This window comes from Vibrio sp. 10N.261.51.A3 (assembly GCF_041471965.1).
Classification (GTDB): domain Bacteria; phylum Pseudomonadota; class Gammaproteobacteria; order Enterobacterales; family Vibrionaceae; genus Vibrio; species Vibrio crassostreae_C.
The window spans coordinates 1-55,564 of record NZ_JBFRPK010000035.1 but is presented as its reverse complement, the minus strand read 5'-3'; the positions used below and the strand labels follow the sequence as shown (position 1 = coordinate 55,564).

Below are 55,564 nucleotides of genomic sequence, written 5' to 3'. Positions count from 1 at the left end.
TACCTTGAAAAACACCGGTATGGTTGTTTTTATTTCAGCGTATGGTTTCGTAAAATCAACGTATGGTTTTTTTTACATTTTCCGAATAATCGTCAGATTACTCTTTACCGAATACGTTGTTCTCTTGCTCTTGTACACGGATGAAAGTCGTACGCTTAGTTAGCTCTTTAAGCTTTGCTGCACCTACGTATGTACAAGTTGAACGTACACCACCAAGGATGTCAGAAATTGTGTTGTGAACAGAGCCACGGAACGGAAGTAAAACAGTTTTACCTTCAGCAGCACGGTACTTAGCAACACCACCTGAGTGCTTGTCCATAGCCGACTGTGACGACATTCCATAGAACTTAATAAAAACAGGCAATGCCATAACAAAATCAGTAACTTATACAAAAATACATGTATATAAAAACAGTGGTTAGTAGCGATTTATACCCATAAATAACGCTGCTTTACAATGAGTGCCGCCATTTTTGCCGCCACTTTATTTTCGGGAGAGCTCAAAGTTTTTATACAAGTCAGTTTTAAAGTATGAAACCTAACACATTTAGTTTACCCCTTTGTCCTTTCTATCACTCATCATGCTAACATTTTAAAAACTAATGGATGCATATCTATATGCCCAAATAAAATAAGGAAGACAATGTTAGTAGCAATAGAAAAATCATTTGAGGTGCAGAAAGTACAAGACAGTTTTCTAAAGCGAATCAAAGAAGAATTACATCAAACGGGTCATTTTACTATAGGCTACCCTAGTGGCAACCAACAGTTAGATCTGCACTTCAATAATAGTTTATGGTTCGCTCATCGACTTATAGAAGAAAAAGGCAAAATCACACGCCACTGGAACATCTTTGGTCATTCGGCAGACCTATCTCCTAAAAAATCAAACAGCATCATCGCCCAGTTAAACTTCCCGCTTGAGGGAAGAACTAAACAGGTTCAAGGCGTTGTCGCAAAAGATAACAACGGTCAGGTTTTCTTACTTCATCGCGGAAAACCAGGCGGTGGAGGTAGAGGCCTTACAAGAGACGCTTTTCTAGCTTGGACATCACGTGAATTATTAGAAGTAAGATTCGACGACGGTCACATTGATGAAGCCCTGTTAATCTGCAAACTCGATTCACCTTCACTTGCCAATGATCTGCTTAGCTTCATAGACGAGTTCGATTCACTTAAGAGATTCCTCAAAAGTGGACAAGAAGACCCTTCAAATTTCTTAACTCTAGCCCAACTGAGAAAGCGAGCGCGCTCAAAAGCAAAGAACACAAAAACAAATAAAACTACTACACAAACAGTAGAAGTAAGGGACCGATGCGAATTCGTTAAGCAAATAGCATTAGAACATGCTAGCGGAATTTGTCAGCTATGTGATCACCCTGGCCCTTTCAAAAAACCTGATGGGAACCCGTTTTTAGAGGTACACCATATTAAATGGCTATCTAAAAACGGTCCAGATACTGAAGAGAATGTCATTGGACTTTGCCCTAACTGTCATAAGAAAATGCATATCCTTGACGAACACTCAGATGTTGAAAAGTTAGCTAAAATAGCTAAAATTTTTTCAACTAACAGCTAAAATAAACGTCGAGCCTGCGCTCGGCGTTTTTCTTTAATAAGGGCGATGTACTCGGTATAGTATATTCTCTTGTTTTGAGCCCATTACCACTGGTTTTATTCACATCACTTTGTATTCCCCTGCAGAGCTGCCACCTGTCACTTCCACTTTAGCGTTCTGCTTAATCTCATCAACTACAGCATTCGCGATAGCTTCGGCCATCATGCCCGCCATTGCGAATTCGCCATCGAGCACAAAGCCCTGGGCTTTCAGTTCTGTTTCTATCTTTTGCTTTAATGATGCTTTGCTTATTGCCATTGTTACTTACCTACATACACGGTTTTGGAAACGTCCACATGAGGCTTACCCATAAACGGGCAGATGCTCGCGCCAGTGCACACCCCTTTTCCGCCATTGAACTTGATGGTGTCGGCGTCTTCGGTGATGTTTTTAGCTTTGATGGTTCTAGCGCCTTTGACGGTTTCGGTGTGATTACCATCAATTTCAGCGATTCGATTTTCTAGCACTTTGATTTGTTGAGTAAGGCATTCAAGCTTGTCGGCTTGGTCTGTCTTACGTTCGAAGTTGCCTTTCTGGTCGACTAACTGATAAACACCTTTGCGCTGTTGGTATCGGCTTTCCCCTTCTTTAATACCTGGTAACTTGAACCCCAGTGGTAGCACGCAACGAATAAAGGGCTTGTCTGGTTGACCGAACATGAAACCGAGTTCAACAATACTGCCGATAGCCGGTGGCTCTAAACGGCCAGCATGGTCGCCTAGACCAGGAACGGGAAGCGGCACCGCCTGCAGTGGTGATTTATCTTCATACTCCATGCCTTTTTCATCTAGCAGCTGAACATCTACCGCGTAGTGAGGATAGAAGCGATCAGATAAATCCCCCTCTTTAGGTAGCTCTGGGAGCGCTACGACCTTTCCCCAACGGGGTAAGTGCCATCGCCCTGTGAATTCAGGGAACAACCTAAAGATGATGCGCTTGATGGTATTCACATCCATGTTAGCTTTGCCTCCGTTCCTTCGAGCTCTACACCGACTAAGCGAAGTCCATTCACGACAGCACCTGGCTTCAACTTTGGAATAGCCGGTATCTTTACCGACTTGTTGGCCGTGTGGTTCGTCATAAGTGCACTTGGTATGGTTACGGGTTTATCTGCCCAGAATGAATCATTCCAACTGCCTACGTAAATTTGCCCATTCCCTTGTTGCTGCCAGAACAATCCATCAATGCTGAACGCTTGGGCTAATTCGTCTATGACTCGATAGCCGTTGCCATCGCTATAAAAACAAGGAATAGCAGTTTTACTGTAGGCTTTCTCTGGCACCACAAATTGAAGGCCCGTTTTATTGGTCACTTCGCTAAGCAACTGCATCAGTGTTGGGTGACGCATGATGATGTTAAGTGGCTTGTAAAGTATCGCCGCTAATTCGCGGCAGAATACTTTCGACCAACCTTTTTCGGTTGGTTGAACTCGTTCGATGTAACCAAGAAAGACTCGCGTAATATCATCGCCCCAGCCTAAATCCACAGCTATGATAGTATCTGGCTCAGGACTGCCTTCAACGGATAGTTCACAGCGACCTGGTGTGTTTTCACTAAAGACTATGCGATGGCTTTTCACCTTGGCTTTGTCTTTACCAAGGTAAGCGCGGCAAAGAAACTTGTTGTTTGTTGTCATACGTCACCGCCTTTTTACGGTTAGGCCAAAGCATTATCAACCGCTTTGAGCACCTTCATAACACCCGTTAGTTCCACTTCTGTACCTGGCGGCACATTGTCACTTTGTCCGGCTTCTACCGGAGTATTCACACCTTGCACTTTTTGCTGGGCGGCGGGTTTGTCCGGTTGGCGTTGTTCGACTCTCTCTGGTACCGAAAGATGCTCGACCAATTCAAATGAAACGCTCCATTGCCTGTGAGAGTCTTGTTCATCGGCACGGACTGCACCTTGGAATTTCACCTGGCGAATTTTCAAGGCTTCTGCTGTTTTGTTACTAATACGGTAGATATGGCGAGAGCCATTTTCTAACGCTTCGGCCAAGCTAAACAAATTGGTGAGAAGTTGGTCCTTACTGAACGGGATCACACCTTTTATGGTTAGAATTTTCCCCTTAGTACCTGTTTCGGCTTGGTCGGTAGCCGAAGTTTGGCCGGACATATCTTGTCCGGCTAACTGTTGGCGAACGCTTATTCGTAAGTTCTTTAATGGGAGTTGGGAGCCATCGAGTGTTAACATTAGGATTGCCCAACTAGTTCAGGTAGAGGAATTCGCTCTTTTATCTCAGCTACTTTATCTAGCCACTTTTGCTTATATTGTTCTGCGTCTGGGTTGCCCGTCTCTAGCTCATATTGCCATTCTGCTCTTAAAGGGTCTGACTCATTAGAATATACTTTTTGACGTTCTTTAACTGCCTGATTGTATTTGGTTTCATGCAAGCACTTTGTAATAATCGATTCACTTACACCATTTTTTCGCGCTGTCTCTATATCCGAATAACGGCTCTCAACGCCATTTTGATTCATTACTTTTATCATGCGTCAATATCCACGTCAGTTAATACATCGTTATAGCCAGTGCCACCAATATTTAAAAAGTCACGCCACGTTTTACCTGCAGGCCAATGTGTTGTTGCATAACTCTTACAAAACCGGACTGTGCTGTAATATCTGCCCAGCTGCGGCATGATGTTAGCAGGGTCTGTCGATTGAAAAGTTCCACTTAAAGTGAGGGTAAGGTGACCACCGCCAGATGTCAGCTCTCCATCCCACGTATAAGTACCACCAAGAATCAATGTCTGCTCTGAATTGAGTGAGCCTGTATTGTTTTTGAACCCACACAACCTAGCGCCCTCTAAGAGGTTCATATTGACTCGATAAGTCGCGAGAAACAAAATTCCAGCGGAAATCCAAGCACCTGGCGTTGAAAGATTAATCGTTGCACCCTCTGTGCTATGACACGATAGAATCACCCAACGACGATGCACATTAGGCAGGTTTACCGATTCATTGTAAACAGCTTCTGCCGTGAGCCTTACTTCTAAATTGATGCCAGTGCCATGGTACGCGATTGCACGGGTAATAGTTTGAAACGGATTCGCAGCCGTACCATCACCGAGGACATCATCCCCATTTGGATCAGCAAATACCACCTTGAAAGTTTCATTTCTTACGGCGTTAGGTATCGCAGCATTAACATCCGCGATTGCTTGGTCAGTACGTTGCTCAGCCTCAACAACCTTTTGGTCAATATCAGCCATCTTCCCAGAAACTTCTTCAGCCAATTCTCGACTTTCTTGCGTTTGAGCCATCGACTGGTCTATAGCTTCCTGCAATAGCTGCTCAATAGTTTGATTAACCATTTAGTTTCTCCAATGCATTCAATCGTTCAGTGATTTGAATGTTCTTGTGATAAAGCTCGATAATGTGTTTTTGAGAAGCAAAGTGATTTGCTGCTAAAGACACCACTATCGTGTCAAAGTAATTAATTTTGTCCGAATAATTGAATTGCCATGTTTCGGCTGGCACGGTGATATTTGTGATAGCTTGTGCGCCCGAGAACTTGAGCAAGAAGTTACGCGTTAAGTTGTTCCCTTCTTCACCAGTCAATTCGTTATTTTTGCGTTTAGACTGCACCACCATGTGGTTAGCCGACACCAACACACCTTCTTCACTGACCAACCCAAGCCAATTGAAATCAAAGTTTCCCACTGTGTTATCCAAAATGAGTGAGTAAACCACTTCATTCGAATTCACATACGCGCTACGAGTTGGTGCCATTCTCAGTCGAATTTGATTGCTCGGTGGCAACGACTGATTTCTTTCTGGCGGAACTGAAGGATCAACGCCTGGCACGTAAGCCAAAACAAACTCTGCAATTTCTAGTGGCTCTTCCGCTTGTTGCTTTTGTGCAATAAGCTGTTCGCCCGCGATAGTAATGACTGCCATATTCTTATCCTATTGAAGCTGAGTAGGTTTCATGGGTATGACTGAACTCAGCGACCGAAACATGAAAATTAGCGGTAGTGGTCACATCAAAGCTGTATCGTCGGCATGTTCGCCCATATTGCCTTACAATGGCATCCATCAAACCAGGTACATCGTTAATGTCCCCATCATTCACTTTGACGCTCACGATATCCCAAGGGTAATAGTTCAGCCGTTCGTCAATTTTGATATGTGGGTAACCTAGTTTGGCAAACATATCTTCCCAACCCACTTCTGAGCCGCCACCTGCCGCAAAGGGGTAAGCAAAGTTCACCCGTATGCGATAAATTTCTTCTGGCTCCTCAGGTAGTCGCTCGATGTCTCGTTGCCAAGCAATCAAGTCCACAAACTCAATGGGGGCCACCATCGGGTCTAATTGCTGCAGCGGCCACTCCAACACGGCTTTGATTGCATCCCAATATCCAAGAAGGGCGTTAGCTAATTTGAGGATTTCCCCTTTGCCCATCCAGTGCTTTAGCTTAAATTCAGGCAGTTGCAATGGTCACCCCCAAGCTATTAATGCGAGGTACTTCCATACCATTAGCAATATCAGCATTATCGAATTCAATTGACTCAAGTTCAGGGAACTGGCCGTGAAGCTCTTGCGCCAATTTAGAAAAACTAAAGCGCGATGATGGTTTGGTTTTCGTCGCCTTGTAGTCCGTGTTCTGCCTAAATGCTGAGCCAATGAATAGACCGATGTCCGTTTCTAGGTCTTGCCTTTCAGCCCCTGTAAGCACTCGCCCAACCCACGCTTTGCATGTCACATCAATCAGATTACCTGGCATCGCATACACAAGAAGATCATCACCATGACCGTGGTTACCATCGCGATTGATATGATTGTTTAAGTCACTAAGCATTTGAGAAGAAGGTTCACCCGAGTCCAGCAAAATGAATGCATTGGCTGAACCTGCACCGCGTGGCGCGTTATGCTCGAAGTAAACATTTTCACTGTTGATACCCGCTCGTAACATGAGTAATGAACGGTAAGCCGCGTCTATATGCCACTTTGCCACGCCGCTGAACTGATTGCGGATACGAACTCGAAGCTGATCATCACTCTCTTCGTCGGCTCCGGCTTCAATAAGCCAATCAGCTGAGTTCACTACCTGTCCGATACCTGGTACTGCAGTAGCAAAAATGTGGTAGTAACCCTCACCAAGGTTATAGGCCGCGCCTTCATGCTCTGCTTCCACTTCACCAATAACCGACAGCTCATTTTCAGGCAGCGTGGTATCTTCTTTTAACACCACGCGATAAACAGTGCCGTTAATAGGGTCAGTTTGAATAAATGTCCCTTTAGGAACGACAATAGCCGGCCCCTTTGATGCTGCTCGATGGAACACTATTTGCCCTAGTGCTTTCGTTGCAGGTTTGCGCTGTACGTTGAACTGCCAAGCCCATAAGTCGAGCCATTTGCCCACTGCCGTAGCAACAAACATATTTGGTAGAACATACCCAACCAAAAACGTATTGATCAGCCACACTGTTGGGCTGATCACCATGGTTTCAATCAAACGCCAAAACGGTGAGTACTTGGAGTCGTTAGCAATGATGCTACCTTGCTTCTCCGCTTCCTCTTTCAGCACCGCTTTCCATTGGTCTTCATCAAGAGGCAAGCCTGCTTTTTTAGCAAGTTCGGTAAAATCTGGTTTAGGTATATCAGTCAAGGTTCACCTCTGTGCTCACTTCGCCAAACTCAAGGGTTTCAGCAAAAATGTAAATTAAGCCATCATTAACTTCGTCAATACGCACTGTGCCTGGTACCAGCCGCACATCTTCTTCAACCAAGAGTTCTAGTTGTGTCCGAGCATCCGCCTTTTTTGACGGGCTGCGCTCTGCAATCAGATACACTGCTAAGTTACTCTCGATAATGGCGTGTTTAATGTCTTGGGCGATCACTGCTCTGTCTTGAATCAATACAGGGTTACGACCTGCATCAAGCACCACATCACCGTTTTCAATGAGCAAATCTTGGTATTTAAAATCTGCCATTAGCCTGCCGCCATTTCTAATTCACTTGCCATGTCTTGTGGGCTATTCATGTAGGTTGGATAAATTGCCACACCACCGTAATTGGTTGAGCTCGTTTGATAGCTCGCAATGCTCTTGGCCGCGCCACCTGGCTGAATTTGTGCTTGAGGCGTCGCACGTTTTACTGACTCAGATTGAACCGGAGCCGTTTCATCATCACTGCCGAAACCTGGTATCCAGTCAATTAGCCCTTTCATGGTTTCCCAGATGCCTGCCAACTTGTCTGTAAACCAACTAAATACGCTCCCAAAGATGTTTCGCATCGAGTCGGCCATTTGCCCAATAAAGGCAAAGCCACTGGTATCGGTAAAACCACTCATCACCCACTGCCAACCTGCCGATAGGAAGTTGAATAGGGTTTGAAATGGCAATGTCACCAGTTCTACCGCACTAGAAATTGCGGTAAACCACCATGTATCAGCCATTTCCGCTGTAAACATATGCCAACCCAACACTAGGCTCTCAAACCCGCCTTTCAACCACGACACCATTTGCCCAATGAAATCAAAGCCACTGCTATCGGTGAAGCCACTCATCACCCACTGCCAACCAGCTTTAACAAACTCGAACATGGCCTTAAATGGCAGGGTGATTAACGTGATTGCTCCTTCTAGTACCTGGAACCACGTTGTGTCACCAAATGAAGCTTTGAGATCATCCCAGTAGTAAATCAATGCCCCTACTGCTGCGATTGCCGCTACCACTGCACCAACGACCAAAATGATTGGGTTAGCCGCTATCGCAATGTTGGCTGCTAACACGGCCACACGTAGTGCTGCCATGCCCTTGGTTAATAAGAAACTCACTCCCGTGAACATCTTCATGGTGAGCATGTAAGTTGCCATTGCTTGCTTACCCACACCCATCATCAAGGTAAATGCACCGCCTGCTGCCGCAGCACCTAAAATCGCTATTGCTGCAAAGCCAATGTATTTAGTGAGGTTCGGGAACATCTGCGTCCATTGAACAATTGCGGTAGCTCCTTCAGCCATGCCGCCAACAACAGGCAAGATGGCAGGTAGAAGCACAGAACCAAAAGCAGCACTTATGGCAAAAACGCCTTGCTCTAACCGCTCCCATTGGTCGGTCATGGCTCCCGCCATTTGCTCAGCAACATCAAGCCCTTTGACTTTGCCGAGCTCATTTATTGAAGTGGCGAGCCCATCAGTGTTTTGCATCAGAAGTTGGATCATGGCTGTAGCTTCTTGAGTACCAAACGCTTTACTCAGATCTGCCGCTTCCGCTACCGAAATGGTTTCACCATAACGGCCCTTGATTTGATTCAAGATATCGACGATTGGCAGCATTTGACCTTGAGCATTCGTGAACTGCATATTCAAGGCTTCTTGAGCTTTGGCCGTACCCGCTAAGAACGCACGATATTTGGTACCCGCTTCACTACCACTCATGGTGGACTGCAAAGTACCAAGAATCGCCATTTGCTCAGTCATGCCCACACCGACAGAGGTTGCCGCAGCACCGACCGAGGTGAATGCCGATGACATGCCCTCACCAGTGGTCTTAAACATCTGAACCGCTTTCGCAGTTTGACCACCCAACACATTTACCCAATCCGCCTTACCCATTTCGTTGGCTGAATTCTGGAAAATGCCGTACATGGTGCCGACATAGTTGGTAATGGTTGAAGTATCTGCTTTGGTCGCTGCAGCGAGCACCCCAGACGCACGGGTAAACTCAGAAAGCTCATTGCCTCCTAAGCCAGAAATAGCGGATTGAATATCATAAGAAGCCGCCACAAAATCTGCGGCTGACTTGCCATAGTCCACGGCAAATTCAAGTGCCGTGTCACTTAGCTGCTTCAACTGCTCATCAGCAACACCAAGAGATTTAACCTCACCTAATGCCCTATCCATTTCAATGGCTGGCATCAAAGCTTGTTGCAATGCGAAACCAGCACCCACCATGCCTGCCGCACCTGCCATCATGGTATGAGTACCTTGACGATAGGTGTTGGTAACATCGGTCATTTGTCGTTGAATATTGCCCAGAGGTTTTGAAATCTGGTCAATGAGTCCAACTTGAAATCTGAGTGCTTCTGGTAACATCAACAATTCTCTACTTACTTTGCGAACTGAAGCTTAGTGGTTAACCGCCAAAGGCTTTGGCTACACCGCTAGCGGTAACGGCTTGCATGTTTTCCCAATGGTTCTTCTCTAACCAAATCGCGTAAGCAAGGTTCTGATCAGTATCCGGTTCATTAGGTAGCCACTTTCGCCGCCACGCATACATTTTTTGCCTGTCGCTACTATCAATGGCAGCGACAAGCCCATCTATTTTTTTACCGAGATGGAAAGCTTAGGCGCGTACTCTTTAATAACGGCACCGTAAATCTGCGTTGCTGCACCTGGGTTCTGCTTGGTCATTTCACGCAGTGCGTCTTTTGAGCCTTCACTAACGCTACTCATCAAGAAGTTATGTGCTGCACTACTCGCATCACCTTGCAAGATGGTATTTTGTGCTTCGTCGTATTCGGCTGGCGTCGGGTTGAATTCAAGGTCTGTCGTGCCAACGGTTAAAACAATTGCTTTTGTCATGCTACTTCTCGCTCTTTATCTAACTTGTTTTCCAAACGGTCGAACCGTCCATTAATTGAATCTTTCAAATCGTCTACGGCTTCCCGTAGCTCATGCTTGGTGGCGTATTTCTCTGCAACATCCGCACGTTGGTTGGCAATTGCCAGCTCGTTTTTGTGAGTCCGCTGTTCGAGATCTCGGGTTGTTGCTGCGGATTTCTCAGCGCGGGTGTACACAAAACCGATCAGCGTTAACAGGAAGCCTCCCAATCCCAGCAACACGCGCCAATCTTCCATCTAGCCCCCTTGCAAATTCAGTTTTTTACTTTTGTCAGCACTGCCTTTGCTGCTACCCAACCAAAAAGCCACTCCTGTACCAAACGCACCAAGTACGGTACCGGAAATCATGATCAGCACCTGGGCATACTCTTTCGATGGTTCACCGAAGAACAAAGCGGAAAACATTCCAGTGACCATGGCGCAAAGCAACAAGGCTAGAAGGCTTGGCATCCAGTGATCTTTGTGCTGCTCACGAGCATGCTGCGTATCTGCTAGATTGGCTCGTTTGGCTTCCAAAGCTAAGCGACCTTCTTCAATGGAGAGACGTTTAAGCTCTTGCTCGTGCTCTTTCTCCAATTGACGCAGTTTGAATAATGCTTCAGTGTCATTGACCAACGCCTGTTCAATCGCTTCTGGCGTATTTTCAACATCAAGGGCATTAGCTACTAGTCCACCTACCGCGCCCCCTGCTGGACCACCAATTAAGGTGCCAACCAATGGTGCAGCCGAACCAATAAGTGATTTCACTTTTTCCCACATATCAATCAGTCCTTTAGAATTGTTAGGCTTGCTGGCTCTCCGCCAAGCTCTGCCATCAGGTTGTTAAATGCAGCGGTTGAGTTCATCACTGCCCATTCACCACCCACAAAACCAAAATCCACACCAGGAGCCAAACAACCTTGAAGCTGCTTAGGCGAATTCGCTTTGTGAATTAAAATATGAGTTCGTAGGCTTGGCCCTTGCCGAGTCACACCAAGGTCTTTGCTTTCCAATGCATAGCACTCACCAAACTTTGGCGATTTATGAGGAAAAAGCGTGTAGCTACCTTCTGGAATACAGGACTTAGATGGCGCGTTGTTCTGCCAAGGTCGCTCAACAACACAACAAACTTGACTACCATCGGCACGGTGTAACGTTGAATAGGTACCGTGGGGAAAGTAACGGCGCTTTAAAACCAAATGCTTCATCGCTTAAATCTCTCTATGTTGCTTTGGCACTGGGTGCAGTATTGGCACCCTGGTACTTTTTGGCGGCGTTCTTCGGGTATTGGGTCGCCACATTCGCCGCATTCCTGTGCGCTTTCCCGTTTTTCAATTCGCTTAGCCCTTGCCAGTTGGTTGGCAAGCGCCACTTCTGTGAATTGGGTTTCAAGGCCACTGGCATGGTCGATAACATCAGACATCACGCCCCCTTATTACTGCACCAAGTCTTCGGTTTCGTCCGAACGCAGATATGATGTGCCGTTGATCTTCACAAAGTCTGGGCTTGTCACTTCAAACGGCAGTTTGTGAACCAATGCGCTGCCACCGTTAGAATCAACATCGAGCAAGTCAGAGATTTTGATTCGACAGCCAAAGGCTTCTACTTTCAGCTCATCTTTATCAATCTTGCCGAAGAAAAGCGCATCGAAGTCAGGCAATCCACGCCATGAACCCGCTTGGCTTGCAGCTTTACTCAACTGGTTAAACTGTTGAGTAGTGAGCTCCATTTCACCGCTTGCTTCTACGTCGCCATCTACCCAACCATCTGGCACACCAGAGGTTTTATTCACGGCTGAATTGTCGGTAATAGATAGGGTGACTTTTTGCGCTTTTAGCTTGTAGTCGCCCATTGAAAAGTGCATGTTCTTGCCAGAAATACGCATGCTCATTGGTTACGCCTCCGAATCTGCAGGGTTAGAGAGATCAAGCCCAATGTTGACCACAATGTGTTTCGGGCAGTTATGAGGACGAACCATTAAGCCAATGTTTACTTTGGTTTTGCTCATCCACTGAATTGACACATCTTCATCGCGTGGTGGCATGATTTCACCAGGGAACGGAATGCCGCCAATCTCAGTGGTCTTCGACATGTCGCGCATGTCTTTACTGAAGTAAGTGCGGTTGAGCTCGATACTTGGTGGTGTTGAATTAAGAATGCGGTCAGCAATACGACGAATCGCTTTAATTCGAACGCGGCGATTTAGCTTGTGCACAGGGCGAACATATTCAAGGTATTGATAGTCTCCGCCTTTCGCTTCCAGCGTGGTGGCGTCTGTCCAGTAAACACCTTCCATATCTGCGTACCACTGGGGCAGTGAATAACGCGCATCGGCTAGGGCTGAAATAGTGCTCATTTCAAGTGGTTTACCTGCGCTATCCACTGGCATTTCACCAAGACCCAATAGGCTTCCCGTTGCGACTCGCATTGGGCTATCGGCTACAGTGACAGCGCGATCACATAAGCGACCACCAAGCACACCGACATTATTACCGTTAAGCATTGGCACTGGCGTTACCATATTTGCTGCCACATCTTTCACTAGGGCTAGCATGGCGGTTTCATAGTCCGACCACGTTTGGGTATCTGCATCAATACCAGCACACGCAGCAAGGAAGAACACCCAACGACCAAGTTTGCTCGTTAGCTCTGTTGCTTTGTCTTGCATCGTTGTGAACTCGGCTTTGTCGGCCACAACATCAACAATACAAATACCTTCGAAAGAGTCGGTGAGGTTGGCAGTGTCTACAGCGTCTTCCCAAGAGTCACCGTCATCCAATCCGAAAATGGCACCCGTCCAGTTTTGTTTACCATTGAGCTGCGCGGCTTTGACGTTTGCGCCTAGCGCATCATCAGCGACCACTTCATCAAGGTTGGTCATGTTATTCACACGCGTGACTTTGCCTTGCAGTTCAGCTTTATCGGTGCGCCCGATATAAAGCAGGTGGCGTTCAATTTCTGGGATCCCGCCTTGCCCTAAATTGAGGTTGTTTACCTCTACCTTTCCGGTTGCCATTGGTTATTTCCTCGCTTATTTTCGCTTTCTGGCCTGCTCAAAAATGGTGATGAGTTGGCGGGTGACTTCGCGTTCTTTACTGCCTAATATCTGGCGCTCTTTTAAGGGGATATACCAAGCCGACACACTCCGTTGATTGCTCAACTCACGAATGATTTGTCCTGCTTGCCCGTGGGTTACGGTGGCCATCAATAACTTGAGCGTGGGTTTCTTCCTTCCCTTTCCACTCTTACGCGGGACCGTGTAACCCAGTTCCCTCAGTTTTCTCGCTTGCCCTTTAGAGCAAGGCGCTGAATAGTTTGGTTTTCCCCACCGATTTTGCATTTGGCGCTTGGTCATTTTTTGTTTTTGACCAAGGTGATGCCTGGCGGCAATTTTTGCGGTGAGCGGATTGCTCCAAGTTAGGTCGAGCGTATTGGCGTTTCTTACATAAGGGGTCAACCCCTTGGCCATACGTCGCATGACTTTTCCGCGCTTATTACGTTTCTTCGGTGCTAAGGCTTGGCCGTGAATGTCTTTTTGTTGCTGAATGCGCTTGCGAGTCTTAGCTTTTTCCCAGCGCCCTAGGGTTTTCAATATCCAAACACGCTTTCTGGGTGGAAGCGCTAACATGGCAAGCTTTTCTTGCAGGTTGAGCACATCCCTTTGATTGACATTAACTGTCGGTTTCATTCACCAACTCCGCTTCTTCGGCGGTATAAATCTCAACGGCTTGAACTCGGTATCGAGTCCCGCGCCAAGTGATCATTCCTGCTTCATCAGGTACCAGCTCTATCGGCTCCATCAGTTCAAGTTCAATACTCACATCGGCCGCTTCGCTGCTGATCACATCCACCGATAAAGTCGGGTCTTCAAGCTCTTGCTCGTTACGCTCTTCTTCATGGTCACTTAGCCAACAAGCAATCAGCGCCAACAAGCAGCGTGGGTCTAGTAATTGGTGAGGGAATTCCTCAACTGAGATCACCGCGTTGTATTTCCAGAAACAAGCGATATACCCACCGTTCCCACGGTCTTCACCACTTGGCACTATCGAGCCGTTTTCTTGCCACGCATCAATCTTGTTATCGAGCACATTGCTATTGAGGTGACTAACGATGTAATCCGTTAGATGCTCAAGCTTGGTTTTGTTGTAAACCGTGTCGCTCATATCGAATCAATGCCATTGGCACTGCGCCCGAGCAATTGAGAGACATCTTTATTACTTTGAGCTAGGAAACGTGCCGCCTGTTGTGGCTCATCTATCGCCGCGTTGTCTCCTTCTTTACGCCTGTCTTGCGTCGCAAACTCGGGTAACAATTCAGAGTGAGCTCGGCCATACACCGCACGTTTGTACAATGCGGTTTTGGCGATGCTCATTGATGGCGGAATACCATCTACCAACAAGCGTTCTAACTTCTCTTGAATATTCAGCGCGGCAATCGTGATAGCCGCAGCAATAGAGTCGTTATCAAACGTATGCGGAATACGGCGCAATTGGCGAAACTCATCGGTCGATAAGCTTGGCCAACCTTCACCAGGTATGGCTTGGTCACTCGTTTTATCCACTTTCCCGCCAAAGCTCATGATTCAACCTTTTTGCTACTGCAGTTAATTAGGGCGCCTCTAGCCACTGAGTCGACGGAATAAGCAGCGTGATGAATCACTTGCTCTTCCTCGTCAGTCGAGGCGCGGTGGCATAGGAGCTGTTTTAAGCTAGAGGTTGTCGCCACTCTCTAACGCTCGGATACGTTGGTCGATGTTATCGATCATGGTGCTGACACCAATCGCACTGTATTGCTCATGCGCGTTTTGAAGATGAGTTCGCGCTTTCTGTAACGTCACCACATCTCCGACAGAAGCCGCATGAGGCTTACCTTCATCGTTACGAAGTAGATACAAACCTGCGAACTTCAACCATTTCGCCGTGGGCTTTTCGTTGATGCTCCACTCGTTGGTCACTTTCTCAAACACCAAGGAGAAATACGGTTCAATTGATTGGCCTTTACCCGCCATACGCTCTGACCAAGCCAACACTTCATCAGCGCAGAATGTGGCAAAGTCTCGCTTGAATCGCTCAGGAGTATCTAACCCGCGTTCGATAGCAATGTCACACCACTTAATGGCGGTTTCTAGATCTTCGATATCGAAGAGCCAAATTACCATTTGAGTAAATAACGGGTTATCGAACTGCTCGTCACCAGCAAGGTAAGCTTCAATCGCTTCACGGTATTTAGGGACCAAAACTTCACGCTTGTGGTTAACCTTTTCATCCGTTCGATTGAAGGTTTTAAGCACCTTCAAATCACTTTCGAGTTCAGCTAGAAGCAGGTGTAAACTGTTTGGGTTAGCGACAAACTGCTTCTCAGGTGTCGATTTCTTTTGCTGTTTTGCCAATGCTTCTTGGCGTAACTTAGCTAATGGACTTGCCATGATTCACCCTTACGCTGGTACTGGTTCAACAACAGTTACGTCTTCGATAGCTGCAAACTTGTTGTAGTTGCCCACGGCATAACCTTCTTGGCGAAGATATGACGTTTCGAAGCGCTTACGGTCTTCTTCATTGCGAGACTTACGCCACTGCGTACCCTTTTGAGTCAGGATCTGCAGGTTGGTTAAGTTCGTTACCCAAATCATATTTGGTGGGAAAAATGGCGGTGTATACACCGTTTTACCTGCAACGGTCTTCGCTAAGCTTTGAGCTGCTTTATGCTCAGTCGGTACTTCCGCGGATTCCAATAAGCGATGCTGCTCTGCAGCCACTAAGTTGCGGCCAATCAGTACGACTAAGTCAGGGTCACCTTGGTGAACCTCATGAATAGTTGTATTGATTAAATCATTCACTAGCGAATCGAGGTTTTTATACGCCCCAACAGTTACGCCTGTTGAATCAAGCTTGGCAGCAGGAAGGACTTGAGCTGGGGCCTTTTCTTTCGCTAACTGTAACCACCCCTTATTTACGTCTTGCCCCATAGGGTTAGCTTTGGGGTCAGTACTCTCACCAGCAATCGAAGTACCGTGGAAACCAATACGCAGCTTATCTAAGGCAAAATTACGCGTGATGGCGTTATTCATCAGCTTCATCCACTGACCTTTGCCACCCGAGTTCGCCCAGATTGTCATCGTAATCCAGTTGATATGGGCGCCTGAGTCCGTTTCGGTTAGCTCGTAGGTATTGCCGCTTTGGTCAAGAGAGCCCATGAATCGACCGTCTTTAACTCGACCTGTCAGTAAACCACTGTCACCCACATCGATCACTTGACCTTTAATTTGGTCAACCGAGATGTTCGAAATACGGTTTAAGAAAGAGTCAGATTCAACAATGGCTTGGCGAAGCTTCGTTTCCATCACAGGCGTGATGTTGAATTGCTTAGACGCATCTAAAACACCGCCCGCTTTTGCTACGGCTTGGCAATATTCATCTAAAAATTGAGTCGATACTGCATTGAGCATTTACACGACCTCCACAGTTGATTCGCCGCCATTGCCTTCTTCACCTGGCTTTTGACCTGGCTTTTCTTGCTTTAGCTCTGCGAACTGGGTTTCAAGGTTTTGTACTTTCTCGGCTACAGGAGCAAGCTGCTTCTCTAATTCACTAGAGAACTGCTCCAAAGAGAACGTTTGAACTTCACCTTCGGGTTTGGCTTCGGGTTCGTTAGGTGTTTGCGTTTGCAGGTTAAACTCTTGTTTGAGTTCATCCTTTAGCTCACCTTTCATAATGCCGAACTGCTCTTTCATCGCAGCTTTGAATTGTTCTTCGGTCACTTCTTCTTCCTCTGGTTCAGGATCAGGTTGTGGCTCTGGTTGTTCATCACCAGAATTGAAAAAGGCATTACACAAGGCAAAGAATCGGTCTGTTTTTGAGTAACACTCATCAAGGCTGATTTCTTCCAGTTGGCTGCAACTCAGCTCTGTGGTTTGACCTTCTTGTCGCGAAAACTGAAGTAATGAAACACCCGACGACGCAGGGGAATCGGTCACGGCTAATCCCATCAGGTAGCACTTTCCTTGCCCTTTATAGTCTGGGTTTGGTTCTATGGAGGTAAACAGCTTCTGCCCAAGCTTATTGGCTTCAAGTAGATATTGATTGGGTTCAAGTTTGGCAAACAAGCGCATTTTCCCATCCACTTCTTCAGCTTTTACCGCAAGCACTTTGCCCCAGTTACTTCCGTAACCAGCAAAGCGTTTGTGTTCAGGCCAAATCAAAGCGGTGTATTCACTCAAGGCATAATTTTCTGCAATCTGCATGAGCCATTCTCGGGTGATCTTACGACCATCAACCGTCGGCCCTTCTGTTGCTACAATTTTCCAATCACTGGTTTTTGCCATTTGAGTTTTTTACCTAGTATTAATTTGTCAGTTAGGTGCTTCAGGTCTTCACAATACGCCTTTGATTTACCTGTTTCAGCCACTTCAATTCCGACCAATTCGGATACAGGACGTATCCGAACCCATCCGAATTTTGCTATGCAATTTAGGCTGTTACCTCGGCGTATGATTGGTTCATGGCATATTCTCCTGAAACACGACACGCGGCCCGTTCCCTTTATTTAAAGGCTTGGACGCCCAATGAAATCGCTTCCGAACTAGGTTTGAACAGCACCAGAATCATTTATCACTGGGCTGACAAATTTGGATGGCGTGATATGTTGCGCGAGCAAACGATTGATGAATCGATAGCGCGTAGAATTGAAACCCTGCTTGAACTGGAAAACCCAACCAAAGGCCAGCTCGACATGCTTGATAGGCTCATCAAGCACCACGTACAACTTAAAAAATCCCATGCTCAAGCTCAGCCAGTTGGAGATAAACACTCATCTAACGCAACTGAACCTGTGGCTAAAACTAGCGGTAAGAGCTCGCGTTCAAATAAGTCTGACGACAATCAGAAAAAGAAGAGCAAAAAGAAGAACAACATTGTTGAGCTGACCAAAGAGAACTTCGCAACCTGGCATGAATCACTCTTTGAATATCAGCACACGATGCGTAACAACCTGCACCAACGTACGCGTAATATTCTTAAATCTCGTCAGATTGGCGCAACCTATTACTTCAGTGGCGAAGCGTTAGAAGATGCGATTTTGACTGGCGATAACCAGATATTCTTATCCGCTTCTCGCGCCCAGGCCGAAGTATTCAGAAGCTACATTATTGCGATTGGTGAAGAATTTTTAGGTGTTGAATTGACGGGTAACCCGATCATTCTCTCTAACGGGGCTGAGCTCAGATTCTTATCCACCAACTCAAAAACCGCGCAAAGTTATCATGGCCATGTTTATGTGGATGAGTATTTCTGGATCCCGAAATTCGATGAGCTGAACAAACTCGCGTCAGCTATGGCCACTCATAAGAACTGGCGTAAAACCTACTTCTCGACCCCTTCCGCTAAAACACACCAGGCTTACACATTTTGGACCGGTGACCAATGGCGCAGAGGCCGTGATACCCGCACCAATATTGAATTTCCTACCTTTGACGAATACCGAGATGGCGGTCGACTCTGCCCAGATAAGCAATGGCGTTACATAGTCACAATTGAAGATGCGGCTGCAGGCGGCTGTCAGCTTTTTGATATTGATGAACTGCGCGACGAATACAGCAAAGACGATTTTGATAATCTGTTTATGTGTATTTTCGTTGATGGCGCCAGCTCCGTCTTCAAGTTCTCAGCCCTCGAAAAAGCCATGGTGGACATTAGCCGATGGCAAGACTTCAAGCCAAATGACAAAGACCCCTTCGAACGCCGTGAAGTTTGGTTAGGTTACGACCCAAGCCGAACTCGAGACAATGCTTGTTTAGTTGTGGTAGCACCGCCCATTGTTGCCGTTGAAAAATTCAGAGTACTTGAAAAACACTACTGGCGAGGTTTGAACTTTCAGTACCAGGCGCAGCAAGTATCAAAAGTGTTTGAGCGTTATAACGTGAGCTATTTGGGCATTGATACAACAGGCATTGGCGCGGGTGTCTATGACTTGATCAACAAGAAACACCCACGTGAAACCGTGGCTATTCAATACAGCAATGAAAGTAAGAACCGGTTGGTGATGAAGATGATTGATGTGGTCGAAGCCAACCGCATTCAATTTGATGCTGAGCACAAAGATATCGCTATGGCATTCATGGCTATCAAGCGAGCGACCACAAATAGTGGCAACAACATGACCTTCAAAGCAGAGCGCAGCGAGTTAACCGGGCATGCCGATGCCTTTTGGGCGATTTCCCATGCCTGCATTAATGAGCCGCTCGATCACTCTGAAAAACGTAAATCAACATGGCAGATGTAAATCAATGACTGAACAGACAACAGAGATAATCACGAAAGATTCCGCTAATGATGAAAGCTTGATGTTTAGCTTTGGTGAGCCGGAAATCATGGACCGTGATTTCACCAACTACGATTACAACGAGCTTTACTACAACGAAGACGGTGACTACTGGGAACCACCTTTGGATAGAGCTGGGCTAAACAAACTCACTAGAGCCAACGCTTATCACGGTTCTATCTTAATGGCTCGCCGCAATATGATCTCAGGTCGTTACACCCAAGGCGGAATGCAGAAGCAACAAATGCAATCAGCCGTACATGACTTCTTAGAATTTGGTGACACGGGCCTGCTTAAGCTGCGTAATTACTTTGGCAAAGTCATTGGGCTATGGCCTATTCCTACTATGTATTTACGCAAACGTAAGAATGGTAATTTTGCTTTCTTAGAGCGTGGCAACAAACAGAAGAGTTACAAGAAAGAGGACGTCATATTCATCAAACAATATGACCCAGTCCAGCAAGTTTACGGTGGTCCGGATTACCTTGGTTGTGTTCAATCAGCGTTACTTAGTCAAGACTCAACCACGTTCCGCCGCCGCTACTATAAGAACGGTTTGCACATGGGCTTTATCTTCTACGCTACCGACCCGAACTTAAGTAAAGAAGATGAAGACGACCTAAAGCAGAAGATGGCTTCAAGCCGTGGCGTGGGTAACTTCCGTTCTATGTTCATCAATATTCCAAACGGCAATGAGAAAGGGATTCAACTCATACCCGTTGGCGACATTGCGACCAAAGATGAGTACGAGAAAATTAAGAACGTCACCGCACAAGAGGTGATCACCGGCCATCGCTTCCCTGTCGAACTGGCCGCAATCATTCCAAACGGTGGTACGCGTGGTGACCCTATTAAATTTGATTACGTTTACTGCAAAAATGAAGTGATACCCGCTTGTGAAATGTTCATGGATGCCGTGAACAACGACCCAGAAGTACCAGAACACCTGCATTTGACCTTCAATTTGGACAATGTCGCGGCCTAATTGGCGTGATGTTTTTTGCAATTATGTTTTTCACTGTAATTTACGCTCAGCCCTTTCCTCATAAGGGCTGAGAAACAACTCAAATGATCGTCACAAAACACAAACGATCATTAAAAAACTGACCTAAAATACAGAAACACAAACATTTCAAGCACTTAACAAACACCAACAGATCAATACTGATCGTCAGAATTTCAATTCCTTTCAATTTTTTGCACTCTTCGCAATTTTATTAGGCGCTCTATAAGCCGTTCTAAGGACTATTAACTCGCGGCAAGCCCCGTTATTCCTAAAGGGCTAGCGGCTTGTTAGGCTTCCATAGCGGCGGCAGAATTTCACTGAAATAGAATTGCGAAAAAATGAGATCGAAAACGCTTCAGGTGGGGAGGAGGAGTGCGATTTTCGTGGGTTGGTTGTGTTTTAGGTGGGCTGTGTTTTAGGTGGGCTGTGTGACAGACGTAAAAAAGCCACCGTGAGCGGTGGCTATGGGAAATGCTGAAGTTCAAGCTTGATGCTAAGTGGCTAACAACATACCACAAAACGAAATTAAGCCACCGTACACACAGAGCAAACTTTGAAGTAACTTCGTCGAGCGTTGGCAGTCCGTCTTAAGCAATTTGTTGGCTACGCAACGCTTAATCCTTATTTGTTATGTGAACTATTAATGGTGCGGCTTTGCTTGACCAAAACTAATGCCTACCTAGGGCGCAGCTAGTTACAAGATATAATGTAGTCCGTCGACGGTTTTTGCCTATTAAATGTACATGAACTCGCTTCAAGTTTCAGATATTTAGTCTCAGTAATTGAGTACGCCATTTCCCAAGGTGATTTACTGAGAATTAGTATTGGACACTGAACTGTATATGCATTTGTTGAACTGCATTCAGGGATACTAATGGCTGATTCAATAATAACTGAGCGCCTGTAGGTGCCTCCGTCATTTCTAGCTTTGATAGTTCGCTCTCCCAAGCCATACATATTGTATCTCATATCACTATATTGATTATTAATAATTAAGAGCTCACTTGAAAATGTCGCAGTGGAGACAAAAGAAAGAGCTAAAGTTAGTAGTTTTGTCGCAATTCTCATATACGGACTCACATTCAATAAAAACAATCAATGATAATCAACAAGTTGATAACAAACAAGATTAATATAAAAACTTCAGGTCACATAACAGCTTTATTAGACAGAAAAATTCGGCATTTAAATACAGAATTTATCTATCTAGTAATCTTATGCACGAAAGAATACACATTGATATACCACATATTCAATAACTTATCTGTCGCGTATGATTCATCACTTCACAAAATACAGAATTTTTCTGCATAGCCAGGCAGCTGTGGCTCATCTAGGTAAGCACGCCCACGAGAAAAACAAAAAGACATCCCCAAAGCCCTGAGGACTGTATAAATCATCACCATAATTTAGTACTATGGGCTTATCATTTCGATAGGTTCATGGTGCTATATGAGAGTAGTTTGCACGGAGTGTGGCGGGAAAGCCCGCATACAAAAATCAAACCGTATTTCAGCGGGTTATAGCGATTTATATTGTAGTTGTAGTGACCCCGAATGCGGTCATTCCTTTGTGATGAACCTAACCTTCAGCCATACTCTTAGCCCTTCGGCTAAAACGACTTCTCAGTTAGCTTTTGAAATGGTTAAAGCCCTGGCACCCGATCAGCGCCAAGAACTAAAACAACAGCTATCAATCCTCTAAAGTTTAAATTCCGGGCTATCTCCACCATCAGCCATCTCAATTAGCTGCTTCATTGCGGCTAACTTTTCAGGCTTCAACTCTTCTCTTTGGTCTGCAACCAATAAACTCATCAAATAAATACCTACATCAGCTCTGCTTTCACCTTCAGTGCTGAGTGCTACAGCATCTATAATGAACTCCATCGCTTGTAAAAATATGTCCTGTTGTTTTAATGACATAGCTCTACTCCAAACCAAAAGACTGGATAAATATACAGTAATTTTACAAATATTCATACAGTGTTTTTATGAAGCGAGATTCACCCCTCATTCTGATAACTTATCTGACCTTCATATCAGCGGCCATTCAGCAGTTTCAGGGAAGAACGACAAATTAGGCTGTTCATATTCATAATCGTCGTCTTCACCAGCTAAAGGTCCAGACTGTTTTGTCTTGAGAGCATCTAACCAGCCAAAATCTGGCTTGGGTCGGTACTCTTCAACGAGCTGGGCAGGGCGAACCGTGCCGCACGGTAGGTTCTCCGCAGGGCGAATTCTTATACTTGTTTCATCATCTATTCTAATTGAGCTGCCTTGTTGCAGCGCGATTAAAGCTGAACCATCAATGTTTGGTGGTAACCCACCACCTACTGAGTAAGGTTCTAATAATCGCTTAAGCTGATCGCTGACCTGTACTTTCTGCGGTAGCGTACAGTTATTGACAGAACTCCGAGAGGAATCAGAGATTCCAGAAAGAGCAAGATCAAAAGCCCCCGCTTCAGCTTCATCGCTCTTTTCTGTTTTTGTTACTATCTGCCAGGTCTTAAGACGTGTCTTAACCAACTCACCTGCAGCAACAAAGCCTTCTATCTTGCGAACGTCTTCGCCATGCGGAGAAGCAAACGGCAGCACTTCATAAGAGTTCGTGATCAACAAATCCTCACGCTTAACGAATGGCCCACCCTGCCCCATGATGTAGCCTTGCCAGTTACCGTGGTCGGCCGCTTTCATTATTCCTGCGACATTCACTTGGTCAGTATCAGCCCTCGCCTCATAGTTCTCAGCAATCACAGCCACTAATTCAGCATTCGTCATGACATGCGCAGGCTTAAAGGGACCAACCAAACGGTACATCGACATTAGGTAAATAGAAGCTAGATCTTCACGTTCTTGCTTAAAAACGTATTCCATAAAGGCTTTCTTGTTTTGGCTAGCTAGTCGGCGCAGTTCACGGTAAGTGGTAACCGGCGCCCCACCAAAGAATTGGAATTGACGAATACCCCAACGACTCTTCCAGGCGTTGACGTTTTTGGCCATCGCTTGCACAGATTGCCCGGTCTCTTTCGAAACCTCTTCACCCATGGCATAGCCGTCAATATTTTTAGAAATGTACTTAGCGATGTAACCCGTTGCTGTGCCTTTTTCTGGGTCGATATACCCAAAGTCACAACGAGGCTGATAATTGAATGGACCTTGAATAGACTGCTTTTTGGCTGCACGTTTTTCGTTGCGATCGAAGAACGGGTAAAGTTCTTCTTTGTCTTCATCGACCGCATAGCGAATAAACACGTCACGCACCTTGGCCACATGCTCAGGCTTAACCCAAATCAGCAAATGCCAGTGCGGAGTACCATCATGATGTGGCTCAGCAACTCGAATACCAAACCAACGAATCTCATCACGACCTAACTTGGCACGAATACGCTGCCAAACCTTATTCAAATAGGTTTGTGCTTCACGTGGGCTCGCGCCGTTCCAGTGTGGAATGAAGCCACCTTTCTTATAACTATTATGATATTTCGATGGTGCTGTCAGTGTTAGGAACAAACCTTGTAGGCCAAGTTCATTGCCGATATCTTCACAACCACGGCAACGAACCATTAACTCATGACGACGAATGGCTGGGTTTGACATGCTTTTCAACACCATGTCTTCCATTTCAACTTCTTCTCCAGTGGCCTCTTCTCTAAGTAGCTGGCCTTGAATGAAATCCCAGTTCTTCTTTTGCTGAACTTTATGTTCTTGAATGCAATCCCATGAAGCATAAGGTGACGCCTTCGCCGACACCTGCCCCATAGCAATAGCTAAGTGCTCGCGCATAATTTTACGAATGCGCTTTAAGCGTCTAAACCACCATTTTTCACAACTCAGTTTAGAGATAGACGACATGATATTTTCAGGCGTAATCATCTTGTCATCGCTTGGTGTTTTTACCCCAAAGCTACGCACCAAAGAAACGCACTGGTTGTAAACCATTAATGCCGCGATGTTCTCACCGTTCTCGGTTTCACATTCAATCGTCTGAGTCAGTACCGTTTGATAACGGATCAAGATAGACACGATTTTAAATGCCATCTCTCGAAGTTCATCTTTAACTAGCTCGGCAATGATTTTGCTTCGAACAGGTTTACGATTTTTCTCGGCCTGTTCAAAATCGAAACTGGCTTGTTGATTCGCTTGCTTGAAGTTGTTTTGCTGAGGGCTGCTTTCGACATCGACAGCATCACTCAGCAAAGCAACCTTAGAGGTAGTAGGAAGTTGTTTGTATTGCTCTAGCACCAACAGAACACGCCTATGCGCGGGTACCATCTTTTCACGGATAAATGTATTCGCAGCAAAACGTCCTTGCTTCTTGAAGATCGAAACATAGCGATTGGCGAAATATTTAGTTAGGTAATGAGGGAGATCAGCAAAGTGTTCAGATAGCCATTCTCTATCTGCTGGGTTTACTTCATATAACTTACGTTCAACAACTGAAAGATTTTCAGGTTCTATATTAGCGGGTTCGTAACCTGCAGGAACACAAATAAGCCCTTCATCTATGGCAGGTAAAGGGCATAACCAAAAGCGATTTAATGGTTTAACTGGTTGATAGTATGTCACTAACACTCATCCAAAAAATCTGTGGGGTTGCGTGTGATTTTCAATTGAACCTGGATAGACTCATCACCAGATAGCAAAGTACCTAACAGCACTTCATTATCTGAGTGATCGCCTTCCAGCATTTCGACTAATAGAGTTTCAATGTAATCAGGCGCTTCAGCCGCAACTTTCTGTGCTTCGCTCATAACGCAGCTAGCTCCTGTGTATCCATAATCATATGACCGCCAGTGTGATTACCTTTAATAATCACCCCGTTCAAAACGTGCTGGCAGTTGAACAGCTCGCAAGCCGTATCAATCGCTGGCTCTGGTGAGTCAAACTCACCCAGCAACACATTCTTCACTTCATTGGTTTCATCATGGCGAACAACGCCGCCACCACTATTCAGGGCAACTGCTACATAACTCAGCATCAGCAAGCCTCCACAGTTGGGTAACCATGTTCATCGGCCATATCACGCCACCACATTTGCATTTGACTAGTTTGAGAAGTGGATTTATTACAAGCCGACACAAAGAACAGCGCACGAACGGCACCTAAAGCTTGATTTGCGATATCTCGGTCAGAAGCCGTGTTGTACACCACTATCCAAAACGCCCACCAAGCGGTAATGAAATCTTCCAAACAAAGTCCTTGTTCCGTACCGTTAACATTCACAAGTAGTGCTCGCGTAGAGTCCAAGCTCAGCACATCGCCTTGACTAGTTTCTGTGATATTGAAAACACGCATGAACTGTTCAATCTTGCGAGTAGTAAACCCTTCTGAACGCAACGCGTGGTTCAAGTCTTTCTGATAAACAGAGATAGTGCTCATGCAGCCTCCTCCCCTAACTTTTTAAGTAGAGTCGTTGCCTCTGTAGCAAAATAACGTGAGTCTTGAATCTGCCTTTTTAGGTCTGCGGTTGTGAGCCCAGCCTCTCGAACCACATCAATGCCCGCTTCCATGCAGTCGGCAGCTTCAACTAAACGATCTCGTAAATGCCCCAACAAAATCACACTGTTTAAGTGAGATGAATTTGAAAGAGAAAGAACGCATACCTCTTTGCTTAAACCAAACTTACCGCCTTGCAGTACGTGCGTAATTTCATGAACCAGGGAAGCCCCCGTTTTATGGCCTTCGCTGTCTACTTCATGCTGTATCAGCACATCGTTGGCTTGATAGTTACGATCATTAACTCGAATTTCAGCCGTTTTACGACCTAAACGAACTTCATTAAAAAACTCTGATTGGGTTTTTACTTCATGTAATTTCATGCTTACGCCCCCACTGCCGATAAACAAAACTGCTCGAATTGATATAACGCTTCATCGTCAAAGTGGCCTAAGTCACGGAGGCCAAGCATTTCAAGAAACAGATGGCGGTTACTCATATCTAAGTTCGCCCAATGGTGAAGCTGTGAAACTTGTTCAATCGAACCGTTGCGGTACCAGCTAGGGAATGAATGACCAAAGAACACACGAGCACGATCACCTGTCATTGCTTCTTTGATATCGGCCAAAACATCTTCTTGCGATCGGTGGGTTGCGATAGGATCTTGCTTCTTTGCGATAGCATCGAGCTGAATCAGAATTTCTTGTTGCTGCTCTTGGTTAGCACTTTCAAAGCGATCAACGATTTGTTCAAACGATAGGTTGAACATATGGTTGTGGGCATTTTGATAGCTCATGCGTTCCCCTCCGCTTCTAAGACAACTTGCGTATCAGCGGCATAGCACGTCACCATATAAAACTTGCCCCAAATTTCAGAAACATATTGAGCTTGGAACTTCGCATCATCTAAGGCTGAATGATGAACACCTTCACGAACTAACGTTTCCTTGGGGTTGATACCTAAAATGTCACGGCCCATTCTCACAATGGTTCGCACATCAAGGTCATTCCAATGAATGAAATTAGGACGAATGCGAGTCGCTTTGAAAGAGTTCATTAGGATCACATTGTCAAAGCCTGCGCCATTGCCCCATAAACAGATGTCTTTGGATTCACCTAAATCAGCTAACCACTGGTTAAACTCAAGCAAGGCATCTTTAAGTGAAGACTTTGGCGTTTCTTTTAGGAAGATTGCACGAGCTTCATCACCTTGTGATAACCACCAAGTTACAGTCGGTGCATCAATATCACTGTAATAGGCAGCGCTATTAAGGTTAATTACCTCTTCAAACTCAGCACCTAGCTGACCATTGCTAGGGTTAAAAACGACGGCACCAATAGAAACAATCGCAGCATTGCTACCATTTCCCATTGTTTCTAGATCGAGCATTACGTGTGTTTTCATCTTCAATTCCTCAAATTTTGGATATAAAAAAACCTCCCTCTTAAAATCAAAGAGGGATAAAGGCTGTAGGCATAACGCCTAGTGGTTAGGTTTGCTTGGGTGTAACTGAGTTATGACCAGCGCGAAAGTACATCCTGCGCGTTGGCATCAATTCGGTTAATTTCACGTGAAATGCGCATTTGTTCAGCGCGGCAATTGCTCTTAGAAAACTGAGCCTGTAACTCTTCACGCTTTGAACGAAGTGGCTTTAGTTGGCGCTCGCCAAGTTCTCTTCGCGTACGCTGTAATGCTAAAAGGCCACGTTCTTTTTGCTCACGGTTCAAAGACCAACAAGGCAAATCAGGGCATGGATTTTCTAGTGGTGGTACTGCTTGGTTTGAATGTTCGACTGTTGCAACTGACATAATAATTTCCTCTAACTTAAGCCGGGAATAGCCGAACCATTAGCGACCAAATCCACACTCATAGCTAAGAATGGGGAAACGCCTTTTGTGCGGCTTTCTATATCGTTGATAAGAAGCACAAGGTTGCTAATACCCGCTTGTGCCTTTTGGATAATGACGTGTTTGTTAGTGCGACTAAGGCGGTCGTTTCCCGCATGCTCTAAAGCCATACGAGACAGGTCACCAGAGTGCATCGCGTTTTCTAATGCGCGTTTAATGAAAGTTTCTTCACTCGCATCATTGGGGATTTGTGCGGTCACCACACCGAGGCCAAGCAAAAGGCTATTAAGGATGGTGAAGTTGCCACTCGCTTTGGTGATCATCACAAGTTCTACACTGGTAAGGATGTGCGGTTGCTCTGGGTTGAGCTTGTTACGCAGCATAGTGGCATTCATATCCACGGCCTTTGCTAACTTGGTCATGTTCTCCGAGTTCGCAAATGCACAACACGCTTCGTTAAATGCCTTTTGTTTAGAGCCACGGAATTCGCACATTGAGTCAATTTCGTTCATAACCAATACTCAATTGAAGACAAACGGGACGAAAACGAAGCCCCAACCAAGAACATTGAGCCACAACGGGCAATACTCTTTGGTTGGAATTAGGGAAGATAAACGCATGACGGCCTACCCCAACTTTTCCATAGCTTCACGAGTCGCCATTTCTACTAAGGCGATCATATTGATGAGAGGAGTTTCTTTACCTTTTGCTTTAGTTTTAATAGGTAAGCGGCCATCGGCTACCCAATCCATGATGGTGCGCTTAGGCATTCCAGAAAAATGAGAGTATTGGTCGTACGTCATGAAAGGCGTATTTAGGACTACTTGATATGAGAGCATAGTGATATCCTGTTATGTTATTGAATGTGTTGTACCGGACTAGCGAGTTGCACCTCGCGGTTAACCGTTGAGTGAAAATGTAGACTTTTTATGAGTGAATATCAAGAACAAATACCCTCTTTTGAGTACATCGGTGGTAGAGATGTAACAGAAAGGATGAAGCTTGTCACAAAAACAAGTGACTTCAAGTCGCTTGGTGAGTGCTTAGGTGTGTCAAAAGGCACGATATCGACTTGGCACCAGAGAGGATTGACCCCTTACGAAGTGATTGTGAGACTTCATTTGAGGACTGGAGCTTCTATCAAATATCTAGCCTTGGGAGAAGGTGAACCGTTTGATGACAAGAAAACCCATACATCCAAGAAAAACGAAGTAAAAAGACTCTTCGATGTTGATCTCTTTTCACTTTCAAACGGCAAGCTTGTTGGCAATGAAACGCTAGCTTTTGATAAAAGCTACTTAGACAAACTTGGGGTTCTGAATGTAATGGGCATCGAGCACGATGGGACTACATTCATTATCGATAAAGAAATTCACCAAGCAGTAAGTGGAACGTACTTAGTAGATATGGATGGCTTACTGTGTCTAAACGACATTCAGCGTTTGCCAGGCAAAAAACTTGCGATCAGCTTTAACGGCTCGACTCTGACTGTTGAGGAAGATGAAGTAAGGGTTGTGGGGCGCGTGGCTTTGGTGATGGAGAAGAAGTGATGGAGTTTATTTCATTTAGAGCGCTTCAAGGCGATTCATTCATAGTAAAGAACAACGGTACAAATATTTTAATCGATGGGGGCATGCCATCAACCTACGGGCAAATAAAACAGCATATAAGTAACGAAGCGATTGATGCGATATTTATTACACATGTTGACTACGACCACCTGGGCGGAATATTCAACCTCGCCAACGATGAAGAGCTAGACCTTGCTCCATACCAATTATTCATGAATCACCCTGAATTTCCAAGTGAATATCAGGGAGAAGAAGTCGGTTTCAAACATGGACACAGTTTAAAAAGAATCCTCGAACAGCGAGGAAAATATTTTAACCAAATTACTACGGGGCAAGAATTATCCTTTGGTGATATTAACGTGCTTGTATTGGCTCCCGACAAAGCAACTGTTGAGTCACTATATGAAAATTGGGAAAGTAATATCATCTACAAAGATGGAACTTTAGAGTACAAGAAACAGCAAACTCAATCCGGTGACATTATTAACAAATCATCACTAATTCTTCTGCTATCTTATAATGAAATTCATATACTTATGCTTGGGGATTCACATGCTGAGTCGGCGTGTAATAGCCTTAAAAATAGAGGCTACTCAACAGAAAATCCACTATCACTGGATCTCCTCAAGCTATCCCATCATGGCTCTAGCCACAATACCAATGAAGAGCTATTGGAACTAGTTGGCTGTACAAATTACTATATCTCTACTAACGGTGGTAGATACGATCACCCAGATGCTGAAACTATTCAATTACTTCAAAAACGAGCTGCTGAACTAAATACATCGTTCACGATTTACCTAAACTATGATATTGAAGACGATATTCGCCAGAGATGCGACTTCCCTATCGATAACCTACATTTTATTGAGCAGCGCTCTTTGGAGCACTCTTGAACATTCTATTGCAAAACAAAGAAAAGCTTCACGGTAAAATCTACCGTGACGATAAATGTATTGGTAGCGGAGTCCCATTCATGTCACAAGGACGCTCGTTTGCATTAACCTGCCACCATGTCCTTTACGGAGAAGGGATATGCAAGAATAGTTTCGATGTCAAAGATATCAGCCTAGCGGTCGGAGACAGTAAGGTTCCAGCTATTGATATTTTGATACAGCATGAGACTTCTGAGTTAAGCGATGTCACTATCATAGAGCTATCCAACAATAATACGTTACCAATCCTTGCTGAACTATCTTTATCTCTCCAAGTCGATATATCAAAACTAGGTACTAATTGCCCAGAAATTATCACTAGCCACCCGCAAGAAAGTGCTATTGCTCAAATAGCTCTTAATCAAGAAGTAAGAAGTGTGGGAATTCATGATATTGAAGGTTCAGTAAATAAAGGGAGCTTTCATAACCTAAATAAAGGGATTGGTGGAGCCATAGAATATAAAGGCATTTCAGGTTCTGGAGTGTTTGTATCGTTTAATGAAAAAATTATTTTACTTGGGATCCTGTCCAAGTTACCGAAATCCTCAATGGAAGAACAAATAGTATTTAAGCGTCTTGATTCCGTAAAAGACGATGTTCCTGGGATACAAACTCTAGAAGAACTCATGGGCCAAATTGAATCTCATGGTACTACTGCACCACTTAGAGATGTATGCTTTGTAAATTATACAGAACGTTCTAAAGACTTTTACTGCGTACGACAGTGCGATGATGAATTTAATGCAAATATAAATGACAAGATGAACACTTGGTTACACGGTGAGTCAGGGACAGGTAAAACTGCTTTGATCATGCGTAACTTAAAGGAAAGCAATATTTCTAATATCTATTGTGATCTAGAACCCATCACTATTGATTCATTAGAAGATATATTACGGGGTATAGCTGAAAGCATTTCAATGTACCAAAACTACGTTGAGATCCCTCAACATTTGGACGCTAAGACAATGTCATCCTACCTCAACGGATGTAACTTAAAAGATAATACTGTAATTGTTATTGACGAAATGAGCTGTTCAGATATCAACATAATCAACCAATTCTGTACAGTAGCAGTTAAACTAGTAAGGTTTTACCAAAAGAGCAACCCTGATAAAAATATAATCTTTGTTATCTCTAGTATCTTTCCTCCTGTTTCACCAGAAGGTAACAGAGGGAAACTTATTGAATCATTCGAATTCATCCATTCCAATGAATGGGAAGGGAAAATAGAAGGTCTTTTTGATATTCAAAATAGGGCACTTGGCCAGAAAATATGTAAAGCTGGTAGAGATATTATTATAACAAGTAGTAAAAAAGTTCCTCGTTTGATGAGTAAGTTCGTCCATAGAGTATATAGATCAAATAAATTTTCTGTTGAAGAAATCAGAGCAACCACTCAAAAAGTAATCGCTGAGTACAACGAATATGAATAAAAAAGTATTAAAGAAATACACTATAATTCCTCAGGAGCTGTATGTTGAGCGCTCAGCAGACAAACAGTTAAAAGATATCATTGAAGAAATGCAAAGACCTGGCTATGTCTTAGTTGCTAGACAGATGGGCAAAACCAACTTGCTATTCAATGCTCAAAAAAATCTGACTACTGAGTCAAGAAAATTTGTATATATTGACCTATCGAACAAGTTCGACACTGAACGAGAGTGTTATAATTATATAATTGACTCTATACTTGATGTTCACGATGATGAGCTTTGGGAAATTAGAGGAGACATCGATCACCTTAGAGATAGAACAAAAGTAGACCACCTTAGCTATACAAAATCATTGCTACTGATTCTCAGCGCTTTAAATACTGAATTAGTAATTATCCTTGATGAGATAGACGCGTTAAGAAGTACCAAATACTCCGACAATATTTTCGCAGTCATTCGAAGTAACTACTTTGCTCGCAGTAATTTCCCAAAATTCGAGCAACTTACTTATATTTTATCAGGCGTAATCGAACCAAAAGATCTGATTAGAGATAAAAACAAATCACCATTTAATATTGGTGAGAAAATTTATCTCGATGATTTTACGTATGAAGAGTTTCTAACATTTATTCGTAAAAGTAAGCTTTGTATAAGCTCTGAAGTTATTCATTCAATCTACGAATGGACTTCTGGAAACCCAAGATTGACCTTTGATATATGTTCGGAACTAGAATCCATGATTATTGAAGGCGGAAAAATTAACAGAAGCTCGATTGAGGAGATAGTTAACAAAAAATATTTCTCAAACTTCGATGTGGCCCCAATCGATCACATTAGAGAATTAGTATCAGATGATAGTGAGGTTCAATCTGCAGTTTATAAAATAGTAGAAAATAAAGGTAACGAAGAAGCGTTGAAGCTATCCGATGGGACAAAAAACCGACTTTATCTACATGGGATATGCGCTTATAGTCTAAATGAAAATAAAATAAAAATTAAAAATAAGATTATAGAAAGATCTCTATCATTAGAATGGTTGTCTTCACTTCAGGGAAATATTGAAGCGAACATAAACAAGGCGATAAAACTAATTGATATAAAAGAAAAATATGAAGATGGTATAAGGTTACTACTAGAAATAGTAAAATCAAGTAGCGCAAACAAGTCCAGCGAACCAATGATAATGTATTATCTTGGTCAAGCAGAATTTAAAATTGGTGCCTATAGTGATGCTGAAAATCACCTATTAACTTCAATTGTAGAAGAGTCTATTGCACCAGTTATGCACTACAACCAGCACTTACTTACGGGATTAACCCAGCATCAGTTAGGTAAAACTACCGAAGGTAACGAGAAGTTCAAGTATATAATAGACAATTATAAGATGTCTATTATTTGGGCAACTGCAGCATTAAACTTAGCATCAAATATTTCCGATAAAGTATATGCCAATGATTTATTAAATCAGCTAATTAGTATGGACGACACATTAAATGGAGATGAGAATACAAGGCAAGTAATCTCTCAGATAAAATCAATTTCGTACTATAATCTTAGTGCCTACGAAAGCGATTTAAACGTAGATCGTAAAATTCAACTTCTTGATAAATCACTAGCATTTAATATAGACACACATTACCCTTTCTTATCTGTTAACAAAGCCATATTAAGTGACAACGTTAATGAGAAAGAAATAAACACTATTATTGATCATATCTTAGATAAGAAAATTACAATAAAAAAATCTACAAACTCAGATGGTGTAATTGATTACAATGAAAAATTAAACTATAGTTTTATACTCTTCGCTTTCAATTTTTGCAAAGATAGATACAAAAAACTAATTAACTATACATTAGAGCAAACCAAAATTAATGAAGGTGATTTGTATTTAAAAATAGCTAATAGTGCTGACGAATTTGCTACAAGTTTCAGTATACTATTCGAATATATTTCATCGGTAAACTTTGATGTAGAACACTCTATAATTAGAAAGTGTCTTCTTGATTCATTTCCTGTTAATAAGTCATCTAAAAAACTTATTGACAACTATTTTATGTCACTCCAAATGTGTACAGAATTTTCGGAAGAAGATGTTCTTTGTATTTCTTATTCAATACATCACTCTCTGGAAAATAACAATCCAGCTTTGGGCTTAGGGTTAATAAAACGAATTGAAGAACGTTTAACTAATCTCGAAGGAAGTCGAAGATATGATTCTAGCACAATCTATTATTGGGCAACTGAGTGTGCAAATCAATTATCATCTATGGCCGACATATCTAAGTATGGGAATGAAGCTTTATATAGACTTTCACAAATCCCTAATGGTGAACCTCTAATCAATAAAGAGCAGCAAGATTCTATATCCCGAAGAATCAAAGAATTAGTATCCAACAGTTCAAATGCGAGGCTCATCAAGCCCCTTCTAAACAAAAAGAAGAAATATCGTAGAAATGACCCTGTGCAGGTAAGGTACAGTAATGGTGAAATTGTAACCAAAAAGTATAAGTATTTAAAAACAGATATTGATAACCAAACTTGCTCTATTATCGATTAGACATTTTCATGTTTAACACGCGAAACTAGTTTCGCGTGTTAAACTATACTTACCTAGTACTATCTAAATTAGACAATCCATTCTGAATTTACTCGTTTATTAAATTTTAAATCGCTAATATGAAATGTTTGTTCTTAATGGAATAACCCGAACACATTGTTTTTCCCATCTTGTTCAAGGCCTTTAATCTGGTGGTGCTTTGGCTCCCCACCAAACAACAAAATGTACAACTTCTGGTCTTGATACGTACCCACTACATAGTGGTCTTTTTGTATCACATATTCGATAGTTTCGGCTTCCTCATCAGTGCACAGATACTTAATATCGACCAGCTTTACCCATTTCAAACCCACTACGTTCTCTGCTTCTATAAACCCACCAAATGGCGCAGTAAAGCGATTACCTAGTTTCAAAAGCGCATCAATCACCCCTTGGTTCTTCTTACTTACCCCAATTGGACCATCACTGTTGATTTTGAAATGACTATAGCCAGCAGTCACATGAATTGATTGATACATAGCAGAACCTATTAATTTTCTTAGCACTTTGAGAAAGGTGTCTAACCTGTGCTTTTTGTCCGATATAAAACATTGTTCTACGTTTTAGCTCGAATTATACTGTTTTTATATACAGTTATTTTAGGCTTTATTATGTCTATCCGCAATTTAAAAGATGGCTCTACCAAACCTTGGATCTGCGAATGTTACCCAAATGGGCGAGCGGGAAAGCGTGTTCGTAAGAAGTTTGCGACTAAGGGTGAAGCTAAGGCTTTTGAGCTTCATACGATGAAGGAAGTTGACGATAAGCCATGGATGGGAGACAAACCAGATCATCGAAGACTCTCTCAACTTATCGAGCTTTGGTACTCACACTATGGTGCAACACTTGCCAATGGCAGTGTCATTCATAGTAAGTTTCTAAGAATGGCTAACGCGATGGGGAACCCTGTAGCGACCGTTTTCGTTGCAAAAACATACTCTGAATTCAGAAGTAACCGAATGAGTGGGCAAATTAGCTTTGTTGATGCGCGTTGGCAAAAAGGGGCACCTAGTATCGCAACGCTAAATTCAGAACTCGCGCGCTTTAAGGCTATGTTTGCTAAATTGAAGGAAATTGGAGAGTGGAAAGGACCGAATCCTTTAGAAGAAGTTAAGCCATTTAAAGATCACGAACGTACCATGTCTTTTCTTCATAAAGAGCACATTATTTTATTGCTTGAACACGTGTCTAAACACAACCGAACAGATATGCAGAAAATAGTGAAGCTATGTCTCGCCACTGGGGCTCGCTGGAATGAAGCTGCTCAACTGAAAGGCTCTCAGTTAAGCAAATATAAAGTTACCTTCACCAATACCAAAACTAAGAAGAATCGTTCTGTACCCATCTCTGAAGAGCTTTACAACGAGATATACAAACCAACCTCAGGGAAGCTCTTTGAAGAGTGCTATACACCTTTCTGCTACATATTGAAGAATAAACTTGGCATCACCCTACCCTCAGGGCAAGCCTCCCATGTTTTGCGTCATTCGTTCGCAAGTCACTTCATGATGAATGGCGGAAATATTTTAGTGCTAAGGGATATTCTAGGCCACTCCGATATCAGCATGACAATGCGCTATGCCCACTTCGCACCTGATCACCTAACTGAAGCAATTATCCATAACCCTCTTTCTAACCTGTAACCTACCGCCACAAAATTTTTTGCTCGGCTGTCGCCACTTTGTCGCCACTTGCCAAATTTCAGGTAAAAAAAGAGCCACTCTAAAGTGGCTCAATTCTTAAAATTTCAAACAAGTGTTTTAAACGTTACTCTTTACCGAATACGTTGTTCTCTTGCTCTTGTACACGGATGAAAGTCGTACGCTTAGTTAGCTCTTTAAGCTTTGCTGCGCCTACGTATGTACAAGTTGAACGTACACCACCAAGGATGTCCGAAATTGTGTGGTGAACTGAACCACGGAACGGAAGTAAAACAGTTTTACCTTCCGCAGCACGGTACTTAGCAACACCACCTGAGTGCTTGTCCATAGCCGACTGAGAAGACATTCCATAGAACTTCATGAATTGCTTACCGTCTTGCTCTACAACTTCGCCGCCTGACTCAGAGTGACCTGCTAGCATGCCGCCTAGCATTACGAAGTCAGCACCGCCGCCGAACGCTTTAGATACGTCACCCGCACATGAACAGCCACCGTCACCGATGATCATGCCGCCAAGGCCGTGTGCTGCGTCGCCACACTCGATGATTGCAGAAAGTTGAGGGTAACCTACGCCTGTTTTAACACGTGTAGTACAAACAGAACCAGGGCCGATACCAACCTTAACGATGTCTGCGCCAGCTAGGATTAGCTCTTCAACCATGTCACCCGTTACAACGTTACCAGCAGAGATAACTTTAGTCGGGAATTCAGCACGTACTTTTTGTACATACTCAACTAGGTGCTCTGAGTAGCCGTTAGCGATATCAATACAGATAAATACGAATTCGTCGCTAAGCGCCATGATTTGCTTAGTTTTCTCAAACTCAGCTTCAGAAGTACCTGTTGAAACAAATACGTTGTTCAGCGTTTTCTTGTCTGCTGTTTTTGCGAACTCAGCCCACTGCTCTACTGTGTAGTGCTTGTGTACTGCAGTCATAACACCGTGCTCTGCTAGAGCCGCTGCCATTTCAAAGCTTGCTACCGAATCCATGTTCGCTGCAATTACTGGAGTACCAGACCATTGACGACCGCTATGCTTGAATGTAAAATCGCGGGTTAATTCAACTTGAGAACGGCTTTTAAGGGTAGAACGCTTCGGACGGAAGAGTACATCTTTGAAACCTAACTTAAGTTCTTGTTCGATACGCATGATAATTTGTCCTGTAATCATATTACGTGTCGTGCGTTTTCGGTAAGCGTTGGCAGACGCTTTACTGAGTTTCGGACACAAAAAAACCGGAGCGTTGGCAGACGCTCCGGTTTTCAGCATTATAGGCTGTGATTTACTAACAGCAAGTCTGATATTTCATTTTTTTTTGTGCTATCCTCTCAAAGATTCCATATCTGGCAAAAGCTTCCCGCCCGTCATTTCCTACTAAATTCATAGTAATTAATAACTTAACAACATATTCACGCAAACGCTGTCGGTTTATTGCGCAAACGTTTCCCTTGCAAATTCGGCGAAAAAATCTTCGATAAGGCAAATTTGTGAAAAAAGTGCCCTTTAATCACATAAAAATCACACTTTTCTTGAATCAAAAAATGCGTTTTTTCTTAAATAATTTCATTTTTTTCTGACTTTTTTCGCTTCGAGTGCCGATCTCAGCCCTCTTTCATTAGCCCTGAAATTTATAAAGTACAAAGGCAAGATCGATTAGCACGTTCGAAACTTGGATGAGCGGGGTAAAGTCCACAAAATATGGCAGGTTAGATGCGCTTATTTATGAGAACCCAGCAGATACAAGCCGCTGTTGATAGAGCCTAACAACAACTCGACTAAAGTTAACGAACACGGAACGCCTTTCTTTAGTTCGAACTCATTACTACAGGATCAGATACAAAAATGGCCAAGGGGATTAACCTTGGCCATTTTTATTTGGTTTTCAGAGTGCTCTTATAAGGCGATTCAATTTTCACCTTAAGGTACGTCAAGCCTTTTTCTGAGACATCAGAGCTTCAGCAGTCGCATCTTGAATCGACAAGAACAAGGATGTCACTTGCCCAGTTGGAGAACGCATCGGGTTAAGCGTGACGTTCTGATACATAAAGTCAGCTTGCTGAGTTACTGGCCTCACGTTGCGGCACTTAAACAGATAAGGCCTTTGTTGCCACGTTATGAAGCTACGGCAGCCTAGGTCATAAACCGGTTTTGTTTTAAGCCTAAACCACTCTTCAGGAATTTCAGGGAATAACTCAAAGATCGACTTACCGATCGCATCATGCGATTGCTTACCGCTATGGTGCGTCATGAAGCCATTCCAAACTTGTACCTGAAAGTCACGGTTAATGACCACCAGCCCCATATCGACGTTTTGAACCATGTCTACCATCCAGTGGAACTGTTCAAATTCAGCAGGAAGATTCAGCATATTAAAACTCCTCCATTAGGTAGGCCAATTTGTTGTCTAGAAGAGGCAGAGACTCATCAACGAACATAAATAGAAGATCACAACGGATGGACGTGCCGTCTATGTTGTAGCTGACTTCGAACGTCATGGTCTTTTTAAATGAGCCGCTGGTATTTTCAATCACCGAATCAATCGAGATGTGTTGACCTAGCAGCACAGGAGAGCTCTGGAAGAAACGAACTTCTGATTGCTCCCCTAACCCATTCAAGAAAGAGCCGACTAAGATGTTCGATACATCCATCAACAACTCTAATTCTTCTAGCTGCTCGCTTTCTGTTGGCACCTTCATGAGCTTCTTAAGATCGCTCACACTGGAATCACTCAACAAAACTAGCGCTTCACCTGCAATGCCTTCTCCACTGAAGCCTTGGCAAACACCCGACACTTGGTCATTGTCAGCCAAGTCACGAAGTGCCATGTGCAATTCGCTCACTTCGAAGATGTTAACGTTCGGCAGCGGTAGGTGAACAAACACATTAAAGTGACGAGCCAGTGCATCAGCGGCACGGCCTATCGCTACGTTCGCGACTTCCATATAGATATCGCGTCTGCGAAGTATTGGCAGTTCTAAAGCGGTTGGGGTAATGATTTGAGGTTGTTTTGGCGGCTCGACATGCTCACGTAAAATGGCTTTTAGCGCTTCTTTATCGATCGGCTTTTGCAAAAATGCTTTGGCGCCAAGATCCAGCACCTTCTGTTGTGCTTTTGGTTGTATGTCACCAGAAACAACGACAACTGGCGTGGTATCGCCTAAACGTTGCATCTCTTCCAATGTGCCATAGCCGTCTAATTCCGGCATGGTTAGGTCGAGGAACATCAATTTGAATTGGTTTTTAGCGAGCTCTTCAAGTGCATTAAGCCCATGAACAGCAAAAGTTATATCTGCATTTAGAGAACTAGGCAGTGACCGAGCCATCTGCTTCCTTGCTAACGCAGAATCATCACATATAAGAACTGGGAACGACATAAATGCACCACTGACAAATTAAAGCTAATTCGACCGAGTGTAACAGAACATTATGGTATCAGGTACGGGGTGAATGGATTTATGTGCAGATTATTAGTAAGAATGATGAAACAGGTGGGTAAGCTATTATTTCGCATTATTCTTCATGAAAAACAATATGCTACAAAGGTAATAGCCAATCCTTGCTGTTGAGTAATAGCACTATTATATTTAACAGCAGCCTTAACAAGCGGGTTTATTAAGGCTCGACTGACTCATTCATTGAACGGCTTTATGTAGCCATGATAGAGAGCTATCCAACAAAGCTAATGCAAGAGAACTAGAACTGATATGAAGGCCATAAAATCAGTAATGCGAAACGTATGATCACAGCAAATACCAACAACGCGATCCCCAGGCGATACCATTTGTATTCGGCGATGTTCATTGGGATACGCTTGTAGAACATCGTAATCACGCCTTTCCAATCACTACTGCGTCTTCCGTACTGCATCATGCTCGTCAAAACAAACAGTGCGCCAAGCACTAACATTCCTTTTTCAGCCCAGAACAATCCAACTTCCATTTGTGTATTCCTTGATAAAACGGTGAGCAACTCAAATCATTCTAGTCACCTTTTAGCTCGGTTTCTGTAAGACCAAGGTCTAAATTACGAAGTACGCAATTTAGGGCTTATAGGTCATTGTTGGTAATTGATAGTTCTCGGTCAGCAATACAACGTTTATCGTTCAAGGTTCCATGGTAAAGGCGAGCATCACAAGCAAATCACGTATAAGCATGATTCGACAAATCTGGAGATTGGTTGTTCTTTTGAATGACACGCATCAATTGGATAAGCAGCAGAATACCTGTCACGCCTAAGCCAACACCGATTCCGCCCCAAATCCCTGCCAATTCGAACTTAGGCATCAAATACCAAGCCGCAGGTAAGCCAAATACCCAGTAACCGATGGCAGTCATCACGGTTGGCATAGAGACAATCTTCATGCCTCTTAGCAGGTTAATCGCCAGTAGTTGCCAAGCATCAACAATAAAGCACAAAGCAACGACCCAAATCACAGAAGCCAGTAGTGAAGTCATAGCACCCGTGCCATCGTCTAACTTGAAGATAGAAGCGATCATCTCAGGCCATATAATGAACACGGCCGACAACGCCACACTCAACACCGACACCAATATGAAGCTTTGAATCGAGGTTCTTTTTATTCCTTCGTAGTTACCCGCGCCAAAATCACGGCCAACCAAAATCGCCGCAGCTTGTGAGAAACCAAAATTGAAGTTCCAAGTAAAGCTTAAACATTGCAGCAAGATTTGGTGCAAGGCTAACGAAGCAATACTGATCGTGCCCGCCATCAAGGTGCCACCGTAAATCAAGCCATGCTCAAGTAAAGCAGCCAAGCCGATAGGTAGACCCATCAACAACAATGGGCTCATCAACTTGATTGAATACTCTTCTGTATTTAGCCAAGGGGCGAACTGCTTAAACTCGTCACGCTTAAATACCCAAACCGTATATCCAACCATCACGATAAATGCCGCGATAGCCGTACCAAGCCCTAAACCTGTTAAGCCCATGTCTAATTGGAAGGTGAGAAAGTAGCTCACTGGCACATTCAGAATTACGGTGATAATCGACATCACAAGAATGGAGCGCACGTTGCCAAACGCACTGGTTAAGCCACGAAGTACCAACAAGATAAGCGAAGGCAACATTACCCACTTCAAAGCATGGACATATTCCATGGCTAAAGTGATCACTTCTGGTGGCTGTTTGGCTGCTTCTAATACCAACGGAGCAAACCAGAAGCTGGCCATTAAGGTCACGCTGAGCACGAATGCCAACATGGTTGCGCCTTTCACCGCCAATCTAATTTGAGTATTACCAAACTCAGGGCGAGCTACGCGCTGACCATAAGCAATCGCAATCAAGTTCGCGACACAACCCACGGTGCTGCTCGCAATAATGAAGATGAAAAAGTAGATTGAGGCACCTAAGCCACCAGCCGCAAGGGCTGACACACTGATACGCGACATCATCCAAACATCAGTAAGGACTAAAGCCATAGAGATCAGCTGTGAAATGATCAAAGGGAATGCAAGAGTGAGTATTTTTTTCATGAGCGCCTCAGGTAATTTCGCCCAAAATACGATCGATGAGGCTAGCGTTCAATTGATAAATTTGCGACTCTAACATTCCATAAACTCATGCGAACGAATTATGACCCCATATCCTAGCTTGCCATCATCACATAATGGCTTAAAAGCCTTTGAAGCTGCCGCAAGGCTGATGAGCTTTACGCTGGCTGCCGAAGAGCTGCATGTGACACAAAGTGCGATCAGCCGACAGATCAAACAGCTTGAAGATGAGTTAAACGCATCACTGGTTATTCGTAAGCATCGAGCCATAGAATTAACGGTACAAGGTCATGATTTGTATGTGGCTTTGCGAGAAAGCTACGGTAATATCGAAGCTGTTATCGCCTCTTGGAGTGAGCCCAAGCAGAAGCGTATCGTGATCAAAGCGACTCTGAGTTTCGCGACGCGAGTATTGATCTCCAAAGTTCGGGAATTAAACGAGCGTTATCAAGATCATGAGATAGTCATTGTTCCTGTGATTGAGGAAGACGAATCGATTAATAGTAGTGAGTATGATCTACTGATCTTCCACACGCGTTTCAAAAAACGCTATGACAAGGCACCTGACATTACCTTCTTGCGTGAAGAGTTCATGGCGCCGGTTTGCTCTACTAGTTTAACCACCAAAGACACCGACCTTGATTCAATCTTAACCTTGCCAAGGCTGCATCCAACCTTAGATCATCACGACTGGAAAGTGTGGCTGGCCGATGTTGAATTCCCACCAAAGAAACCTGTCAGAAATACCAGCTTCTTGTCTTTAGATATGGCGCTCAGTGCCTGTCTATCCGGTGAAGGGGTTACGGTCACGGATCTGTTGTTAGTTCAACAAGATCTCCAACGAGGCTTCTTGTACTGCCCTAGAAATGCAAAAATCCAACACAGTGCTTGGACTTACTTCATGCACCAGCGTAGTCACACGCCTATCATCAACGACCTTATTGAATGGCTTAGAGAAGAGACAACAAAAGAGATCGAGTTGCTGAAAGTACTCGCACAGCAATATCAATGGTTTGGTGTAATAGAACAGGACAAAGACTTTGGTCGGCTCTTCTAAACTAAGTTATGATTCCTTTTCCCTCAGCCTATTGATATTTTTATGTCTTCTTTCTCTTTTTCACAAATCCCTGTTGGGGTTCGATTCATGATCCTCTCCGCTTTTGGATTCGCACTGATGTCAGCTTGTGTGAAATACATCAGCAATTATGGCATTCCTGTATTCGAAATCGTTGCAGCAAGGGCTTTGGTGTCTTTGATCATCAGCTACATCGACGTAAAACGAAAAGGCATTTCGATCTGGGGTAATAACAAACCTTTGTTGTTTGTTCGTGGCGCAGTAGGTACTGCAGCACTGATGTGTGTTTACTACGCTGTGACCACTTTGCCATTAGCCGAAGCGACCATTCTACAATACGTACATCCGGTCTTTACCGCGTTGCTCGGTGTGTTGTTCCTGAAAGAACGCGTCCAGAAATCGACCATGATCTGCATTGCATTCTGCCTAGCGGGATTATTGGTGATGGTTCAACCAAGCATGAACAGCGGCGCGAGCAGCGAGTTACCGCTATTCAGCATTATGGTGGCGTTATGTGGTGCGTTTGGTAGCTCAATTGCTTATGTGATTGTGAGAAAGCTGAGCCAGACGGAAGACAGCTCTGTCATCATCTTCTACTTCCCACTGGTTGCTCTGCCAATATCGACAGTCCTTATTTGGAACGACTTTGTATGGCCAAGTCTATTCTTAACCGTGATGCTCGTGTTAGTCGGTATTTTCACTCAGATAGGCCAATACGGTTTGACCAAAGCGATGCAGACTCAAGCGGCGGGTAAAGCTTCGGCTTACTCATACGTCCAGATAGTCTTCTCGGCACTGTTAGGCGTGTGGATCTTTAATGAAATTCCATCGGTTTGGACTTATCTAGGCGGTGGCCTGATTGTGACTGGCGCGCTGATTAATGTGTTTGGCAAACAACTGTTGGTGCCTTTTAAGGCTAAATAAACAACCCAACAACTGAGCTAAACATCAGCTAAATAATCAGCTATTGCATAGACCTAAAAAGGGCATTGCGGATTATTCCACAATGCCCTTTTCTATAAATGCTCTCTAGCGCGCTTTCATTCAGCTAACCAACTTTAACAAAGCGGCGTATTACGTAACTAACTCGTGGCATTTCGTAACTTAGGGTCATCACTTAGGTATTCAACGAACTCGATTTCAAAGCCTGCCGGATCCACAAAGTAGACATTTTTTCGATAAGGTTCTTCAGCGCCAGGTTTAGCAATCGGGAAACCCGCATCGATAAGACGTTGAGTGACGCTTTCGATATTATTGGTCACATAAGCGAAGTGCGCGAGGCCAACAGAGTGCCCTGCCAAATCTCTGTTTTCACCCTCACCGTGATCACTCAATGCGATGTATTGGTACTCGTCGCCAAAATGCAGCCAGTTACGTGGCTTACCTGACCACTCCCCTTTTCCCTCATCACGAACATACCAATGAGGGAACGCCGCTTTATAGAAAGCCAGCATTTCTGGGATATCTTTTACCACTAAATTCACATGTTCAAGTTGGATCATTCTTCTCTCCTTAAAGTATTCTCGTAAGCAACGTTGCATATCCTAATACCTCAAGTTAAGTTGAGGTAAAGCACTAATTTGCATTTATTTCGAGAACGTCTTTAGAGACCAAATTGTCGTATTTGATGCGATACAAGCTTTAAGTTTAGACGACCTAATCCAATGTGACTCAACTCAACCACAAGAGTTAGCAAACCCATGGTGTATCACTGAGATAAGACGACCCAACAACTGCTTCTTGCTCAATATATACACACATTAATATCCCCTTATTGACTGATACATCAAGTTACAATTCGATTTCATATTAGCCAACAAAACTGATCTGGGTTAATAAACTAGTTTCACAATAACCTTATTTTTATTGGGGTCAGATAATTAATAAAAAGGAAGTTAAAGTGAAAAAATTATTAGCACTTGGTATCGCAGCGGTAATCTCGGCTCCAGCAGTAGCCGACCACAACACAATCAATGGTATGGATTTTGGTCCACTCGCAAAGTTAGTCGGCACATGGAAATCAGTCGAAACTGGCGGCGTTGATATTTCTCCAGGCCAAGAAGGCACAGAAGTGGGTGCAGGTGGTCCCGCGGTTACACCATTCTATGAAGTAATGACGTTTGAGGTTGCGGCAGATGCAACCAATGCCAGCGATCAATATCTGGTTGCTCTGTACTACAAACAAGAAGTATTCAGAAAGGCCGACGACTCTAAGTTCCACGATCAACGTGGCTACTTCATCTACGACCAAAAAAATCAGGTCGTCTACAACTCTTACTGCGTACCACGCACCACATGTGTCACCGCAGAAGGCCCTGCCGGCGATACAATGACGTTAGTTGCGTCTAAGCGTGGCATCGCTGAGTCCGAATACATGACGGACAACGCAACCACCACGGGCTTCACGATGAACATTAGCATTTCAGACGATACGCTGACGTACTCTCAAACAACAGGCTTAGAGATCTACGACAACGCATTTGCTCATACAGATTCAAGCACTCTAATTAAAGTGAAGTAGATTCAAATACAAACGCCTTTCACAGCGAAGTGAAAGGCGTTTTTCTGTTGTACTTGTAACAACAAACAAGTTTAACTAGATTGTGTATCAACCTTGGCGTAACGGTTGGCTAGCACTGCACAGTAAAAGATCTGAATCGGGTGATAAAGCATGATTGGTAGTAATATCATCCCTAGATTAGGGTTGTGAGCAAAGATCACCTTAGCCATAGGAATACCTGCCGCTAAGGTCTTCTTAGTACCACAGAATACTGCCGCGACTTCATCTTGATGATTGAATCCAACCTTTCGGGCACTCCATTGAATGCCGTGTACCATCACCATCAATACCACTAAACAAATCACCGCTGACAGCAACAACAGCATTGGTGAAAAGTCGCTCCAAATACCGTGTTCAATAGAGTCACAGAAAGCACTGTAGACGATCAGAAGTATCACGTATTTATCTAACTTATTGACCACTGACTTGTGTTTCTGAGTCCATTCAAAAAGTAACGGGCGCATCAACTGGCCGACAATCATTGGCAATAGCAGCATTTTAGATATAGAGATCACCGATTCCATCAGGTTTAGCTCTGCACCTTCCAATCCCATAAAGAGCTGGATCAGTAGAGGCGTAATGAACACGCCTAAAATACTAGAAAGTGATGCATTGAATATCGCACCCGGTAGGTTTCCTTTTCCAATCACCGTCATCGCGACCGAAGACGAAATCGTACTCGGTAATACGAAGAGGTAACAGAAACCAAAGGCCAGAGCTGCTGGCATATAAGCGACAAAGCCTTGCCCGAATATCACCCAAAGCAGTGGGTAAACTAAGAATGTCGCGCTTTGTACAAAAACATGCAGCTTCCAATTCGAAAGCCCCTCAAGAATGGCTTTGGGAGACAAACCCAAACCGTGTAAGAAAAACACCAAAGCGATGCCGAGAACAGTCACCGTATCGAGATGAAGTACCCCACCCGATTTGCCCCAATCCGGCGTAAAAACAGCAACGACCATAGCCACCACCATCCCTACAAGAAACCATTCCTTTTTCAGTTTTTCTATCATGTTGACACGCACTTTCTGTAGATTCCATTTCAGCCAATAACAAGGCTCCGACGCTATTTATCCTATCGACTCTAATTTTAATTAACCACCATAAACGTAAATTAAGCTTGTCTTTATCTTGAGGGTTAACATCGTTATTAAGTTTGTTACACCCGTTTTGCTCAGGATTAATCGGATGTATGGAATGACGATGAAAATATTAGAAAACAGAGGTTTATCGAGAAGATAAGATCACTTTCAGTGATCGGAACACAAAGGCAAGCCGTAGGGACAGCAATCAAACAGTAACAAATTTAGATACCAATATTCAGCCTATTACCAATAACTACTCAGCGGGAGCAAAACATGGACAACAGAATCACCATTATTGAATTTCTCAGAGTATTTGAGTTTATTCGCTCTTCCGGTGAGCAACGGGACAACAAATATCTAGTTGGCGAAATGACGGCTTGGCATGATTACGACGGTTACACCTGTTGGCTAAGCTATAAAGACGTCACGGTGACGCTGATGTTTCACGGTTCGCTAAAAATTGAGTACGACAACGCTTCAAATTACTCTGAATTTATTGAGCATTGTATGGGTATGCTTGCCACTGAACCTTCTCCATAAAACGCGAACAGACTAACGGCTAACGGAGACAATCATGAACGAAACGGCTTCATTGCTTAAGCGAAGACACCCTTTGTGGCTAGTACTCAGCCTCTCCTTTTTATGGTCTCAAGTATCTGTAGCAGGCATAGGTATGATTGATTTTATACAACCGAACGAACATAAGAATTGGACAGCGACCAACGACAATGTGATGGGCGGCATCTCAACAGGCGAGCTTGTTTACGAAGGCGAGACGAGTCAATTTAAGGGCGAGCTATCGTTAGAAAATAATGGGGGGTTCAGTTCCATAAAGCGCTCCATTAAATCACCAGCCCATGAAATAGATAGCGCAGAGCTAGTATTCGTTGGTGATGGTCGCACTTACCAACTGAGGCTCACAACATCGAAAGATGGTAATCGAGTTCAATACAAACACGATTTCGATACGATAAAGGGAGTGCGGCTTAACAAGGTGTTCCACTTCAATGATTTTCAAGCGGTGTTCAGAGGTCGGCTACTGAGCGATGCGCCGGAACTTAAGGCACGAGACATCAAACAAATCGGTTTTTTGATTGCGGACAAACAGCCCTCGCCTTTTGAGCTAGACCTAATACAGCTTCACTTCAGAACATCGAAACCTATCACATCACCAGAAGCTGACTAAACTGAAAACAAACAAAAGCCCCTGAAACCTTTTGACTAGCAATCAGATATCAGGGGCTTCTTCTATTTAAACCGTCAACGACTCAAAACAACGACGGATTAAAACATCAGCAATTAGTATTTGATGGCAGTTTTACCAATCGAGGCACTGCTCTCAATGCGTTGGTGTGCATCTTTGATTGTATCCACACTAAAGCCATTTAGGGTCGTGGTTAAAGTCGTTTTAATACGGCCCGAATCAATCAGATTCGCAGCTTGGAATAAGATGTCTTGCTGCTTCTGGATATCTTCGGTGTTAAACAATGAACGCGTGAACATCAGCTCCCAAACAAAGCCTGCTGATTTTCCTTGCAGCGCTGATAAGTCAATTCCACCGTCAAATTCAACAATCGAACTGATCATGCCTTGCGGTGCGATCAACTCAACCATCGCATCCCAGTGCCCTTTTGTATCAGCAACATTGAAGATGTAGTCGACATGTTGAATGCCTTGCTCTCGGACAGACTCAACAAGGTTACGGTGGTTCACCACATAGTCCGCTCCCATATCTCTTACCCACTGTTCAGTTTCGGGTCTTGAAGCTGTTGCGATAACATTGAGGTTGGTCAGTTGCTTAGCCAGTTGAATCGTAATTGAACCAACGCCGCCCGCTCCACCAATGATCAGGATAGACTTTTTCTCTTCAGGACGAACACGTAGGCGGTCAAACAACGCTTCCCATGCCGTAAGCGTTGCTAGTGGCATAACGGCTGCAGCTTCATCAGAAAGGCTCTTCGGCGCTTTAGCGGTAATACGGTAGTCCACAGCTTGGTATTCTGCGTTAGCACCCATGCGTGTTACGTCACCCGCATAGTACACACGGTCACCGACTTTGAAGCCTTCAACGTCAGCACCTTTGCCAACAACTTCACCGACTGCGTCATAGCCCAGCACTTTTGGCTGTTCAAGAGTTTTGTCTTTGGCATTACGAATACGAATTTTTGCGTCAGCAGGGTTGATAGAAGTCGCGCTCACTTTTACCAGCAAGTCATTATTTTTTAGTTCTGGCAGACTCGTTTCAAACTCAAACAAACTGTCTTGTTCTGTAATCGCAAGTGATTGAGTAAATCCGATAGCTTTCATTTTTGATGGTAGTGACATTGTGCTTTCTCCTTGAATTAGACGAGTTAATCTTAGTCAATTCTCACTCTAGATAAACCGCCTAATATTTTAATAATTCTCAAATAATTTTTGATAATGGTGTTACCGCTATCTGGGTAATGCAGACATCTAACTGCACTACCACGGCTGAAAGGTTAAATCAGGCCTTTCTCAATCAACCAATCATGTGTCACTTGATCTTGTGTTTTACCTTCACGGCAAACTTTGTAATCCAGCTCTGCGATGATGTCGTTCGAGAAACGTAGCGAATCCAACTTCTGAATCTGTTGTTCGCTGAACAGGTGCTTCTTATCATCTCTTAAAAGAAGTACCGCTCTATCAACAATTCCGAGTAGGCCTTTTGGTTCTTTGAGCTCCCGAATATCGTAACGATAGTGCAAAAACTGAGGTTTCCACAGTGGCACTACCACCCACTCTTTGTCTGCGACCGCACTTTCAAAGGCACTGAAGCAATCGTCTTCACTGCCAGGAAAGAACTGGTAACCAGCATCGCTCAGGCCATAGTCTTTCATCATCTGGATAGAGAAGCGTGTGATGCCAGCGCCGGGGTTGATACCTTGGATGGTCGAGTTCATTTTCTTGACCACTTCGGCTTTTAATAAATCAAAGACTTCAGAAACCGCCTCTTCAGGCACATAGTCTGGCACGCCCCACAAAGCATAAGGTTCATAATGAAGCCCAAGCTCGATAAGCGGTTCAACTTCTTCAACGCCAGCTTTGTAGATACCGTGACTTGATGGTAACCACGCAGAAGAAAGCATATCCACTTGGCCTGTTTTCAGCTTTTCAAAGTTCTCCTGATGTGGAGAGAAAATGCGCTCTACCTCAAAGCCCATGGCTTTCAATACATTGGCAACCAATGATGCGGTCGTACGGTGGAACGACAAATCCGTTACACCCATTGTGATTTTCTTAGTCATCTTATCCCCCTAGATCGTAGGCTTCGTCCATACAGTGCGTACTGCGCTACGTTGTCGATATGGGAAAATGATAGTGAGAAAATTACTAATTTAAAACAGCCTCACATTTGAATTATTATCAAATTAGTTTTGACAATTAAGTGTTTGAAGCTAACTTAGAAGCGATAAGTAGAGATAACCCATTTGCAGATTGTGATGGGGAAATATCCCAACGCCATGTTTAGAACATAATTCAATACAGGTAGATAATATGCTTCTTGAAGACTTACAGGTCATTTTGAAAGTGGCGGAGTTTCGCAGTATCACCGCTGCAGCCACCAACCTCGATATGCGTACTGCCACAGCAAGTGCAGCGGTAAAACGTGTTGAAGCGGCACTCGGTGCAGAGTTGTTTGTTAGAACCACACGCCACCTTAGGCTCTCTTCAGCAGGCGAGCGTTATTTACCGGAATGCGAACAAGCCTTAAAGATGTTGGATCAAGCAAAGCTCAATATGCGCGAAGAGCTCGGTATTCTTGACGGTGAAATTCGCATAGCGCTTTCATCAGATCTAGGACGCAACCTAATCACACCTTGGTTAGATGAGTTCTTGCTTGAATACCCAAAGGCGACGCTTCGCACTAGCATCAGCGATAGCAATATCGACTTCTACCGAGATTCCGTCGATATGGCGCTGCGTTACGGCTCTCCGACCGATGCGAACATGTATGGTTTCAAGATATGCGATGTGCCGAGGATATTGTGTGCGGCTCCTGAATACTTGGCTGAAATGGGCACACCAAAACACCCGAGTGACTTAGCTCAGCACAATGGTTTGCTTTACCAACTCCATGACATGTTGCAAGACGAGTGGGTGTTTAACGATGGTACTCAAGATCATAAAGTGAAACTAAAAGGAAATCGCGCTTCGAACGACGCAGACCTTGTAAGACGTTGGTGTATCGCAGGTAAAGGGGTGGCAATAAAATCTTGTCTAGACATGTCTCCTCACCTGCTTTCAGGCGAAGTGGTTAAAGTTATGCCTGAATTTAAGCCGACACCTACCGAGCTGTGGTTAGTGTGTCCAAGTCGTCAATCCATCACCCCTACTGTGCGTCTACTGAGAGATTTATTCAGAGAGAAAACCGCTGAGATCCTTTCGCAACTGAGCAAACAAGGCATTACAGAAGGCACAACATCTTAAGGTTTAATGTCGCTTATATAAGAAGCAGAGAGACAAAAAAGGCGTTAGCGAACTTCAATTCGCTAACGCCTTTCATCATTAGAACATCATAGCTGCATGATGAACCTTAATAAGAGTACTTAGTTTAATACTCTTAATACAAAAGCTTAGTTTGACTCGTCTTCAACATCGCAGTCTGCGCAGCACTGAAGAGCAATCTCATGTTCGAAGGTGATGGTGTCTTTACCTTCTTCAAGTAGCTCTGCGATTTCGTCTGCCACTTCTTTTTCATCATCCGCTTCGATTCCGCTTGCTAGCTCTTCTTCTGAATAACCGAAGAAGTTCAGTAGTAAATACTCACGCGCTTCATCTTTCGTACAAACCACGTCCGCTGAAAGATCAGGAGTAACCTCGCCTTGTGCAAGTGTTGCTGTCACTTGTGCGATAGCATCGTCTTTCATCGCAGGCGTTAACCAACCAAGATCAGTACTTACTGTCGTTTTTTTACAGTCGAAGCAAGGCAGTTGGTGAAAGTAGTATTGAAAGGTAGTCATAGGTAAATTCTTCTTTAAATGTTGTATAGCGAGATTATGCGCGTTTTGTAGCAAAATACTATCTCAATCACAACCTGAAACCGCTTCGTTCTAAGTATTTTTCAAGCTCCGCGCAAGCTGATGTGATCATCCTATAAAAGCGCTGTTTTGCGCATGCTTACTCAGCTTTACGCTTGTTTACATTTGTACGGGTAATATATGCCTTATCAGATAACAAGCGTGGCACCTCACAAATATTTTGGCTCTTGCTTAGTTTCGTCGCTCCAGCTGTTAGCTATGAGATCACGGCTTACTTAACTACTTAGCTACTTAGCTCGGATTTGTTTGAAATAGCTTTGTTTTCAATTAACTTACTTGCACTTGGCTTATTTTGAACCACGCTTATTTAAATAACCCCTTCTCGGATACCCAATCAATGATCATCAAAAAATATCAAGCCCTTGCCCTTTCATCGGTTGCTTTGCTCGCTACAGGCTGCTCACCATCATCAGATACGCCTTCGGTCAGCAACATCAGTGATTACCAAGGCTCAGCGAGTATTACTCAGGGTGTGGCGACCACCGTTGAATCGAATCTCTTTGAGTGTGCAAACGGACGTAGCCGAGTGGCGGGCGTTGGGGAAATTACGGACTCAGAAGGAAAGGTTTGGACGGTTCCAGCCAAGAACAACTTTGCGACAGGGCCAAAAGCCTTTGATCTTTATGAAGAGTGCTCAAACACCACACCAAGCAGCCTAGCCGAAGTCGATCAAAGCTCTGTACCTGTAGCGATAGTGGATCAAGACGGTGAGGAAATAACAGGTTATATTTTTGCCGATAACTATTTCGAACTTTATATCAACGGCAAGTTAATCGCGGTAGACACCGTTCCTTTCACACCGTTTAACTCAAACATCGTCAAATTTAAGGTGAAGAAGCCTTACACGATTGCGGTGAAAGTGATTGATTGGGAAGAAAACCTAGGTCTTGGCAGCGAAGATAACCGCGGAAAGGCATACCACGCTGGCGATGGTGGCTTTATCGCGAGCTTTAGTGACGGAACCGTGACAGGACCAGAATGGCAAGCACAAACCTTTTATACCTCACCGATTTATGACCTGACTTGTTTGAGTGAAGTGGACGGGAAGCGTCTTTCTGAAAGCTGCACCACGGAAGGAACTGACCACGGTCAAGATGCCTACGCCGCTCATTGGGAAACACCAACCAACTGGATGAACCAAGAGTTCGATTCAACATCTTGGCCTCAAGCATCAGTATATTCAGAAGACGATATTGGCGTGAACAATAAAAAAGCGTACATGAACTTTATCGAAAAATTCAGTGGTGCTGGCGCAAGCTTTATCTGGTCGACAAATGTCGTTCTCGATAATGAAGTGCTACTGAGATACGAAGTTAAGTAGCTTTATTCCTTTGTAAGCAAGCCCAGTCACAAGTATGACTGGGCTTACTACTCAAACAACTTGCTGGTGTTTCTAATTCACAGCGAACCTGATCATAATCTTGAGTCGTTTCATTACGACGAAGTTTGCGAAGTCTTGCTTGCTCCACGTGACTTAGCTTTGTAATTGTGTAACCAGCAACAAAACAACCCGATACACAAACCCCAAAATGCACTGCCGATTCCCAGTAAATTAGTACCAGAAGCAGTGAATAAGAAAGTAAGCAATGCGGGTTCTCGGTAATGACTGTCTGCCATTGATACCGCAAGGCAATTCATCAAGGTCGGCATCACCGCTAAGCCAGCAACCGCAATGACAATCTCGGAGGGCACAGCGCTAAACAGCGACACAAATGACATACCCATCACGCCAGCTAACAAGTAAAACCCGCCCATACAGATCCCCGCCATGTAACGTGTCTTTGGATTACTATCCGCATTCGGGCCCATACAAATAGCGCCCGTAATCGCTGCAAGGTTATACGCAAAACCGCCAAATGGTGCGAAGATCAAACCTGTCACCCCAGTGGTAGTAATGATCTTCGATGAATCGACTTGGTATCCGTTCGCTTTTAGAACCGCAAATCCCGGTAAGTTCTGTGAAGCCATCGTCACTATAAACAATGGGATACCGACACTGAACAACGAAAAGAACTCAAAATCGGGCGTAATGAACACCGGGGTCGTTAATCCCATAGTTACCTGACTAACATCGAGTTTGCCAAAACCCACACACATGACCAGTGCGATGATGAAAATGCTTGGGATCAGTAAATTTCCTAACCGCGCTTTCGCCAGAATAAATACAGCAAGCATGACCGCTACGACTTGTGCCTCTTCCATTAGCGACGTGAACAAACCCAAACCGAATTGCAATAGAATCCCCGCGAGCATCGCAGAGGCAATCGATGTTGGGATCTGTTTTAGGACTTTCTCAAATATCCCCGCTAATCCAACTAACGTGATCAACATCGAACTGAACAAAAACACGGCTACAGCCTGATTCATTGTCAGCCCTTCAAGCGATGTGATTAACAACGCCGCTCCAGGCGTCGACCACGCTGTAACCACAGGCTTCTTGTAATGAAACGAGAGCAGTATTGTGGTTACGCCCATGCCAATTCCCAACGCCCAAAACCATGACGCCACTTGTTCTTCGGTTGCTCCAGCACTCATTGCCGCTTGGAAAATAATCGCCGCGGCGCTCGCATAACCAATGAAAACAGCGATAAAGCCGGTACTGACGTGAGAAAATTTTAGCTTAGTCATGTTAATTTATTCCTGTGTGCGTTATAACGTCCATAGACTGAACTTAGCACCCGTGCGCTATAACGCACAACTAATTTTTGAGAAACTTGTAGAGAAAATATGCAAACAGAAATTAAAGTCGGCGTTAACTTGAAACGCCTTCGCCAAGAAAAAGGCTGGAGCTTAGACAAAACAGCGAAAGCAACAGGCGTGAGTAAAGCAATGTTAGGACAAATTGAACGTGGAGAATCCAGCCCGACAGTCGCTAAGCTCTGGCAGATAGCTTCTGGATTCGAGGTGTCACTTTCGAGCTTTATCGCGGCTAGCCCAAACAGTGAACTGACGAGTTTATTCAGAGATGCAAACGAACTAAGGCATGAAGAATACAACATTGGCTTTTTCGTCAGTTTGTTGTTTCCTTTTGAGGAAGCACTAGGATTTGAAATATTCGAACTCACCCTAGCACCCGATTACCAGCATGAATCCGCCCCACATAACGCAGGCGTCACTGAGCACATCTTATGCATTTCAGGAGAGATGGCCGTGATGTTTGATGATGAGTGGCATACGTTACGCGCAGGACAAGCCATTCGCTTCAATGCCAACCAGACCCATGCCTACAAAAATATCGGTGAAGGAAACGCCGTATTTCATAATGTGATTCACTACCCTAATAACAAGCAATAGTGCCGGATTTGGTGCTAACGGATGTTTAGCTCTAACCGGATGTTCAGCGCTAACGAAAGAGCTGGCAGACCACTGGCTGTTACTAACTTAAAGCGACTATACGTTGACGACCATGCTGCCATCTTCGGCTTGATAACGAGCCCATAGTTGAGAGAGGTTTTCTTTATTAAGCTGTATCTCTTTTTCTTTCAGAAACGTTTCGTTGTGCAGCTTCGAATACGAGCGCTCAGCAAGGTCACAGCTAAATGTAACGATGGTTTTCCCTTTCCCCATTCTAGCCGCAGCGTATAGCGCACCTGCTACGTTCAACGACGAACTGCTTCCTAGAAGAATACCGTCATGTTCCGCAACAAGGCGGGATATCGTCACCAAATCCTGATCGGGAAGCGTGATGGCACGATTGATTTTTGCCTGCCTGAAATTTTCAACCGTTCGCATGATCCCTATGCCTTCCGTGAACGAACTTCCCGTTGATTGATAGTGTCCATTACGTAGAAACGAATAAATGCCGGACCCATTTGGGTCAACTAACCAAGTTTCGAGATTGGGTTGCTGCTCAGATAGATAGTGTGAGTTTCCGGCAATGGTTCCACCCGTCCCCACCACTGAAACTAGAGCATCAATATTCCCCTGTGTTTGCTGCCAGATCTCAGGTCCAGTATTTAAATAGTGCGCTCGATAATTACTGAGATTTTCAAACTGATCTGCCCACCAATAACTCTCATTTTCGACACCAATCCGCTTAGCCGTGTGGTAAAAATGTTCAGGGTTTGCAAAAGGACAAGGGTCGACCAATAACAGTTCAGCATTATAAAGCGAGATCATGCGCTCTTTCTCTTGTGCCTGCCCTTTTGGCATCACCACCAACATTTTGTAACCAAGGGATTTAGCGACCAGAGCAAGTCCTATTCCCGTATTACCAGCAGTCCCTTCAACGATTGTCATTCCCGGCTTAAGCTTACCGGCTTCTATTGCATCCATAACCACGGTGTTTTTCAAGGTAGTT

65 protein-coding genes and 2 pseudogenes are annotated in these 55,564 nt (G+C 44.1%); 17 read left to right on the top strand and 50 right to left on the bottom strand.

Annotated elements, in window-relative coordinates; all coding sequences use genetic code 11:
• Positions 1-97 precede the first annotated feature (97 nt).
• Positions 98-355 (bottom strand): annotated as a pseudogene (locus AB4371_RS10460) (IMP dehydrogenase); the annotation flags it as partial.
• A gap of 288 nt (positions 356-643) precedes the next feature.
• Between AB4371_RS10460 and AB4371_RS10455 the strand changes: the two are divergent.
• A complete protein-coding gene (locus AB4371_RS10455) occupies positions 644-1,579 on the top strand; it encodes an HNH endonuclease (protein WP_372149644.1) in 936 nt (311 codons plus the stop codon).
• Positions 1,580-1,678: 99 nt separating this feature from the next.
• On the opposite strand, the gene AB4371_RS10450 is transcribed toward AB4371_RS10455, so the two are convergent.
• The 25 genes and pseudogenes from AB4371_RS10450 to AB4371_RS10330 form a co-directional block, all read right to left on the bottom strand.
• Entirely contained in the window at positions 1,679-1,876 is a 198-nt protein-coding gene (locus AB4371_RS10450; RefSeq protein WP_372149641.1) for a hypothetical protein, read from the bottom strand.
• Between the two features lie 2 nt (positions 1,877-1,878).
• Complete coding sequence (locus AB4371_RS10445) at positions 1,879-2,574, bottom strand: hypothetical protein (RefSeq protein ID WP_372149639.1); 696 nt, start codon at positions 2,572-2,574, stop codon at positions 1,879-1,881.
• Entirely contained in the window at positions 2,565-3,254 is a 690-nt protein-coding gene (locus tag AB4371_RS10440; RefSeq protein WP_372149636.1) for a hypothetical protein, read from the bottom strand. The genes AB4371_RS10445 and AB4371_RS10440 overlap by 10 nt, the downstream gene beginning before the upstream one ends.
• A gap of 20 nt (positions 3,255-3,274) precedes the next feature.
• Positions 3,275-3,811, bottom strand: a complete 537-nt coding sequence (locus AB4371_RS10435) for an adenine glycosylase (protein WP_372149632.1) — start codon at positions 3,809-3,811, stop codon at positions 3,275-3,277.
• The gene (locus AB4371_RS10430) at positions 3,811-4,110 is read right to left on the bottom strand and encodes a hypothetical protein (protein WP_372149628.1); all 300 of its coding nucleotides are present in this window, start codon (positions 4,108-4,110) and stop codon (positions 3,811-3,813) included. Before AB4371_RS10430 ends, AB4371_RS10435 begins: the two co-directional genes overlap by 1 nt.
• Complete coding sequence (locus tag AB4371_RS10425) at positions 4,107-4,934, bottom strand: hypothetical protein (RefSeq protein WP_372149625.1); 828 nt, start codon at positions 4,932-4,934, stop codon at positions 4,107-4,109. Before AB4371_RS10425 ends, AB4371_RS10430 begins: the two co-directional genes overlap by 4 nt.
• A 126-nt stretch (positions 4,935-5,060) precedes the next feature.
• Positions 5,061-5,520: pseudogene (locus tag AB4371_RS10420) on the bottom strand (phage tail protein); the annotation flags it as partial.
• Between the two features lie 4 nt (positions 5,521-5,524).
• The gene (locus tag AB4371_RS10415; RefSeq protein WP_372149649.1) at positions 5,525-6,025 is read right to left on the bottom strand and encodes a hypothetical protein; all 501 of its coding nucleotides are present in this window, start codon (positions 6,023-6,025) and stop codon (positions 5,525-5,527) included.
• A 19-nt stretch (positions 6,026-6,044) separates the two neighbouring features.
• A complete protein-coding gene (locus AB4371_RS10410) occupies positions 6,045-7,232 on the bottom strand; it encodes a baseplate J/gp47 family protein (RefSeq protein ID WP_372149622.1) in 1,188 nt (395 codons plus the stop codon).
• Positions 7,225-7,557, bottom strand: a complete 333-nt coding sequence (locus tag AB4371_RS10405) for a DUF2590 family protein (RefSeq protein WP_102532787.1) — start codon at positions 7,555-7,557, stop codon at positions 7,225-7,227. The genes AB4371_RS10410 and AB4371_RS10405 overlap by 8 nt, the downstream gene beginning before the upstream one ends.
• Positions 7,557-9,662, bottom strand: coding sequence for a phage tail tape measure protein (locus tag AB4371_RS10400; RefSeq protein ID WP_372149619.1), 2,106 nt, complete (start codon positions 9,660-9,662; stop codon positions 7,557-7,559). The genes AB4371_RS10405 and AB4371_RS10400 overlap by 1 nt, the downstream gene beginning before the upstream one ends.
• Before the next feature lie 40 nt (positions 9,663-9,702).
• Positions 9,703-9,846, bottom strand: a complete 144-nt coding sequence (locus tag AB4371_RS10395; RefSeq protein WP_167332346.1) for a DUF6890 family protein — start codon at positions 9,844-9,846, stop codon at positions 9,703-9,705.
• Between the two features lie 41 nt (positions 9,847-9,887).
• Entirely contained in the window at positions 9,888-10,151 is a 264-nt protein-coding gene (locus tag AB4371_RS10390; RefSeq protein WP_372149616.1) for a putative phage tail assembly chaperone, read from the bottom strand.
• Positions 10,148-10,426, bottom strand: a complete 279-nt coding sequence (locus tag AB4371_RS10385) for a hypothetical protein (RefSeq protein ID WP_016791732.1) — start codon at positions 10,424-10,426, stop codon at positions 10,148-10,150. Before AB4371_RS10385 ends, AB4371_RS10390 begins: the two co-directional genes overlap by 4 nt.
• Positions 10,427-10,948 carry a hypothetical protein gene (locus AB4371_RS10380; protein ID WP_372149613.1) on the bottom strand — a complete coding sequence of 174 codons (522 nt, stop codon included), beginning with the start codon at positions 10,946-10,948 and terminating at the stop codon, positions 10,427-10,429.
• Positions 10,949-10,953: 5 nt separating this feature from the next.
• Complete coding sequence (locus tag AB4371_RS10375; RefSeq protein WP_016791734.1) at positions 10,954-11,376, bottom strand: DUF5675 family protein; 423 nt, start codon at positions 11,374-11,376, stop codon at positions 10,954-10,956.
• Positions 11,373-11,591 (bottom strand): TraR/DksA C4-type zinc finger protein, encoded by a 219-nt coding sequence (locus AB4371_RS10370; RefSeq protein ID WP_372149611.1) that lies wholly within the window; start codon positions 11,589-11,591, stop codon positions 11,373-11,375. Before AB4371_RS10370 ends, AB4371_RS10375 begins: the two co-directional genes overlap by 4 nt.
• Before the next feature lie 12 nt (positions 11,592-11,603).
• A complete protein-coding gene (locus AB4371_RS10365; protein ID WP_102363524.1) occupies positions 11,604-12,059 on the bottom strand; it encodes a phage protein in 456 nt (151 codons plus the stop codon).
• Positions 12,060-12,062: 3 nt separating this feature from the next.
• Positions 12,063-13,184 (bottom strand): DUF2586 domain-containing protein, encoded by a 1,122-nt coding sequence (locus tag AB4371_RS10360; RefSeq protein WP_372149609.1) that lies wholly within the window; start codon positions 13,182-13,184, stop codon positions 12,063-12,065.
• A gap of 15 nt (positions 13,185-13,199) precedes the next feature.
• Positions 13,200-13,856: a virion morphogenesis protein gene (locus AB4371_RS10355; RefSeq protein ID WP_372149606.1), complete on the bottom strand. Its 657-nt coding sequence runs from the start codon at positions 13,854-13,856 to the stop codon at positions 13,200-13,202.
• Positions 13,840-14,331 (bottom strand): phage tail protein, encoded by a 492-nt coding sequence (locus AB4371_RS10350; protein ID WP_372033222.1) that lies wholly within the window; start codon positions 14,329-14,331, stop codon positions 13,840-13,842. The genes AB4371_RS10355 and AB4371_RS10350 overlap by 17 nt, the downstream gene beginning before the upstream one ends.
• Positions 14,328-14,747, bottom strand: a complete 420-nt coding sequence (locus AB4371_RS10345; protein WP_017071444.1) for a head completion/stabilization protein — start codon at positions 14,745-14,747, stop codon at positions 14,328-14,330. The genes AB4371_RS10350 and AB4371_RS10345 overlap by 4 nt, the downstream gene beginning before the upstream one ends.
• A gap of 129 nt (positions 14,748-14,876) precedes the next feature.
• On the bottom strand, positions 14,877-15,593 hold the full coding sequence (gene gpM / locus AB4371_RS10340; protein ID WP_372149602.1) for a phage terminase small subunit: 717 nt from the start codon (positions 15,591-15,593) through the stop codon (positions 14,877-14,879).
• Positions 15,594-15,602: 9 nt separating this feature from the next.
• Positions 15,603-16,613: a phage major capsid protein, P2 family gene (locus tag AB4371_RS10335; protein ID WP_017071446.1), complete on the bottom strand. Its 1,011-nt coding sequence runs from the start codon at positions 16,611-16,613 to the stop codon at positions 15,603-15,605.
• Positions 16,614-17,489, bottom strand: coding sequence for a GPO family capsid scaffolding protein (locus tag AB4371_RS10330; protein ID WP_017071447.1), 876 nt, complete (start codon positions 17,487-17,489; stop codon positions 16,614-16,616).
• A gap of 176 nt (positions 17,490-17,665) precedes the next feature.
• On the opposite strand from AB4371_RS10330, the gene AB4371_RS10325 reads away from it, so the two are divergent.
• From AB4371_RS10325 to AB4371_RS10315, 3 genes are all read left to right on the top strand, one after another.
• Complete coding sequence (locus AB4371_RS10325) at positions 17,666-19,444, top strand: terminase large subunit domain-containing protein (protein WP_372149600.1); 1,779 nt, start codon at positions 17,666-17,668, stop codon at positions 19,442-19,444.
• Positions 19,445-19,448: 4 nt separating this feature from the next.
• On the top strand, positions 19,449-20,468 hold the full coding sequence (locus AB4371_RS10320; RefSeq protein ID WP_372149598.1) for a phage portal protein: 1,020 nt from the start codon (positions 19,449-19,451) through the stop codon (positions 20,466-20,468).
• 1,473 nt (positions 20,469-21,941) lie between these two features.
• Positions 21,942-22,193 (top strand): ogr/Delta-like zinc finger family protein, encoded by a 252-nt coding sequence (locus tag AB4371_RS10315; protein ID WP_017071735.1) that lies wholly within the window; start codon positions 21,942-21,944, stop codon positions 22,191-22,193.
• On the opposite strand, the gene AB4371_RS10310 is transcribed toward AB4371_RS10315, so the two are convergent.
• The 11 genes from AB4371_RS10310 to AB4371_RS10260 form a co-directional block, all read right to left on the bottom strand.
• Complete coding sequence (locus tag AB4371_RS10310; protein ID WP_017071736.1) at positions 22,190-22,411, bottom strand: hypothetical protein; 222 nt, start codon at positions 22,409-22,411, stop codon at positions 22,190-22,192. The two genes, AB4371_RS10315 and AB4371_RS10310, sit on opposite strands and share 4 nt — an antisense overlap.
• A gap of 111 nt (positions 22,412-22,522) precedes the next feature.
• A complete protein-coding gene (locus tag AB4371_RS10305) occupies positions 22,523-25,054 on the bottom strand; it encodes a replication endonuclease (RefSeq protein WP_372149596.1) in 2,532 nt (843 codons plus the stop codon).
• Complete coding sequence (locus AB4371_RS10300) at positions 25,054-25,239, bottom strand: hypothetical protein (RefSeq protein WP_017071738.1); 186 nt, start codon at positions 25,237-25,239, stop codon at positions 25,054-25,056. Before AB4371_RS10300 ends, AB4371_RS10305 begins: the two co-directional genes overlap by 1 nt.
• Complete coding sequence (locus AB4371_RS10295; protein WP_016798823.1) at positions 25,236-25,466, bottom strand: hypothetical protein; 231 nt, start codon at positions 25,464-25,466, stop codon at positions 25,236-25,238. The genes AB4371_RS10300 and AB4371_RS10295 overlap by 4 nt, the downstream gene beginning before the upstream one ends.
• Positions 25,466-25,867, bottom strand: a complete 402-nt coding sequence (locus AB4371_RS10290) for a hypothetical protein (protein WP_017072078.1) — start codon at positions 25,865-25,867, stop codon at positions 25,466-25,468. The genes AB4371_RS10295 and AB4371_RS10290 overlap by 1 nt, the downstream gene beginning before the upstream one ends.
• On the bottom strand, positions 25,864-26,307 hold the full coding sequence (locus AB4371_RS10285; RefSeq protein ID WP_017072077.1) for a DUF3850 domain-containing protein: 444 nt from the start codon (positions 26,305-26,307) through the stop codon (positions 25,864-25,866). Before AB4371_RS10285 ends, AB4371_RS10290 begins: the two co-directional genes overlap by 4 nt.
• Positions 26,308-26,309: 2 nt before the next feature.
• Positions 26,310-26,720 carry a hypothetical protein gene (locus AB4371_RS10280; protein ID WP_017072076.1) on the bottom strand — a complete coding sequence of 137 codons (411 nt, stop codon included), beginning with the start codon at positions 26,718-26,720 and terminating at the stop codon, positions 26,310-26,312.
• Positions 26,717-27,328 carry a 3'-5' exonuclease gene (locus AB4371_RS10275; RefSeq protein WP_017072075.1) on the bottom strand — a complete coding sequence of 204 codons (612 nt, stop codon included), beginning with the start codon at positions 27,326-27,328 and terminating at the stop codon, positions 26,717-26,719. Before AB4371_RS10275 ends, AB4371_RS10280 begins: the two co-directional genes overlap by 4 nt.
• A gap of 110 nt (positions 27,329-27,438) precedes the next feature.
• Positions 27,439-27,732: a hypothetical protein gene (locus AB4371_RS10270; RefSeq protein WP_017072074.1), complete on the bottom strand. Its 294-nt coding sequence runs from the start codon at positions 27,730-27,732 to the stop codon at positions 27,439-27,441.
• Positions 27,733-27,743: 11 nt separating this feature from the next.
• Positions 27,744-28,283, bottom strand: coding sequence for a phage regulatory CII family protein (locus tag AB4371_RS10265; protein WP_016798828.1), 540 nt, complete (start codon positions 28,281-28,283; stop codon positions 27,744-27,746).
• A gap of 114 nt (positions 28,284-28,397) precedes the next feature.
• Entirely contained in the window at positions 28,398-28,610 is a 213-nt protein-coding gene (locus AB4371_RS10260; protein ID WP_016788127.1) for a hypothetical protein, read from the bottom strand.
• 90 nt (positions 28,611-28,700) lie between these two features.
• On the opposite strand from AB4371_RS10260, the gene AB4371_RS10255 reads away from it, so the two are divergent.
• From AB4371_RS10255 to AB4371_RS10240, 4 genes are read left to right on the top strand one after another with little or no spacing between them, the layout of a single operon-like run.
• Positions 28,701-29,321 (top strand): phage repressor protein CI, encoded by a 621-nt coding sequence (locus AB4371_RS10255; protein ID WP_372149591.1) that lies wholly within the window; start codon positions 28,701-28,703, stop codon positions 29,319-29,321.
• Complete coding sequence (locus AB4371_RS10250) at positions 29,321-30,238, top strand: ComEC/Rec2 family competence protein (protein ID WP_372149646.1); 918 nt, start codon at positions 29,321-29,323, stop codon at positions 30,236-30,238. The genes AB4371_RS10255 and AB4371_RS10250 overlap by 1 nt, the downstream gene beginning before the upstream one ends.
• A complete protein-coding gene (locus AB4371_RS10245; RefSeq protein ID WP_372149589.1) occupies positions 30,235-31,713 on the top strand; it encodes an ATP-binding protein in 1,479 nt (492 codons plus the stop codon). Before AB4371_RS10250 ends, AB4371_RS10245 begins: the two co-directional genes overlap by 4 nt.
• On the top strand, positions 31,706-34,273 hold the full coding sequence (locus AB4371_RS10240) for an AAA-like domain-containing protein (RefSeq protein WP_372149587.1): 2,568 nt from the start codon (positions 31,706-31,708) through the stop codon (positions 34,271-34,273). The genes AB4371_RS10245 and AB4371_RS10240 overlap by 8 nt, the downstream gene beginning before the upstream one ends.
• A gap of 134 nt (positions 34,274-34,407) precedes the next feature.
• On the opposite strand, the gene AB4371_RS10235 is transcribed toward AB4371_RS10240, so the two are convergent.
• The gene (locus AB4371_RS10235; RefSeq protein ID WP_372149586.1) at positions 34,408-34,791 is read right to left on the bottom strand and encodes a hypothetical protein; all 384 of its coding nucleotides are present in this window, start codon (positions 34,789-34,791) and stop codon (positions 34,408-34,410) included.
• 132 nt (positions 34,792-34,923) lie between these two features.
• Between AB4371_RS10235 and AB4371_RS10230 the strand changes: the two genes are divergently transcribed.
• On the top strand, positions 34,924-35,955 hold the full coding sequence (locus tag AB4371_RS10230) for a tyrosine-type recombinase/integrase (protein ID WP_372149584.1): 1,032 nt from the start codon (positions 34,924-34,926) through the stop codon (positions 35,953-35,955).
• Between the two features lie 124 nt (positions 35,956-36,079).
• Here AB4371_RS10230 and AB4371_RS10225 read toward each other — a convergent pair whose 3' ends face one another.
• The 5 genes from AB4371_RS10225 to AB4371_RS10205 all read right to left on the bottom strand — a co-directional run bounded on the left by AB4371_RS10225 (position 36,080) and on the right by AB4371_RS10205 (position 41,466).
• On the bottom strand, positions 36,080-37,123 hold the full coding sequence (locus AB4371_RS10225; RefSeq protein ID WP_372149582.1) for a GMP reductase: 1,044 nt from the start codon (positions 37,121-37,123) through the stop codon (positions 36,080-36,082).
• Between the two features lie 778 nt (positions 37,124-37,901).
• Positions 37,902-38,342 carry a PAS domain-containing protein gene (locus AB4371_RS10220; RefSeq protein WP_017062430.1) on the bottom strand — a complete coding sequence of 147 codons (441 nt, stop codon included), beginning with the start codon at positions 38,340-38,342 and terminating at the stop codon, positions 37,902-37,904.
• A 1-nt stretch (position 38,343) separates the two neighbouring features.
• On the bottom strand, positions 38,344-39,348 hold the full coding sequence (locus AB4371_RS10215; RefSeq protein WP_029236531.1) for a response regulator: 1,005 nt from the start codon (positions 39,346-39,348) through the stop codon (positions 38,344-38,346).
• A 319-nt stretch (positions 39,349-39,667) separates the two neighbouring features.
• Complete coding sequence (locus AB4371_RS10210) at positions 39,668-39,913, bottom strand: hypothetical protein (protein WP_010430578.1); 246 nt, start codon at positions 39,911-39,913, stop codon at positions 39,668-39,670.
• A gap of 200 nt (positions 39,914-40,113) precedes the next feature.
• Complete coding sequence (locus AB4371_RS10205; protein ID WP_017062432.1) at positions 40,114-41,466, bottom strand: MATE family efflux transporter; 1,353 nt, start codon at positions 41,464-41,466, stop codon at positions 40,114-40,116.
• A gap of 100 nt (positions 41,467-41,566) precedes the next feature.
• Here AB4371_RS10205 and AB4371_RS10200 point away from each other — a divergent pair, with 100 nt between their 5' ends.
• Both AB4371_RS10200 and AB4371_RS10195 read left to right on the top strand, forming a co-directional pair.
• On the top strand, positions 41,567-42,541 hold the full coding sequence (locus AB4371_RS10200; RefSeq protein WP_017068435.1) for a LysR family transcriptional regulator: 975 nt from the start codon (positions 41,567-41,569) through the stop codon (positions 42,539-42,541).
• Positions 42,542-42,583: 42 nt separating this feature from the next.
• A complete protein-coding gene (locus AB4371_RS10195) occupies positions 42,584-43,483 on the top strand; it encodes a DMT family transporter (RefSeq protein WP_017068434.1) in 900 nt (299 codons plus the stop codon).
• A gap of 158 nt (positions 43,484-43,641) precedes the next feature.
• Here the strand turns inward: AB4371_RS10195 and AB4371_RS10190 are convergent, their stop codons facing one another.
• Positions 43,642-44,061: a VOC family protein gene (locus tag AB4371_RS10190; protein WP_102394461.1), complete on the bottom strand. Its 420-nt coding sequence runs from the start codon at positions 44,059-44,061 to the stop codon at positions 43,642-43,644.
• 398 nt (positions 44,062-44,459) lie between these two features.
• On the opposite strand from AB4371_RS10190, the gene AB4371_RS10185 reads away from it, so the two are divergent.
• Positions 44,460-45,080, top strand: coding sequence for a heme-binding beta-barrel domain-containing protein (locus AB4371_RS10185; RefSeq protein ID WP_017062436.1), 621 nt, complete (start codon positions 44,460-44,462; stop codon positions 45,078-45,080).
• A 71-nt stretch (positions 45,081-45,151) separates the two neighbouring features.
• On the opposite strand, the gene AB4371_RS10180 is transcribed toward AB4371_RS10185, so the two are convergent.
• The gene (locus AB4371_RS10180; RefSeq protein WP_032545880.1) at positions 45,152-46,132 is read right to left on the bottom strand and encodes a bile acid:sodium symporter family protein; all 981 of its coding nucleotides are present in this window, start codon (positions 46,130-46,132) and stop codon (positions 45,152-45,154) included.
• A gap of 345 nt (positions 46,133-46,477) precedes the next feature.
• On the opposite strand from AB4371_RS10180, the gene AB4371_RS10175 reads away from it, so the two are divergent.
• Together AB4371_RS10175 and AB4371_RS10170 are read left to right on the top strand one after the other, a co-directional pair.
• Positions 46,478-46,744: a DUF3081 domain-containing protein gene (locus AB4371_RS10175; protein ID WP_017068432.1), complete on the top strand. Its 267-nt coding sequence runs from the start codon at positions 46,478-46,480 to the stop codon at positions 46,742-46,744.
• A gap of 34 nt (positions 46,745-46,778) precedes the next feature.
• Positions 46,779-47,390 carry a CIA30 family protein gene (locus tag AB4371_RS10170; RefSeq protein ID WP_372149580.1) on the top strand — a complete coding sequence of 204 codons (612 nt, stop codon included), beginning with the start codon at positions 46,779-46,781 and terminating at the stop codon, positions 47,388-47,390.
• 113 nt (positions 47,391-47,503) lie between these two features.
• On the opposite strand, the gene AB4371_RS10165 is transcribed toward AB4371_RS10170, so the two are convergent.
• Both AB4371_RS10165 and AB4371_RS10160 read right to left on the bottom strand, forming a co-directional pair.
• Complete coding sequence (locus AB4371_RS10165) at positions 47,504-48,529, bottom strand: zinc-binding alcohol dehydrogenase family protein (RefSeq protein ID WP_102394463.1); 1,026 nt, start codon at positions 48,527-48,529, stop codon at positions 47,504-47,506.
• A 155-nt stretch (positions 48,530-48,684) separates the two neighbouring features.
• Positions 48,685-49,452, bottom strand: a complete 768-nt coding sequence (locus AB4371_RS10160; protein WP_102394464.1) for a glycine betaine ABC transporter substrate-binding protein — start codon at positions 49,450-49,452, stop codon at positions 48,685-48,687.
• A 268-nt stretch (positions 49,453-49,720) separates the two neighbouring features.
• Between AB4371_RS10160 and AB4371_RS10155 the strand changes: the two genes are divergently transcribed.
• On the top strand, positions 49,721-50,653 hold the full coding sequence (locus AB4371_RS10155; protein WP_102394465.1) for a LysR family transcriptional regulator: 933 nt from the start codon (positions 49,721-49,723) through the stop codon (positions 50,651-50,653).
• 146 nt (positions 50,654-50,799) lie between these two features.
• On the opposite strand, the gene AB4371_RS10150 is transcribed toward AB4371_RS10155, so the two are convergent.
• Positions 50,800-51,186, bottom strand: a complete 387-nt coding sequence (locus AB4371_RS10150) for a hypothetical protein (RefSeq protein WP_102394466.1) — start codon at positions 51,184-51,186, stop codon at positions 50,800-50,802.
• Positions 51,187-51,601: 415 nt separating this feature from the next.
• Here AB4371_RS10150 and AB4371_RS10145 point away from each other — a divergent pair, with 415 nt between their 5' ends.
• Positions 51,602-52,585, top strand: coding sequence for a hypothetical protein (locus AB4371_RS10145; protein ID WP_371724974.1), 984 nt, complete (start codon positions 51,602-51,604; stop codon positions 52,583-52,585).
• Between the two features lie 113 nt (positions 52,586-52,698).
• On the opposite strand, the gene AB4371_RS10140 is transcribed toward AB4371_RS10145, so the two are convergent.
• Entirely contained in the window at positions 52,699-53,892 is a 1,194-nt protein-coding gene (locus AB4371_RS10140; protein WP_372113132.1) for a benzoate/H(+) symporter BenE family transporter, read from the bottom strand.
• Positions 53,893-53,991: 99 nt separating this feature from the next.
• Between AB4371_RS10140 and AB4371_RS10135 the strand changes: the two genes are divergently transcribed.
• A complete protein-coding gene (locus AB4371_RS10135) occupies positions 53,992-54,558 on the top strand; it encodes a helix-turn-helix domain-containing protein (protein WP_372149579.1) in 567 nt (188 codons plus the stop codon).
• A gap of 96 nt (positions 54,559-54,654) precedes the next feature.
• Here the strand turns inward: AB4371_RS10135 and AB4371_RS10130 are convergent.
• Positions 54,655-55,564 (bottom strand): pyridoxal-phosphate dependent enzyme (locus tag AB4371_RS10130; RefSeq protein WP_372149577.1); only part of this gene is annotated, 910 nt, incomplete at its 5' end.

What these genes read in the sequence shown, in the direction of transcription:
- AB4371_RS10455 (WP_372149644.1), top strand. Translation starts at nt 644, where the DNA reads ATGTTAGTAGCAATAGAAAAATCATTTGAGGTGCAGAAAGTACAAGAC.
- AB4371_RS10450 (WP_372149641.1), bottom strand. Translation starts at nt 1,876, where the DNA reads ATGGCAATAAGCAAAGCATCATTAAAGCAAAAGATAGAAACAGAACTG.
- AB4371_RS10445 (WP_372149639.1), bottom strand. Translation starts at nt 2,574, where the DNA reads ATGGATGTGAATACCATCAAGCGCATCATCTTTAGGTTGTTCCCTGAA.
- AB4371_RS10440 (WP_372149636.1), bottom strand. Translation starts at nt 3,254, where the DNA reads ATGACAACAAACAACAAGTTTCTTTGCCGCGCTTACCTTGGTAAAGAC.
- AB4371_RS10435 (WP_372149632.1), bottom strand. Translation starts at nt 3,811, where the DNA reads ATGTTAACACTCGATGGCTCCCAACTCCCATTAAAGAACTTACGAATA.
- AB4371_RS10430 (WP_372149628.1), bottom strand. Translation starts at nt 4,110, where the DNA reads ATGATAAAAGTAATGAATCAAAATGGCGTTGAGAGCCGTTATTCGGAT.
- AB4371_RS10425 (WP_372149625.1), bottom strand. Translation starts at nt 4,934, where the DNA reads ATGGTTAATCAAACTATTGAGCAGCTATTGCAGGAAGCTATAGACCAG.
- AB4371_RS10415 (WP_372149649.1), bottom strand. Translation starts at nt 6,025, where the DNA reads ATGGGCAAAGGGGAAATCCTCAAATTAGCTAACGCCCTTCTTGGATAT.
- AB4371_RS10405 (WP_102532787.1), bottom strand. Translation starts at nt 7,557, where the DNA reads ATGGCAGATTTTAAATACCAAGATTTGCTCATTGAAAACGGTGATGTG.
- AB4371_RS10400 (WP_372149619.1), bottom strand. Translation starts at nt 9,662, where the DNA reads ATGTTACCAGAAGCACTCAGATTTCAAGTTGGACTCATTGACCAGATT.
- AB4371_RS10395 (WP_167332346.1), bottom strand. Translation starts at nt 9,846, where the DNA reads ATGTATGCGTGGCGGCGAAAGTGGCTACCTAATGAACCGGATACTGAT.
- AB4371_RS10390 (WP_372149616.1), bottom strand. Translation starts at nt 10,151, where the DNA reads ATGACAAAAGCAATTGTTTTAACCGTTGGCACGACAGACCTTGAATTC.
- AB4371_RS10385 (WP_016791732.1), bottom strand. Translation starts at nt 10,426, where the DNA reads ATGGAAGATTGGCGCGTGTTGCTGGGATTGGGAGGCTTCCTGTTAACG.
- AB4371_RS10380 (WP_372149613.1), bottom strand. Translation starts at nt 10,948, where the DNA reads ATGTGGGAAAAAGTGAAATCACTTATTGGTTCGGCTGCACCATTGGTT.
- AB4371_RS10375 (WP_016791734.1), bottom strand. Translation starts at nt 11,376, where the DNA reads ATGAAGCATTTGGTTTTAAAGCGCCGTTACTTTCCCCACGGTACCTAT.
- AB4371_RS10370 (WP_372149611.1), bottom strand. Translation starts at nt 11,591, where the DNA reads ATGTCTGATGTTATCGACCATGCCAGTGGCCTTGAAACCCAATTCACA.
- AB4371_RS10365 (WP_102363524.1), bottom strand. Translation starts at nt 12,059, where the DNA reads ATGAGCATGCGTATTTCTGGCAAGAACATGCACTTTTCAATGGGCGAC.
- AB4371_RS10360 (WP_372149609.1), bottom strand. Translation starts at nt 13,184, where the DNA reads ATGGCAACCGGAAAGGTAGAGGTAAACAACCTCAATTTAGGGCAAGGC.
- AB4371_RS10355 (WP_372149606.1), bottom strand. Translation starts at nt 13,856, where the DNA reads ATGAAACCGACAGTTAATGTCAATCAAAGGGATGTGCTCAACCTGCAA.
- AB4371_RS10350 (WP_372033222.1), bottom strand. Translation starts at nt 14,331, where the DNA reads ATGAGCGACACGGTTTACAACAAAACCAAGCTTGAGCATCTAACGGAT.
- AB4371_RS10345 (WP_017071444.1), bottom strand. Translation starts at nt 14,747, where the DNA reads ATGAGCTTTGGCGGGAAAGTGGATAAAACGAGTGACCAAGCCATACCT.
- gpM (WP_372149602.1), bottom strand. Translation starts at nt 15,593, where the DNA reads ATGGCAAGTCCATTAGCTAAGTTACGCCAAGAAGCATTGGCAAAACAG.
- AB4371_RS10335 (WP_017071446.1), bottom strand. Translation starts at nt 16,613, where the DNA reads ATGCTCAATGCAGTATCGACTCAATTTTTAGATGAATATTGCCAAGCC.
- AB4371_RS10330 (WP_017071447.1), bottom strand. Translation starts at nt 17,489, where the DNA reads ATGGCAAAAACCAGTGATTGGAAAATTGTAGCAACAGAAGGGCCGACG.
- AB4371_RS10325 (WP_372149600.1), top strand. Translation starts at nt 17,666, where the DNA reads ATGGCATATTCTCCTGAAACACGACACGCGGCCCGTTCCCTTTATTTA.
- AB4371_RS10320 (WP_372149598.1), top strand. Translation starts at nt 19,449, where the DNA reads ATGACTGAACAGACAACAGAGATAATCACGAAAGATTCCGCTAATGAT.
- AB4371_RS10315 (WP_017071735.1), top strand. Translation starts at nt 21,942, where the DNA reads ATGAGAGTAGTTTGCACGGAGTGTGGCGGGAAAGCCCGCATACAAAAA.
- AB4371_RS10310 (WP_017071736.1), bottom strand. Translation starts at nt 22,411, where the DNA reads ATGTCATTAAAACAACAGGACATATTTTTACAAGCGATGGAGTTCATT.
- AB4371_RS10300 (WP_017071738.1), bottom strand. Translation starts at nt 25,239, where the DNA reads ATGAGCGAAGCACAGAAAGTTGCGGCTGAAGCGCCTGATTACATTGAA.
- AB4371_RS10295 (WP_016798823.1), bottom strand. Translation starts at nt 25,466, where the DNA reads ATGCTGAGTTATGTAGCAGTTGCCCTGAATAGTGGTGGCGGCGTTGTT.
- AB4371_RS10290 (WP_017072078.1), bottom strand. Translation starts at nt 25,867, where the DNA reads ATGAGCACTATCTCTGTTTATCAGAAAGACTTGAACCACGCGTTGCGT.
- AB4371_RS10285 (WP_017072077.1), bottom strand. Translation starts at nt 26,307, where the DNA reads ATGAAATTACATGAAGTAAAAACCCAATCAGAGTTTTTTAATGAAGTT.
- AB4371_RS10280 (WP_017072076.1), bottom strand. Translation starts at nt 26,720, where the DNA reads ATGAGCTATCAAAATGCCCACAACCATATGTTCAACCTATCGTTTGAA.
- AB4371_RS10275 (WP_017072075.1), bottom strand. Translation starts at nt 27,328, where the DNA reads ATGAAAACACACGTAATGCTCGATCTAGAAACAATGGGAAATGGTAGC.
- AB4371_RS10270 (WP_017072074.1), bottom strand. Translation starts at nt 27,732, where the DNA reads ATGTCAGTTGCAACAGTCGAACATTCAAACCAAGCAGTACCACCACTA.
- AB4371_RS10265 (WP_016798828.1), bottom strand. Translation starts at nt 28,283, where the DNA reads ATGAACGAAATTGACTCAATGTGCGAATTCCGTGGCTCTAAACAAAAG.
- AB4371_RS10260 (WP_016788127.1), bottom strand. Translation starts at nt 28,610, where the DNA reads ATGCTCTCATATCAAGTAGTCCTAAATACGCCTTTCATGACGTACGAC.
- AB4371_RS10255 (WP_372149591.1), top strand. Translation starts at nt 28,701, where the DNA reads ATGAGTGAATATCAAGAACAAATACCCTCTTTTGAGTACATCGGTGGT.
- AB4371_RS10250 (WP_372149646.1), top strand. Translation starts at nt 29,321, where the DNA reads ATGGAGTTTATTTCATTTAGAGCGCTTCAAGGCGATTCATTCATAGTA.
- AB4371_RS10240 (WP_372149587.1), top strand. Translation starts at nt 31,706, where the DNA reads ATGAATAAAAAAGTATTAAAGAAATACACTATAATTCCTCAGGAGCTG.
- AB4371_RS10235 (WP_372149586.1), bottom strand. Translation starts at nt 34,791, where the DNA reads ATGTATCAATCAATTCATGTGACTGCTGGCTATAGTCATTTCAAAATC.
- AB4371_RS10230 (WP_372149584.1), top strand. Translation starts at nt 34,924, where the DNA reads ATGTCTATCCGCAATTTAAAAGATGGCTCTACCAAACCTTGGATCTGC.
- AB4371_RS10225 (WP_372149582.1), bottom strand. Translation starts at nt 37,123, where the DNA reads ATGCGTATCGAACAAGAACTTAAGTTAGGTTTCAAAGATGTACTCTTC.
- AB4371_RS10220 (WP_017062430.1), bottom strand. Translation starts at nt 38,342, where the DNA reads ATGCTGAATCTTCCTGCTGAATTTGAACAGTTCCACTGGATGGTAGAC.
- AB4371_RS10215 (WP_029236531.1), bottom strand. Translation starts at nt 39,348, where the DNA reads ATGTCGTTCCCAGTTCTTATATGTGATGATTCTGCGTTAGCAAGGAAG.
- AB4371_RS10210 (WP_010430578.1), bottom strand. Translation starts at nt 39,913, where the DNA reads ATGGAAGTTGGATTGTTCTGGGCTGAAAAAGGAATGTTAGTGCTTGGC.
- AB4371_RS10205 (WP_017062432.1), bottom strand. Translation starts at nt 41,466, where the DNA reads ATGAAAAAAATACTCACTCTTGCATTCCCTTTGATCATTTCACAGCTG.
- AB4371_RS10200 (WP_017068435.1), top strand. Translation starts at nt 41,567, where the DNA reads ATGACCCCATATCCTAGCTTGCCATCATCACATAATGGCTTAAAAGCC.
- AB4371_RS10195 (WP_017068434.1), top strand. Translation starts at nt 42,584, where the DNA reads ATGTCTTCTTTCTCTTTTTCACAAATCCCTGTTGGGGTTCGATTCATG.
- AB4371_RS10190 (WP_102394461.1), bottom strand. Translation starts at nt 44,061, where the DNA reads ATGATCCAACTTGAACATGTGAATTTAGTGGTAAAAGATATCCCAGAA.
- AB4371_RS10180 (WP_032545880.1), bottom strand. Translation starts at nt 46,132, where the DNA reads ATGATAGAAAAACTGAAAAAGGAATGGTTTCTTGTAGGGATGGTGGTG.
- AB4371_RS10175 (WP_017068432.1), top strand. Translation starts at nt 46,478, where the DNA reads ATGGACAACAGAATCACCATTATTGAATTTCTCAGAGTATTTGAGTTT.
- AB4371_RS10170 (WP_372149580.1), top strand. Translation starts at nt 46,779, where the DNA reads ATGAACGAAACGGCTTCATTGCTTAAGCGAAGACACCCTTTGTGGCTA.
- AB4371_RS10165 (WP_102394463.1), bottom strand. Translation starts at nt 48,529, where the DNA reads ATGTCACTACCATCAAAAATGAAAGCTATCGGATTTACTCAATCACTT.
- AB4371_RS10160 (WP_102394464.1), bottom strand. Translation starts at nt 49,452, where the DNA reads ATGGGTGTAACGGATTTGTCGTTCCACCGTACGACCGCATCATTGGTT.
- AB4371_RS10155 (WP_102394465.1), top strand. Translation starts at nt 49,721, where the DNA reads ATGCTTCTTGAAGACTTACAGGTCATTTTGAAAGTGGCGGAGTTTCGC.
- AB4371_RS10150 (WP_102394466.1), bottom strand. Translation starts at nt 51,186, where the DNA reads ATGACTACCTTTCAATACTACTTTCACCAACTGCCTTGCTTCGACTGT.
- AB4371_RS10145 (WP_371724974.1), top strand. Translation starts at nt 51,602, where the DNA reads ATGATCATCAAAAAATATCAAGCCCTTGCCCTTTCATCGGTTGCTTTG.
- AB4371_RS10140 (WP_372113132.1), bottom strand. Translation starts at nt 53,892, where the DNA reads ATGACTAAGCTAAAATTTTCTCACGTCAGTACCGGCTTTATCGCTGTT.
- AB4371_RS10135 (WP_372149579.1), top strand. Translation starts at nt 53,992, where the DNA reads ATGCAAACAGAAATTAAAGTCGGCGTTAACTTGAAACGCCTTCGCCAA.